Source organism: Pseudomonas sp. GW821-FHT11G12 (genome assembly GCF_058808055.1).
Map to the genome: position 1 here is coordinate 111212 of NZ_JBXARH010000008.1, position 55416 is coordinate 166627.

Consider the following 55416-nt stretch of genomic DNA (forward strand, 5'->3'; position numbering starts at 1 on the left):
GGATGTCGCCAGTGGCCTCGGGCTCCGGCGCTCCGGCGGCAATGGTAGTGGTGCCGTGCTCGACAGGCACCTTGTCGGCCATCGCCACCGGCGCCTGCAACAACTTGATTGAACGCGCGGCGGACGTGACGTTGAAAGAGCGTCGCCAGTTGATTCTGGTGCCGCGCGAAGCGCCGTATTCGAGCATTCATCTGGAGCACATGCTCAAGCTGTCGAATATGGGCGTGACCATCCTGCCGGCCTCGCCGGGTTTCTATCACCAGCCGCAGACCATCGATGACCTGATCGATTTCGTGGTGGCGCGGATTCTCAATCTGCTGGGCATCCCCCAGGACATGCTGCCGCGTTGGGGCGAGCACCATTTGAGCAGCGATGAATAAGCTGCTGACAATTGCGCTGGCGCTGCAACTGACCGGCTGCGCCACGGCACGCACGCTCGATGCCGCCAAGCCCGGCGCGCCGGTGGTGTATTCCGGCACGCGGCTGGATCTGTATGCGATGAATGGCGGGTGTTGTGCGATGGATCGGTTCGGAGCCGAGGCGCCAAGCTATCCCGGGGTGGACCTGCCGGCCAGTGCGTTGCTCGATACGCTGCTGTTGCCGTTGTCGTTGCTGACGGTGATCGGCGTAGGCTTTCAGGCGACTGGCGGGCTCTAAAAAGATCGCAGCCGATGGCTGCGATTTTTTGTTTTTATTTGCCGAGCTTTCTCAATTCATCCGACTCGACGATCCGCACTCCGTCCTGTTCTTCCAAAGCCAGCCGCCACATGGCTCGGGCCAGTTGGCAGGCTTCGATGCCGCGGTATTTGCCGGGAATCAGTTTCGAAAACGGTGCGGCAAGCTGCTCGCCCAGCCGTGGCTCGCTGCGATCCCCTAGCAACAACGAAGGCCGGCAGATGGTCAGTTGCGGCCAGTCCTGCGCGCGCAAGGCGTGTTCCATCTCGCCTTTGACCTTGTTGTAGAAAATCGAGGATCGGCGATCAGCCCCCAGGGCACTGATCACGATCAGGTGCCGTGCGCCCATTTCCCGGGCGCGTTTGGCAAACGCCACGACCATGTCCAGATCCACGGCGCGAAACGCCTCTTCGGAGCCGGCCTGTTTGATGGTGGTGCCGAGGCAGCAATAGGCGATGTCGACGCGACCGGCCAGTTGCGGCAGGAAGGTCTGCGGGTCGCCGACCGGGTTTTCCAGATGGGGGTGTTCGGCCAGCGGCCGGCGTGAAGGGGCCAGGACGCGAGTGATCGTCGGTTCGTTGAGCAAACGGTCGAGCAGGTGTTCACCGGTCAGCCCGGTGGCTCCGGCAAGCAAGACATGCTGAGGCGTCAAGTACATAGTGTCTCTCCCTTGATACTGTTCAGCTTAGTTGCTCTTTGTCGCTCCGTCGTTCAACGCAGCACTTTGCAACGCTTTTCTCGCTTGCTGCTTGCGCAGCAGCTGCCAATGGGCGAGCACTGTTTTCGGCGCCCAGATCTGCGGTTCCGAGGCTTCGAAGTTGTCCGCCAGTTCGCGTTCGGCGACGGTGGCCTTGGCCAGCTTGAAGGCTTGCTCCAGATCATCGGTCTGGTTCAGCGCCTGGGCAAACAGGGCATCGCCGAAGTAGGTGAAGTTGGCCTCCTCGGAGCAACCGAACGACACGCGGTCGGCGCGCGAGGCGGTCATGATCAGCGTGCGTTCATCCTTCAGCGCCGGAATGAAGCCCCCGGAATAGCACGAGGAGATGACAATGATCTTGTCGCGGTTCTTCAGCGGTGCGAGCACGGCGGCGAGTTCGTCGGCGGGCAGGTCGGCCAGTTCCATGCGCGGCTGGTCGAGCACCAGTTCATGTTCGGCGGTGCCGTGGCTGGTCAGGTAGATGAACACCAGGTCTTCCGGGCCGCTGCGTTCCGCCAGGGTCAACGCCGCGCGGCGCAGATTTTCGCGGGTGGCCATCGGCCGGTCACCGAGGTGGTCGCGATGGTTGACCAGGCGGATCTGGCCAAAGGCGCCGAAGCGGCTGGCGAGCATGTTGGCCACGTAATCGGATTCGCGCAGGAACACGCTCTGTTTGCCGTCGCCGCCGAGGGTCAGGGAGTACAACTCCACCGCCGGGGTCGAGGCTGGCACATTGGCCAGCGCTTCCTCGAGCAGGCGGCCCTGGGCCAACAGGCCGAGTTCGAGTGTATCGGGCAGCAATTTGCCGTCGGCGTCGCGCACGCGCTGGCCGTTGATCCAGGTGCCGCTGAGCACGCTGCCGTCAGTCAGCACCAGCGTGCCTCGGCCCGCGTAGCTGTCGCTGTCGAACCCGCCGATGTAGAAACTGCCGTCGGACAGGTTCAGTCGGCCCTGACCGCTGAAGCGCCAGTCATTGAAGTAGCCGGTGTAATGGCTGCCGTCGGCGCCGATCAACTCGCCCTTGCCGGTCAGCGCGCCTTCCTTGAACTGGCCGAGCCAGACGTCGCCGTCGGCGTTTTCGTAGCGGCCCTTGCCGTGTAGCTGATTGTTCTTGAAGCCGCCGACATAGATGTCGCCGTCGGCGCTGTTGAAGGTGCCGTTGCCTTCGAGCTGGCCGTTCACGAAATGGCCGGTGAACTGATTGCCGCTGGCATCGCCGCGCTGGCCCTCACCGTTGGGTTTGCCGTTTGCGAACTGGCCTTGATAGGAGCTGCCGTCGTCCAGCTCCAGACGGCCGAGCCCGGAATACTGGTCGGCCTTGAATTCGCCGCGATAGGTCATCGCGTTTTCTTTGAGGGTGCCTTCGCCTTCGCGTCGGCCGAGCTTGAAACTGCCGGTGTAGCTGCCGCCGTGGGTGGTCAGTGAGCCCTGGCCGTCGAACAGGCCTTGCTGGAAATTCCCGCGATAAACCTCGCCGTTGCTGCCGTGCCATTCGCCCTGACCGTGCCACTGGCCCTTGTCGAACTCGCCCGCGTACCAGCTGCCGTTCGGGTAGTCGACCCGGCCCTGGCCTTGCAGCAGACCGTTGACCAGCTCGCCGCGATAGCGTCCGCCATCGGGCAGGCGCGCATCCGGGGGCAACAGCGATTCGCCATCGCCGCAAGCGGTGAGCATCAGGGTCAAGGCAAGCGGTGCAAGAGCAGCAAGTGAGCGCATAGCGGGATCCGGGCAATTAGGCGACCGAGTATGCCGCAGCTATGTGACCTTATACAGCCGGCAGAGGGGAGTGGATGCGAAACAGCGTGAGCCGCTTCGCATCCCGGCACTCAGACGAAGCAGAGCGACAGCGGTTCGGCGATGTAGGCCGGTTTGTCCGAGCCTTCGATCTCCAGAGTGGCGGTGGCCTTGAGCAGCCACTGGCCCGGTTTCTTCTCGGTCACTTCACCGAGGTCGACCTTGAGCCGGACTTTGGAATTGACCTTGACCGGCTGGATGAAACGCACGCTGTCCAGGCCGTAGTTGACCACCATCTTCACGCCTTGCGGCAGGATCAGGATGTCTTCCATCAGTTTGGGGATCAGCGACAACGACAGGAAACCGTGTGCAATGGTGCTGCCAAATGGCGTTTGCGCGGCTTTGACCGGGTCGACATGGATGAACTGATAATCCCCGGTGGCTTCGGCGAACAGGTTGATGCGCTCCTGATCGATAGTGAGCCATTCGGAACGTCCGAGTTCCTTGCCGACATAATCTTTGAGCTCTGCAACTGGAACATAGGGCATTGAGACTCTCCTTGGGTTCATCGGTTTTATAGTTTTTCAGGTGGGGGATTTGACCGCCCTGCGAACCACTGTAGATCATCATGACGATTTGCTCAGGTCAACCGACCATGCTTTTGGCGAATGCCGATCCATAGCGCTGGCGTGCTTATAATGCCCGGCCCGTGTTTGGCGGGATGTCGGACGGAGATGACGGATGTTGCTACGCGGCCTGACCATGCTGGTGCTGTTTCAATTGCTCGGCACCGCCCTCAATCATTTGCTGTTGCCGGTGCTGCCGGGGCCGATCATCGGTCTTTTGCTGTTGCTGGTGTTCCTGATCGTGCGCGGTGAAGTCGGCGAGCCGCTGAATCTCGCCGCCGGCAGTCTGTTGCGTTATCTGCCGTTGCTGCTGGTGCCGCCGGCGGTGGGCGTGATGGTTTACGCCACGGCCATTGCCGCCGATTTCTGGGCCATCGTCGGTGCGCTGGTGGTCTCGCTGATTCTGTCCATGGCCTTCGCCGGTGTGCTGATGCAACGGCTGGTCAAGCGTCACGCCCCGCATTCGGAGGAATCCTGATGCTGTTCGACTGGCAAGGTGCCTGGGCTTCGGTAATTCACCATCCACTGTTCGGCATCGGCATCACCCTCGGTGCTTATCAACTGGTGCTGGCGGCGTTCGAGAAAACCCGCTGGATTTTCCTGCAACCGGTGCTGGTCTCCATGCTGTTGGTGATCGGTGTGCTGGTGGGTTGCGGCCTGACTTATGTCGAGTACCGCAAGAGCACCGAGATCCTCAGCATTCTGCTGGGCCCGGCGACCGTGGCACTGGCGGTGCCGCTGTATCTGAATCTGCGGCGCATCCGCCAATTGTTCTGGCCGATTTTTACTACGCTGGTGATAGGCGGGGTGGTCGCCACGGGCATGGGCGTGGCGCTGGGCTGGTGGTTCGGCGCCGATCACATGATCCTGATGACCATGGCGCCCAAGTCAGTGACCTCGCCGATCGCCATGCTGGTAGCCGAGCAGATCGGTGGCGTCGCGGCGCTGGCCGCGGTGTTCGTGTTGATCACCGGGGTGATCGGCGCGATCTTCGGCCCGGCGCTGCTGACCCGCCTCGGCGTGCACAGCCCGGAGGCGCGCGGCATGGCGCTGGGCATGACGGCGCATGCGGTCGGTACGTCGGTGGCGTTGCAGGAAAGCGATGAGTGCGGCGCCTTCGCGGCGCTGGCGATGAGTCTGATGGGCGTGGCCACGGCGGTGTTCCTGCCGTTGGCGGTGTCGATGGTGGTGTAAGGAAATGTCTATGAGTCTGCCGCTTTTTCCGCTGAACACGGTGCTGTTTCCCGGCTGCAATCTGGATTTGCAGATCTTCGAGGCACGCTACCTGGACATGATCGGCCGCTGCATGAAGCAGGGCGGTGGGTTCGGCGTGGTGTGCATCCTTGAAGGCAGCGAAGTCGGCGTCGCCCCCGAAGGTTTCGCCATGGTCGGCTGCGAAGCGCGCATCACCGATTTCCAGCAGCAGGACAACGGACTGCTGGGCATCCGGGTGCAGGGCGGGCGCCGGTTCATCGTGCAGCGCACCGAAGTGCAACGCGATCAACTGATCGTCGCCGAAGTCGAGTGGCTGGACGACGAACCCGAGCAACCCTTGCAGGATGAAGATGCTGATCTGGTGGCGCTGCTCAAGGCCCTGGCCGAGCACCCGATGGTCGAGGCGCTGAACATGGGCATCGAAGCGGCCGGGCAGCAATCACTGGCCAATCAGTTGGCGTATCTGCTGCCGTTCGCCGAGGAAGACAAGATCGACCTGCTGCAACTCGACGACCCACAGCAGCGACTGGATGCGATCCAGGCGCTGCTCGATGAATTGCAGGGCGAGTTGTTCGCTTAAGACGCGTTCAGGTTATTCGGGCCAGACGATGTCGTTGGCGAACCAGTCCTTGCCGCTCGGCAGTGAGAGGATCGGCTTGCCTGCCTTGGCCACCGCATCGATCAAGGCATCGTATTCACGTTGATTGGCCACGCCGCTGTGGGTCCGTGCCTCGATGTCGCTGCCGATGTAGCTGCTTTGGGCTTCAGCGGCGACATCATCGACCTTCGCCGCACGGGTGAAGGTCGAGTCCAGCAGCCAGAGACGCTCCGATTCAATGCCCCGCCTCGACGTGGAAATCAACGCTTCGAGTTCGTCTTCGGGAAACCAGGCACTTTTTTCCAGCGCAGCCAGATTGAGCAGGTGGTTCTCTTCGTTGAGGACCACTTCCATCCTTCGTGTATCGATGACGTAGGCGAAAATGAACTGCTGATTGTGGCGGATCGTCTCGTAATTGCGTTCGACGTCCAGTTCCATGTCTGAAACATCGGACCAGTCGTTATCGGAATTCCCGGAATCGTTATCGGGCTCGCCCGGCTTTTTGCCGGGGTATTTGTTTCTTTGGCTGTTGTAGCGCAGGTATTCCGGATCGGGAGCGTCGGTGCCCTTGCCGCCATACATCTTCACCAGCTTGTGGCTGACCGTGGCGCTGATCGGTTTCTCGGTCGTGGCGCCGCGCGGGTGTTTCAAGCGAGGCAGCATGCGTCCGTCGTTGTGGAACTCGAAAGGCGTGCGCTAGTCCGCCCGGAACAGGCCGGGAATGTCGGTGCGGTACAGGCAGTCGCTGCTGTTGCGCTGGTAGCCGAGAGTGGCCAGGAAAGCGTCGAGAAAATCGCGGCTGACACTTTTGTCGAAGTCCACCAGATCGCTGCGCAACTTGCCGTTTCTTACGGGCAGCAGCAGGGGTTCGATTTCCTGGCGCAGCGTGTCAAAGCGAGTCGGATCGTTCACATCCAGGGTGAGTGATTGGTGCTGTTCGGCCCACTCCGGCATCCGTTGGGGGCTGGCAATCAGGTCGTTGTGCAACCGAATGTGTTGCCCTGGCGAAAGATTGTAGGTGCGCAGCAGCTCGACACGTTGGCCATGAGTCAGCAGCGGATACATCTTGAGCAGTGAGTCGCCAAGCAGTCGGGATGTCGCTTCCCGTGCCGACAGTGGCGAGACCGGAAGCTGTTTGGCCGGCACTTGTTCACTGCTGTGATCGGATTCGGGCAATGGGCGTTTCAATGGGTTTGGCAATTCCATCTGCCGGGCCGGGCTCCAGGTCGTATCGTCGGTATTTCTGTAGAGCGCGGGTCCCGCTGGCAGTTTTCCGTAAAGATCCGTCGCCCGATAAGTGCCAAGACCCGCGTCGAACTCGACATGCACGGTGCCGATGTCTTTGATGTCGACGAACCGCCGACCGACGACAAAGCGAAAACCGTCGTTGTCCGCAGGTTGCATGTTGCGCAGCAAGGCCGGATTCAACAGATAGCGGTTCATCCCGCTGTGCGATTCGGGGGGGAGGGTGGACAGGTCGGAGATTTTGACATTCGTTGGGGCAGCGTTGCCCTGAGGACGGTTGCCGTGAACTTGATCGGTAGTAGCCCCAGGCCGATGTGTCCCGGGCAACGGCAATTGATGCAGCAACGGCAGATCAGCGTCGGGCCGCACTCGACTCGATCCCGGGGCAGCCTGGCCGGGCGTATTGATTTTCGGGGCGTTGGAGGCAGCAGGTGGTTTGGGGCGCATGTGTCATTCCTTGACGACTGGACGTTGAAAAAAACACTCAGACTGTCGGCTTTACGGCCGTAGGTTGTTCGATGACCAGTTGCCCGGCCTCGATCTGACGCGTCGGGTCGCTGTCGACCTGCCAGCGACCGGAATCCGCGAGGTAGAAAATCTTTCCTGACGGGAACTGCGGCAATCGAATGTGTTGAACGTGGACTCGGTCGCTCTCCAGTTCATCGTGCTGCCTGTGTTCCTCGATCAGCGTGACGATGGCTTGGGTCGAGGCGCAGCCTCGTGCGTCGAGGGCGTAAAGACTGATGACATCGAACAGGGCATTGACCCGGTAACGGTGTCCTGACGAAACAATCACATCGACACTCTCCAGTGGCAGCGAAGGGTCGCTGCTGTCCGGCAGATGAATGTGAAGGCTGCCGATCTTCAGCAGGTCGTTGCTGATGGCGAGCTCGCGCCGGGTGATGGTTTCTTCCAACTGTGCGGTGTAGATAGCCCAGCTCGAAGAACCGCTGACGCTTGCGTCGGCCGGGGCGGTCGAGAGCCGGATGGACATGTGGCTGGCGGGATGGATTTCGTAGTGCGCCGATCGACCCTCAAGTGCGTAGATGGCGCTGTGCGGTGCAGCGCTGAAATCGATCCGCTGAGGGGTTGTCTTCAAGGTGCGCTTTTCGACAGAAGGCCGGATGAAAATGTACTGGCCCGCGCGCTTGTGCAGTGAGGCGCGGCTTTGGATCTGACGGTAGCCGGTGTTTCTTGCATCATCGAGATAGGCGTTGTCGGGATAACCGAGGCGATAGGAAACACCGTCTCGCATGACCAGCGTCAAGGCATGATTCATTTGCCAGCCGGAGGCCATGATCCCGGCCCCCATGTCACTTTTCCTGCCCGGACGCTCTCTCACGGCACCGTGCAATGAAAGCAGGCCGCCATGACCGAAAGTGAGGGTGAAGTGGACATTCGTGTAGCTGAGAAATGTGAAGGCGTTTGGCGTTGTTTTTTCAACGGTGTAGAGGGCGCGGACTTCGTCGATTTCCGTGCTGTCGTAGTCGACATACAGAGTGCTGCGAGTGGGTTTGTCACTTTGCGCGGCCACCAGGATCGTGTGATAGATCTGACGGGAAATGAAGTAGTGCGAGTGCGGATTCTTCGCGAGGGTACAAGGGCGATCGTTGACCGGCACCGGGGCGGGTCCGGGCATACCGACGGTCAGAACACTGACTCTCACGGTCAAGTCGGCGAGGTCTGGGGTTTCAGCCGGCCATACGGGCTGCAAATGGTAGCCGTCCTGGGTAATGAACGCCCATTTATCGTTGCGCAGGGAACGTTTGCCATCGACAGTCCGGTACACCGCCTCTAGCGCCAGTTCACGTCTCGGCGACCGGACGTCATCGTCGCGCAGTGATTCGATCACCAGAGCGTCATCGCGGATGTACCAGCGCTGGATCGCTTCAAGCGTTACGCCCAGATAGACCTTGCTGGGTTCCTGGCCATCTTCGTGGATGAAAACCTTGCGGCAACTCGGGTCGAGTACATAGGTGTCACTGCCGCTGCCGCCCTTGACGGTGCTATGGAAACCGCGAACGGAAATCAGGTCATCCCCACCCCCGGCATCAACATCGTCATCCCCATTGGCGGCAATGATTTCCGCCTCGTCGGTACCGGTCACGCGATTGATCGCACCGGCGAGGGTCTCGACCTTTTCGACGGACTTGAGCGTCGAATGCAGCACAGGTTCCAGCGCTGGATCCGCAGGGTGTAATGCCAGCCTGCCGTTTTTCAGGTCGATGTCAAAACCGATATGACGCGGAGGATTGGGGCCATGGTTTTCGTGTCGGTGATTGCCTTGCAGCCACAACAGGTCGGTGCCGTCACCTCCCGACAGATCACTCACTTTGATCGGATCGGATGAGAGCGCTTCGGATGCCGACTGAAACAGAAAGGAGTCGTCCTTGTTGCCACCGCTCAGGCTTTTACTGCCGGCGGTATAACTGAAGAAGTTCGGCTTTTCCCGCACGCCTTGCACGCGGTCATTACCGCCACCAAGACTCCAGAAAATCCCTTTGACGGGATCACTCTTGGCCTTGATGATCAAATCGTTTGCGGCGGGTAAACCTTCCCTCGCATCATACGTGTCATCTGTGTCACTGATGACGGGGAGGTTTTCGAGGGTGTAGGGCGTTTCGCCCTTCGATTCATCCCATTGGTAGCGATAGATGCGGGTTGGCTGCAACTTGATTTCGAACCGGCCATTGACGATCGCGTCGACACTGTCCTTGAATTCATTGTCGAGCCAGCCGAGGCTGCGGGTCTTCAGGGCTTTGGCGTAGTCGCTCGTGGTTTTGGCAATCAGGTAGCGATCCATCAGCGCCTTGTCCTGATCCTGTCCGGTGAACGCAAACCAGCCGGCACGCCAGCGCTCGTTCACGGTCAGCTCTATGTAATCGTCGATGTCGTCGACCATGCGCACGGCGCCATAGACTCTGGCACCGACAATCATGATCGCCGCTGCTGCAATGCCCACCGGGCCGGCGGCCTGAAATCCCATCAGTGCCGCGCAGCCAAGGGCGATGGACAATGCGCCGCTGAACACACTCAGTCCGCCAGTGACATACAGATCCTGCGCCTCCTTGCCCTGAGCCTTGGCCGCATCATTGAAGGACTTGATGGCGGTGTAGATATCGAAGGGCAGCGTCAGCACACTGGCGATCAACCCTGCACTTCGACAGAGCCATTTGCCCATGGACGTCTTGCCGAATTGCTCGAAGGCCATGGAGCCTTGGCGGAGCATCCGTTCACCTGTCTTGCTCAGTGCGTACTCCAGGCCCAGTGAGGTGATCTCCGTGAGGCCGCCGCCGATATTGATCAGTGCCTCACCCATCTGGCCTTTCCTGAGGGCGTCGATGGCGCCCATGTAGGCGCTGTACAGCCCGTAAGCCTGCAGCCCTGCCCCCATGCTGGTCATCCCGCGACTCTTGGTCTTGTCCACCCAGCTCGGCAAATGCTCGGGCAACGGGCTCCTGTGGATATCCAGGCGCTGGGTGGAGGCCAGCAAGCGATTGATCTGGTTCATCGCGACAGCAGAATCGCCCGCAGGCATTTCACGCAGCAATGGCGCTGCATCGGGAGAGCGCAGGGTGACGATTTCGTAGAGTAATTCCGGTACCCGTTGACGCGCTTGTCCATCGATTGACTTGATCCGTTGCTCAACCTGAACAGGGTCGAGCTCCAGTCCGTCGGTGAAGACCTGATCGGGCTCGGGAAAGTACGTGTTGGACGCTGTAACGGGCTCGCCGTTGATCCGGGCTCCAAGTGCTTGAAGCTCCTGGCGGCTCACGGTCAGCTCGCCAAATCGAAGGGGACCGAACAACTTGTCCAGGTCTCGCAGATCAGGGGATTTTTCGGAAGTGCCTTCCGTTTCTACTGTTGGTGAAGTGGTTGGAACGTTAATGTCGGAAATTGTAATTGGCGCTGTAAGAATAGTTTCAGTGTTTGCAGTAAATGCCTTGGCCAAAATCAATACTCTGCAGTGATGTGTCGATTGAATCTGGCATGAAGGGGTGAAGGTTTCAGTAGTTATTGTTTTTCTGATTGTATTGTTGTTTTTTGTATTGTGTTTGAAGTGCTCTGTGGGTTGATTGTCCGTTGTTGTTCCTCTAGTTTGAAGTCGACTCGAATGAAACGGGCTTCATCATCAAGGAGGACGATATGACGATTTACGAAGATGAGTGGGCTTTCTGGGATGACATCGCCGGGAAGTATATTTTCAAACATGCAGGCGTCGATCTGAATAGCGATATCATCATCAAGGGCGCAGGTTACTACGCTGACTCGATGGTCCTTGAACGGCGCAAGCGCAAACGGGTGAAGAGCGAGCTTGACGTTGCGGTGCCGACAACTGACAAGTGAAGTCTCGGTTGAGTATTTATCCGGTTTAAATAACAAGAGAGTTGCTATATGTCCAATGCAAAAAATACTACATTTACGGGGCATCTTTTTGCGGGTGGTCTTCCGCTTGTCATCAACTATCAGGTGATGGAGCAGCGTTTAAAACATCCGCGAATTACGACGGGGCAACGATTGAGTGCGGAAATTTCTCTTAATGACGAAGTTGCATCGCGCATTATTACCCTGGCGGATCATGACGATGCGGAGCCGCTGCTGTTTGAGTTTGTTCCGGAAAATCAGGGGCGTTACACCCTTGGCGTCAAGACTGTCGGGCGCTATTTCAATTGGCGACTGCGGATGGATCAGAGCTCCCGGCATCTTCTGGTGGACAAGAATATCGGCAGCTACTTCGAGCTGGAAACCTACGCCGGGAAGTTGAAGTCTTTTGGCGACTTACCTTCCAATCCGGCTTCTGTGGCGCTAGTCAGTGTCGAGAAGAAGCTGAGGCTGTTTCAACACGAAACAAAGGGAGGTCTCAAGTACTTCCTCGACAGGAATCCGAACGACACCGAGCACAATGCCTACAACCCCGTGCCAGTGTCGTTCGTCTTGAGAACCCAACCTTCTGCGCTGTCTGCCGTCGCCTAGTACGAATATCGCAACAATGTATGCGGCAAATGCCGCAACACGAAGAAACCGAACAAGGCGACCAGTGCCGGCAACACCAGCCACCAGACTTTCTGCGGCATCGCTTCAAGGGGGGAGCGGCGCTGAATCAGCCACAGGCTCGCGGCGCAGACACAGGCGGCAAGCATTGCGCCGGCCAGCACATCGGTTGGCCAGTGTGCCCCCAGGTACACCCGTGACAAGGCAATCGCCAGTGCCGGAATGCAGCCGACCAACAGCCAGGTCAGGCGCATTCTTGGCGGTTGTCCACGTCCGGCCAGCACCGCCAGGGTCAGGAACAGCGCGAACGATCCGGACGCGTGGCCGCTGGGCATGCTGTAACTGGTCAACGGGTCGGTCAGCACTTCCGGGCGTACCCGGGCGAAAAACAGTTTGGTCCCGGTGTTGGCCAGCGCGGTGACGAGCAGGGTACTGCCGGCGAAGATTGCCTGACGCCACTGGCGGCACAGCAGCAACAGGCCGGTCAGCAAAATGCTGAACACCAGCATGTTGCGGAACTCGCCGATCAGGGTAAAGACCACCGCGACCTCGTCGAGCACCGCGTTGCGGTGTTCCTGTACGAGGGTCATGACGCCCTGATCAAGGGCGGTCAGGTATGGGTAACCGACAAACAGACCGATCAGGATCAGCAGGCTCATGCTGCTGATCCAGATTGTTGCCCGACGATGGCGGCGCAGGCTGCTGTTGGCACTCAGGCCGACCATCACCGCAATGCTGGCGGCGACGATCCCGGCCTGCAGCCAGAAGCCTTCCGGCAATGGCAGACGAATCGCCGCCCCGGTAGCCCAGCCCGGCAGCAGATACGCGATGCTCCAGCCCGCCGCCGCCAGCAGACTCACGGCCGCGAAGCGCGGGAAGGGCATGTCGCACATCCCGGCGACCATCGGCAACATCGGTCGCAATGGGCCGATGAAGCGTCCCACTAACAGGCTGGCGATACCGTAGCGCTGGAAATAGGTCTCTGCGCCGGCCATCCATTCCGGGTGATGGCGCAAGCCCGGCAGGCGCCGGATGTTCTGGTGGAAGTGGCGGCCCAGGAAGTACGAAATCACGTCGCCGAGAATCCCGCCGAGAAAACCCAGCAACAGGGTTTCGCTCAACGACAGCGCACCGCTGCCGGCCAGCACTGCCACGGCAAACAGCAACACAGTGCCGGGAACAATCAGCCCGGCAATCGCCAGGCATTCAACGCAGGCTACGACGAACACTGCGGCGGCCAGCCACTGCGGATTGGCGGCCAGCCACCCGGTCACGCTATCGAGCCATGGGCCCATACAACACACTCCATTTCATTGATGTCCCTGACCGGCGTACCGCAGAGGGGAAATTCACAGCAGAAAATAATCGCGTCCTTCGACCTGACCCCGGCGCAGCGGGTTCCGGGTGCACCACTGGGCGTAGGCCGCATCAACGAAGCGATACATCAAATGCTCGTCACGCCCGTGGGGGATGCCCAGGCGGGTGGTCTGGATGATGTGGCCTGGCGCGGGGCCGGTGTCTTCCACCAGCAGTATGTCGTGGTCGAAACGCTTGGCATCCCACACCGGCACTTTTAGCCCCAGGGCCTTGCACAGCAGGGTCTGCCCGGCGCAAAGCTTTTGCGACGGTCGCGGGCGACCCTGTGCATCGGGGTTGTTCAGCAGCATCTGCGCCAGGCTGGCCGGGCCGCTGATTTCATCGACCCATGGATAGGCCGATTTGATCAGCACCGCATTGCCAGGACCCTGTGCACTGAAGTTCAACGAATCGCCGCCACGGGCGTAGTACATATAGATGTGGCCGCCATCCAGAAACAAAGCCTTACGCTTTTCCGTGTAGCCGAGGGAGGCATGGCTGCCTTTTTCTTCGCAGTAATACGCTTCGGTTTCGATGATCCGGGCGCTGAGCCACAGGTCGCCGACCCGGTGACGGATGACTTTGCCGAGCAGGTCCCGGGCAAGCGTCTGGGCGTCACGGTCGAAAAAAACGTCCGGAAGGCCCATCGGCAGGCGCTCGGCGTGGGCACGAACGGTCAGATTGGACATGGCAAACGGTGTTTATCCAGGCGAAAGAGGTCGTGATGATAACAATCCGAGCCTTAATTACGGCTGAACATCGGCAAATCGCCGTCCATTTCGACCATCCGCCCGTCACCGCTGTTAGTCCCGGGACGCGACAGCTATAATCTGCCGCTTTCCTCTTTGCCAAGACCCCAGCAGACCATGACTGAGTCCGTTCTTGACTACATGACCCGATTGGGTCGCGCCGCCCGCGAAGCTTCCCGGGTCATCGGCCGTGCCAGCACCGCGCAGAAAAACCGCGCCCTGCTGGCTGCCGCCAATGCCTTGGACGCCGCCCGCGCCGAGCTTGCGGCAGCCAATGAACAGGATCTGGCCGCCGGTCGCGCCAACGGTCTGGAGCCTGCACTGCTGGAACGTCTGGAACTGACCCCGGCGCGTATCGACGGGATGATCGTCGGTCTGCGTCAGGTGGCGGCCTTGCCGGACCCGGTCGGTGCGATCCGCGACATGAGCTTCCGTCCGTCGGGCATTCAGGTCGGCAAGATGCGTGTGCCGCTGGGCGTGATCGGGATCATCTACGAGTCCCGTCCGAACGTGACCATCGATGCCGCGAGCCTGTGCCTGAAGTCCGGTAACGCGACGATCCTGCGTGGCGGTTCCGAAGCGATTCATTCCAACCGTGCGATTGCCGCCTGCATCCAGCGCGGCCTGGCCGAAGCCGAGCTGCCGGCCGCCGTGGTGCAAGTGGTGGAAACCACCGACCGTGCCGCCGTTGGCGCACTGATCACCATGCCCGAGTACGTCGATGTGATCGTACCGCGAGGTGGCCGTGGCCTGATCGAGCGCATCAGCCGTGATGCGCGGGTGCCGGTGATCAAGCACCTGGACGGCATCTGCCACGTCTATGTCAGCGAACACGCCGACCTGCCGAAAGCCCAGCGCATCGCCTTCAATGCCAAGACCTATCGTTATGGCATCTGCGGCGCGATGGAGACCTTGCTGGTCGACCAAAGTGTTGCGAAGGATTTCCTGCCGTCGATGGCTGCCCAGTTCCGCGAAAAAGGCGTCGAGCTGCGTGGTTGCGAGCGCACCCGGGCGATCATCGATGCCGTGCCGGCCAGCGAAGAAGACTGGGGCACCGAGTATCTGGCGCCGATTCTGTCGATCCGTGTGGTCGACGGTCTGGACCAGGCCATCGAACATATCAACCATTACGGCTCCCATCACACCGATTCGATCGTCAGCGAAAACCTCGCCGACACCCGCCAGTTCGTGGCTCAGGTCGACTCGGCGTCGGTGATGATCAACACCCCGACCTGCTTCGCCGATGGATTCGAATACGGATTGGGTGCCGAGATCGGCATTTCTACTGATAAGCTGCACGCCCGTGGCCCGGTGGGCCTCGAAGGACTGACCTGCGAGAAGTACATCGTGGTCGGTGATGGCCAGTTGCGCGGCCAGGCGACGGTCTGACTTGTCCGACCTCGACCTGAAAGCGCCGAAATCCGGCAGAAAGTCTCGCCCCCGGCGCATTGGCGTTCTGGGCGGAACCTTCGATCCGGTGCATGTCGGCCATTTGCGTGGCGCGCTGGAAGTCGCCGAAGCGCTGGCCCTCGATGAGCTGCGCATGATGCCCAGCGCCCGGCCGCCGCATCGCGATACCCCGCAGGTGTCGGCGCAGGATCGGCTGGCAATGGTTGAATGTGCGGTGGCCGGAGTGCCGCCGCTGGTGGTGGACGCCCGCGAATTGCAGCGGGACAAACCGTCCTGGACCATCGATACCCTGGAGTCGCTGCGCGCCGAAATGGCCGCCGAGACCCAGGTTTTTCTGCTTTTGGGCTGGGACGCATTTTGCGGCCTGCCCACTTGGCACCGCTGGGAGGAGTTGCTCCAGCATTGCCACATCCTGGTGCTACAGCGCCCGGACGCCGACAGCGAACCGCCGGATGCCTTGCGCAACCTGCTGGCAGCGCGTTCGGTGAGCGACCCGCTGGCCCTGAAAGGGCCGAGCGGACAGATTGCATTCGTCTGGCAGACACCGCTTGCGGTCTCCGCCACCCAGATCCGTCAACTGCTGGCCAGCGGTAAGTCGGTACGTTTCCTGGTGCCCGACGCGGTCCTGGCCTACATCGATGCGCACGGTCTGTATCGTGCGTCGAACTGAACAAGGCGTGCTCAAGTAACACGATCATCGTGGGACGAGACGCCGAATACATGAGCAAAACGAGTTTTATATGACTGACAAAGACCAAACCAAAGTAAAGCGCAAAGGCACGTTCAAGAGCGCTCCGCTGCCAGAGCCGGTCAACACCAACGAGCCGCTGAAAGGCGACGAACTGGTCAAGATTGCCGTGGCCGCCCTGGAAGACGTCAAGGCCCAGGACATCCAGATCATCGATGTGCGCGACAAGCAAAGCATCACTGACTACATGATCATCGCCACCGGTACGTCCAACCGCCAGATCAACGCGATGCTGGACAAGGTTCGCGAAGAAGTGAAAAAGCAGGGCGCCAAGCCGCTGGGCGAAGAAGGCAAGGGCGACAGCGACTGGGTGCTGCTGGACCTGGACCTGGTGATCGTGCACATGATGACCGCCTCGGCTCGTCAGTTCTACGACCTGGAGCGCCTGTGGGCCGGTGCCGAGCAAAGCCGTGCGGCGGATGCCAAGCACCACAGCCCGGAAAACACCCACGAGCATTTCACCAAGCTCAACAAAGACCAGCTGTAAGGGACGCGCTGTGCGACTGCGACTGATCGCCGTCGGTTCACGCATGCCCAAATGGGTGGAAGAAGGCTGGCATGAATACGCCAAGCGTCTTCCGTCCGAGCTGGCGCTGGAACTGGTGGAAATACCGCTCAATACCCGTGGCAAGAATGCCGACGTGGCACGCTTCATCCGTCAGGAAGGCGAAGCCATGCTGGCCAAGGTCGGGCAGAACGAGCGGATCGTCACCCTCGAAGTGCACGGCAAGCCCTGGAGCACCGAGCAACTGGCGGTCGAACTCGACCGTTGGCGGCTGGATTCGCGCACGGTCAATTTCATGGTCGGTGGCCCGGAAGGGCTGGCGCCGGAAGTCTGTGCCCGCGCGGATCAGCGCTGGTCGTTGTCGCCGTTGACGCTGCCGCACCCGCTGGTGCGCATCCTCATCGGCGAGCAGTTGTATCGTGCCTGGACTGTGTTGTCCGGCCACCCTTACCACAAGTAATCCTGCCCTCATGTCCCAGCCGATCCGCATCAAGGACCACGAAAAAGACGCCCGTCTGGTGCGTAGCCGCGTCGTGTTCGGGGCCATTGCGGTGGTGTTGCTGATCTGTGTGCTGATTGCCCGGCTGTATTTCCTGCAGGTCATCCAGTACGAGTACCACTCGACCCTGTCGGAAAACAATCGGGTGCATGTCCAGCCGATTCCGCCAACCCGCGGGTTGATCTTCGACCGTAACGGCGTGGTGGTGGCGGACAACCGCCCGAGCTTCAGTCTGAGCATGACCCGCGAGCGCTCCGGCGACTGGCAGCAAGTGCTCGATGTGATCGTCGAGGTGCTGGAGCTGACGCCGGAAGACCGGGTGATCTTCGAGAAACGCATGCGTCAGGGGCGCCGGCCGTTCGAGCCGGTGCCGATCCTGTTCGAGCTGACCGAAGAGCAGATCGCCCGCGTCGCGGTGAACCAGTTCCGCCTGCCGGGCGTGGAAGTGGTCGCGCAACTGGTGCGTCACTACCCGCAGGGCGCGCATTTTGCGCACTCGGTGGGTTACATGGGGCGGATCAACGAGAAAGAGCTGAAGACCCTCGACCCGGTCAATTACAGCGGCACCCACCACATCGGTAAAACCGGCATCGAACGCTTCTATGAAGCCGAACTGCATGGCCAGGTGGGTTACGAAGAGGTCGAGACCAACGCTCGGGGCCGTGTGTTGCGGGTGCTCAAGCGTACCGATCCGGTGCCGGGCAAGGACATCGTCCTGAGCCTCGACATCAAATTGCAGGAAGCCGCCGAAGCCGCGCTGGGCGGGCGACGCGGTGCCGTGGTAGCGCTGGACCCGAACACCGGCGAGGTGCTGGCGATGGTCAGCCAGCCGAGCTTCGACCCGAACCTGTTCGTCACCGGCATCAGCTTCAAGGCGTACGCCGAGCTGCGCGATTCCATCGACCGGCCGCTGTTCAACCGCGTACTGCGCGGTCTGTACCCGCCGGGCTCGACGATCAAGCCGGCGGTAGCGATTGCCGGTCTGGACGCGGGCGTGGTGACGGCGTCGAGCCGCGTGTTCGACCCGGGTTACTACATGCTGCCCAACTACGATCACAAATACCGCAACTGGAACCGCACCGGGGACGGCTTCGTCGACCTCGACACGGCGATCATGCGGTCCAACGACACCTACTTCTATGACCTGGCGCACAAGCTCGGCATCGATCGGTTGTCGGCATACATGAACAAGTTCGGCATCGGCCAGAAGGTCTCGCTGGACATGTTCGAAGAATCCCCCGGCCTGATGCCGTCCCGCGAGTGGAAACGCGCGACCCGTCGCCAGGCGTGGTTCCCGGGCGAGACCCTGATTCTCGGGATCGGCCAGGGCTATATGCAATCGACCCCGTTGCAACTGGCTCAGGCCACTGCGCTGGTGGCCAACAAGGGTGTGTGGAACCGTCCGCACCTGGCCAAGACCATCGAAGGCGAGAAGCCGAAGGATGAAAATCCGATGCCGGACATCGTCCTGCGCGACCCGTCGGACTGGAACAAGGTCAATCACGGCATGCAGCAGGTGATGCACGGCGCCCGGGGCACCGCGCGCAAAGCGGCTATCGGCTCGCAATACCGGATCGCCGGCAAATCGGGTACCGCCCAGGTGGTCGCGATCAAGCAAGGCGAGAAGTACGACCGCTCCAAAGTGCAGGAACGCCACCGCGACCACGCCTTGTTCGTGGGGTTTGCACCGGCCGACAACCCGAAAATCGTGGTGTCGGTGATGGTCGAGAACGGTGAGTCCGGTTCCGGCGTCGCCGCGCCGGTGGTGCGTCAGGTAATGGACGCCTGGCTGCTGGATCAGGACGGACGCTTGAAGGCCGAATACGCCAGCCCAATCAGTGCGGAGGCTACGGCCCGTGAAGAATAATTTCGATCGCATGCTCTCCAGCGAGGATGTGATGCGTCGCCGCGCGACGCTGTTGCAACGCCTGCATATCGACGGACCCTTGCTGGTCCTACTGCTGATCCTCGCCGCCGGCAGCCTGTTCGTGCTGTATTCGGCCAGCGGCAAGAGCTGGGACCTGCTGGCCAAACAGGCCACATCGTTCGGCATCGGTCTGGTGTCGATGATCGTCATCGCCCAGTTCGAACCACGGTTCATGGCCCGTTGGGTGCCGCTCGGCTATGTGGTCGGGGTGGTGCTGCTGATGGTGGTGGACATCATGGGCCACAACGCCATGGGTGCGACCCGCTGGATCAACATTCCCGGGGTGATCCGCTTCCAGCCGTCGGAGTTCATGAAGATCCTGATGCCGGCGACCATCGCCTGGTACCTGTCCAAACGCACGCTGCCGCCGCAGCTCAAGCACGTCGGGATCAGCCTGATGCTGATTGGCGTGCCGTTCATTCTGATCGTGCGTCAACCGGATCTGGGCACTTCGCTGCTGATTCTGGCCGGCGGCGCGTTCGTGCTGTTCATGGGCGGGTTGCGCTGGCGCTGGATCCTCAGCGTGCTGGCCGCCGCCGTACCCGTGGCGATCGCCATGTGGTTCTTCATCATGCACGACTACCAGAAGCAACGGATCCTGACCTTCCTTGATCCTGAAAGCGATCCGTTGGGCACCGGCTGGAACATCATTCAATCAAAGGCCGCCATCGGTTCCGGCGGCGTGTTCGGCAAGGGCTGGCTGCTGGGCACTCAGTCGCACCTGGACTTCCTGCCGGAAAGCCACACCGACTTCATCATCGCTGTACTCGGCGAAGAGTTCGGCCTGGTGGGCATTTGCGCTCTACTGCTGATCTATCTCTTGCTGATCGGTCGCGGCCTGGTGATTACCGCCCAGGCGCAGACGCTGTTCGGCAAACTGCTCGCCGGCGCCTTGACCATGACGTTTTTTGTTTATGTTTTCGTCAACATCGGTATGGTCAGTGGCCTGTTGCCGGTGGTGGGGGTGCCGTTGCCGTTCATTAGCTACGGCGGAACTTCGCTGGTGACACTGCTGTCAGCGTTTGGGGTTTTGATGTCGATCCATACGCATCGCAAATGGATCGCACAGGTTTGAATAAGGTGAAGAGTTCAATGCAAGTAATGCGTGACTGGGCGACACGATACGCACCGTGGCTCGGCCTGGTAGGCATCCTTGGCAGCGCGCAGGAAGCGCTGGCCGGCGATTACGAAGGCTCGCCCCAGGTGGCCGAATTCGTCGGTGAAATGACCCGCGACTACGGTTTCGCCGGCGAACAACTGATGGCGGTGTTCCGCGAGGCGCAGCGCAAACAGGCGATTCTCGACGCGATTTCCAAACCCGCCGAACGGGTCAAACAGTGGAAAGAATACCGGCCGATGTTCCTCACCGACGCGCGCATCGCCCGGGGTGTGGACTTCTGGCGCCAGCACGAGGCCGTGCTGGCCCGCGCCGAGCAGGAATACGGCGTTCCGGCCCAGGTGATCGTGTCGATCATCGGCGTTGAGACCTTTTTCGGACGTAATACCGGTAATTACCGGGTGATCGATGCCTTGTCCACGCTGGGATTCGACTATCCTCCCCGTGCCGAATTTTTCCGCAAGGAACTGCGTGAGTTCCTGCTGCTGGCGCGTGAAGAGCAGGTCGACCCGCTGACCCTCAAGGGTTCCTACGCCGGGGCGATGGGCTTGCCGCAGTTCATGCCGAGCAGCTTTCGCGCCTACGCGGTGGATTTCGACGGCGACGGCCACATCAATATCTGGAACAACCCGGATGATGCGATCGGCAGCGTCGCCAGCTACTTCAAGCGTCACGGCTGGGTGGCCGGCGAGCCGGTGGTCAGTCGGGCCGATGTGCGCGGCGAGCAGGTGGATGAGGGTTTGACCACCGGGATCGAACCGACGAAAACCGTCGGGGAGTTGCGAGCGCTGGGCTGGTCAAGTCATGATGCGCTGCGCGATGATATGCCGGTTACTGCATTTCGCCTGGAAGGCGACAACGGCCCGGAATACTGGATGGGCCTGAAGAATTTCTACGCGATCACGCGTTATAACCGCAGCGTGATGTACGCCATGGCTGTACATCAACTGTCTGAAGAGCTGGTAAAAGCACGGGGCGTCAAGTAATGCAGGCATTGCCTATCAACAAACCCCTGAAGCTGGTGGCATTCGCTGCGTTGGCAGTGTTGGTCGCCAGTTGCTCCACCAGCCGTGCGCCGAGCCAGAAGACTTCGCCCACTGCTGTTCGCGCGCAGCCGGGCCTGGATATCAACCGGGCCCACAAAGATGGCGCGCCGTGGTGGGACGTCGATGTGTCGCGCATCCCGGACGCCACGCCGACCCTGCACACCGGCCCGTACAAGGCCAACCCGTACACCGTGCTGGGCAAGACCTACTTCCCGTTGCAGGAATCCAAGACCTACGTGGCTTCGGGCACAGCGTCCTGGTACGGCACCAAGTTCCACGGTCAGAACACCGCCAACGGCGAAGTCTATGACCTGTACGGCATGAGTGCCGCCCACAAGACATTACCGCTGCCGAGTTACGTTCGGGTGACCAACCTGGACAACAACAGGAGCGTGATCCTGCGGGTCAACGACCGCGGGCCGTTCTATTCGGACCGGATCATCGACCTGTCCTACGCCGCGGCCAAAAAACTCGGCTATGCCGAAATCGGCACCGCGCGGGTCAAGGTCGAGGGTATCGACCCACAACAGTGGTGGGCCGCAAAAGGCCGTCCGGCGCCTTTGATGCTCAACGAGCCGCAAGTCGCGCAGAATACTGCGCCGGTGATCACGGCCTCGGCCGGTACCATCGAGCAGTGGACTCCACCGCCGCAACAACATGCCTCTGACACTGTACCTGTACAGATCAGCGCAAAAAAAAACGCTTCTGCACCAGCGTCTGGCCAGTATCTGCAGGTGGGCGCGTTCGCCAACCCGGACGCTGCAGAACTCCTGAGGTCGAAGCTCAGCGGGATGGTGAGCGCTCCGGTGTTCATCAGCTCGATCGTGCGCAATCAGCAGACCCTGCACCGGGTACGCCTGGGACCGATCGGTTCGCCGGGTGAAATTGCCCAGGTACAGAACAGCGTGCGCTCGGCCAATCTTGGTTCGCCAAGCGTGGTCACCGAGTAAGTAATACGTAGCACTTGATTGACGGTTCACCAGCGATTGGGGGGTGGACCAGGTTGTTGGCTCGTCGAAGAACAAAAGCCCGGCAAAGGGTGACTGGAGTGAGCAACTGAACACGCGATGGCCCGTTAGAAAGCCATCTGATTAATTTTGCCCGCAAGGGCAGTTTCCATTAGCGATTTCGAGAGACGGATGAACATCACCACCTTTGCCAAACGCCTGTGTCTGCTAGTCCCGCTGCTCCTCTCGCCAGCCGCCTTCGCGGCCGAGATGATGCCGTCGCCACCTCAACTGGCCGCAAAAGCCTACGTGCTCATGGACGCCAGCAGCGGCAACGTGCTGGTGGAGAACAACGGTGACCAGCGTCTGCCACCGGCCAGTCTGACCAAACTGATGACCGCGTACATCGCTACGCTGGAAATCCGTCGTGGCCAGATCGGTGAAAACGATCCAGTGACCATCAGCGAAAACGCCTGGCGCACCGGCGGTTCGCGGATGTTCATCAAAGTCGGCTCGCAAGTGACTGTCAGCGACCTGCTGCACGGCATCATCATCCAGTCCGGCAACGACGCCAGCGTCGCGGTTTCCGAGCACATCGCCGGCAGCGAAGACGCCTTCGCCGACCTGATGAACAAGACCGTCGCCGATCTGGGCATGACCAACACCCACTTCATGAACCCGACCGGTCTGCCGAACCCTGAGCACTACTCGTCGGCTCACGACATGGCGATCCTGGCGCGCGCGATCATCCACGAAGACCCGGCTCACTACGCGATCTACTCGCAGAAAGAGTTCTTCTGGAACGGCATCAAGCAACCTAACCGCAACCTGCTGCTGTGGCGCGACAAGACCGTTGACGGTCTGAAAACCGGTCACACCGACGAAGCCGGCTACTGCATGGTGTCCTCGGCCGTACGTGACGGCATGCGCCTGATCGCCGTGGTGTTCGGCACCAACAGCGAAGTGGCTCGCGCTGCTGAAACCCAGAAGCTGCTGACCTACGGTTTCCGCTTCTTCGAAACCCAGACCTTCTATCAGAAGGGCACCGAACTGGCTCAGGCCCCGGTGTGGAAAGGCACCACCAATCAAGTCAAGGCCGGCCTGGCTGAAGACCTGACCATGACCTTGCCGAAAGGCCAGCTGAAAAAGCTCGCTGCCAGCATGACCATGAACCCGCAACTGACCGCGCCAATCGCCAAGGGCGACGTGATCGGTAAAGTCGAAGTGAAACTGGATGACAAGGTGGTGCACAGCGCCGACCTGATCGCCCTGGACGCTGTCGAGGAGGGTGGTATCTTCCGCCGCATGTGGGATAGCATCCGTCTATTCTTCTACGGCTTGTTCAACTGATTCGAGTTGACCTGCATGGCCCCGTTCCGATCCGGAGCGGGGCCTTGTTCGTTACCGGGCTTACGCTTACGAGGCCGTTACGCCATGACCGATACCGAAGTAAAGGCGCCAAAGATCGAATTTCCGCAGGTTGATTATCCGGTTAAGGTGATCAGCGATACGGGCGTCGGCAACAAAGACAAGATCATCGACATCGTCAAGAAACACGCCAAGATCAACGATGAGCGTGTGGACGAGCGTCAAAGCAGCAACGGCAAGTACACCACCATCCAGTTGCACATCGTCGCGACCGACCAGGATCAGCTGTACAACATCAACAGCGAACTGCGGGCGACCGGTTTCGTGCACATGGTGTTGTGATGTCCGGCACGCTGGGCTTTCGCGAGCTTGGCCAGATGGCTTACGAGCCGGTCTGGCATGCCATGCAACGTTTTACCAACGAACGCGGCAGTGATGCCGCCGACGAAATCTGGCTCGTCGAACACCCGCCGGTGTTCACCCAGGGCCAGGCCGGCAAGGCCGAACACCTGTTGCTGCCGGGGGACATCCCGGTGGTGCAGGTCGACCGCGGCGGGCAGGTGACCTACCATGGCCCCGGCCAACTGGTGGCGTACCTGCTGCTGGATGTGCGCAAACTGGGTTTTGGTGTACGAGACCTGGTCACGCGCATGGAGCGGTGCCTGATCGAACTGCTGGCCAGTTACGGTGTAACCGCCGTCGCCAAGCCAGATGCTCCCGGCGTGTACGTCGACGGAGCGAAAATCGCTTCTCTGGGTTTGCGGATTCGCCACGGTTGTTCCTTTCATGGCCTGGCCCTGAACGTGGACATGGACCTGGAACCGTTTCGACGGATTAATCCCTGCGGCTACGCCGGGCTGGCGATGACCCAGCTGAGCGACCATGCAGGATCGATTGAATTTGCCGAGGTAAGTGCCCGGCTGCGCGCGCAGCTCGTCAAACACCTCGACTATGCTGAGCAGACGACCCTGACGGGCGGAATCGACTGATATGACTACTGATGCAGTGCAAACCATGATCCCGACGCTCGACGTGACCGAGCGCCCGGCCCCGCGTCCCAAGGTTGAAGCGGGCGTCAAGCTGCGCGGCGCCGAGAAGGTTGCACGCATCCCGGTGAAGATCATTCCGACCACCGAACTGCCGAAGAAACCCGACTGGATCCGCGTGCGCATCCCGGTTTCGCCGGAAGTCGACCGCATCAAGAGCCTGCTGCGCAAGCACAAGCTGCACAGCGTCTGTGAAGAAGCGTCCTGCCCGAACCTGGGCGAGTGCTTCTCCGGCGGCACCGCGACCTTCATGATCATGGGTGACATCTGCACCCGTCGCTGCCCGTTCTGCGACGTTGGCCACGGTCGTCCGAAGCCACTGGACGTCAACGAGCCGGAAAGCCTGGCCATCGCCATCGCCGACCTGAAACTCAAGTACGTGGTGATCACCTCGGTTGACCGCGACGACCTGCGTGACGGCGGTGCCCAGCACTTTGCCGACTGCATCCGCGAAATCCGCAAACTGTCGCCGAACGTGCAGCTCGAGACCCTGGTCCCGGACTACCGTGGCCGCATGGACATCGCTCTGGAAATCACTGCGGCCGAGCCGCCGGATGTGTTCAACCACAACCTGGAAACCGTGCCGCGCCTGTACAAGGCTGCGCGTCCGGGTTCGGACTACCAGTGGTCGCTGACCCTGCTGCAACGCTTCAAGCAGATGATGCCGCACATTCCGACCAAGTCCGGCCTGATGCTGGGTCTGGGCGAGACCGACGACGAAGTCATCGAAGTCATGAAGCGCATGCGCGAACACGACATCGACATGCTGACCCTGGGCCAGTACCTGCAACCGTCCCGCAGCCACTTGCCGGTGCAGCGTTTCGTGCACCCGGACACCTTCGCCTGGTTCGCCGAGGAAGGTTACAAGATGGGCTTCAAGAACGTCGCGTCCGGCCCGTTGGTGCGTTCTTCGTACCACGCCGACGAGCAGGCGAAACTGGTCAAGGCCGAGCTGCTCGGTTCCTGATTCAGCGCTGAATGAGAAAATGCCCGCCGAGGCTTCAGTGCCCGGCGGGCATTTTTTTGCCCGGCCTACACTCGTTACTGACTTTTCCTGCAATCTGCGGCGCAGCCGAGCCTCTTCTGTTTGTCGCCGTTCCTGACTACTGTGTGAGCATGACTTCACACAGGGAGATCCATGGATGACCGTTCGACCGACCCACACCCTTTGTCCGCACAAGCCTGTCCCCGCACTGCCTTCGGAAGGGCTGATAGGCGTCATCGCTCCAGCCGGCCCCGGCACGCTGGATACTGAAAAGGCTGTTCAATGGATGCGCGCCCGGGGTTACGGATTGCGGGTGTTCCCTGGCGTCTACGAAAAGGATGGCTATCTGGCCGGTAGCGACGAGGTGCGGCTCAACGATCTGCACGCTGCATTCGCTGACGAGGAGGTCGATGCAATCATTTGCCTGCGCGGTGGTTACGGCACGCCAAGGTTGCTGGACCGGATCGACTACGACTTGCTGAGCCGCCATGCCAAGCCCTTCGTCGGTTACAGCGACATCACCGCACTGCATCTGGCCATCAGTCGCTACGCCGGGTTCGTGACCTTTCACGGGCCACTGTTGAATGCCGACTTGCTGGGGGACAAGGAACCGCCGACGGTGACGTCGTTCTTCGCCATGCTGCGCGGCCAGTTGACGGCCGGTAGCGTATTGAGCCATCCGGTGGCCTACCCACTGACCACGGTTGAGCCCGGCATTGCCCATGGGCGTTTGCTGGGCGGCAATCTGGCGATGATCGCCGCGACCCTGGGCACGCCTTACGAAATCGACGTCGAAGGGGTGATTCTGCTCATCGAGGACGTCAACGAGCCGCTGTATCGGATCGACCGCTTGCTGACCCAGATGCGTCTGGCTGGCAAATTGGCCAAGCTGCGTGGCGTGTTGGTCGGGGATGTGGCGGGCGTGGATACCGAGGCCTTGAACCGCCTGCTCAAGCAGACCTTTGAACCGTTGCGGATTCCGGTGCTGTCGGGTTGGCGCAGCGGGCATTGTGATCCGAACCTGACGTTGCCGATGGGGGCGCTGGTTCGACTGGATGCGGGGAAGAAGGAGTTGATGCTGGAGCAGGATGTGGTGATTCGGTAGCCGAACCCCAAAACAAGACCGCCGCCTGAAGAGGCGGCGGTCTTTTTTACTGGCTACGCAAGCTTTCCAGCAGCTTGTGCGTCGGGTAACCGTCTGCGGGCCAGCCAAAGGACTGTTGCGCACTGCGGATCGCCTTGCGCGTATTGGCGCCGATGATGCCGTCGGCGGTACCCGCGTCGTAGTTGCGTGCAGTCAGCAGATTTTGCAGCTCGATGCGTTCGGTGCGACTCAGCGGCAGATCATCTTTTGGCCAGGTGCCGTTGATCAGGCCTGCGCCGTTGAAACGCTCGGACAACAGACTCACGGCAAGGGCATAGGACGACGAGTTGTTGTACTTGAGGATCGCCCGGAAGTTATCGAGGATCAGGAACGCCGGGCCACGATAGCCGGCCGGCAGCAGCAGGGCGGCCGAAAGTTGCTCGGAGCCGGCCGGTGCCTGGCCGCCGTTGGGCAGAATCACACCCAGTTGCCGCCATTCGGCGACACTTTTGCGAATCGCACCGTCTGCCAGGGTGTAGTTGAAACCGCTCGGCAGCTGCACCTCGAAGCCCCACGGCTGGCCACGCTGCCAGCCGGAGCTTTGCAGGTAGTGCGCGGTCGAGGCCAAGGCGTCAGCCGGGCTGCCCCAGATGTCACGGCGACCGTCACCGTCGAAATCCACGGCGTGGGTGTTGTAGGTGGTCGGGATGAACTGGGTCTGGCCCATGGCGCCGGCCCAGGAGCCGAGCATCTTCTCTGGCGTGATGTCGCCCTGTTGCAGGATTTGCAGCGCCGCGATCAGTTGCGCGTGGGCAAAGCCCGGGCGGCGGCCTTCATAGGCCAGGGTCGCCAGGGAATTGATCACCGACTTGGTGCCCTGGAACTGGCCGAAATTGCTTTCCATCCCCCACACCGACACCAGCGCCTGGCGATCGACGCCGTAGCGTTGTTCGATGCGTTGCAGGATGTCGGCGTACTGGTTGATCAGCGCCTGGCCTTTGCGCACTCGCAGCGGCGACAGGGCGCCATCCAGGTATTCCCACACCGGCCGGGCGAATTCCGGCTGGCTGCGGTCGGCACGGATCACGCTGGCATCGAAGCTGACGTTGGCAAAGGCGCGATCGAAGACGTCGGCGCGAATCCCGGCGGCCAAAGCGTCCTTGCGGAAACCGGCCTGCCACTCGGCGAAGGTTTGGGTGGGTTGCAGGTCGAGGTCGTCACCGGACGGCACTACCGGCGGGATGATCGCGGGGGCCGTGGCAACAGGAGCGGTCTGAAGCGGTTGAGCGTCGGCGGCGGTGGGTTTTTCCGCGCAGGCGACAAGCAGTACGAAACTTGTGGCAGCGATCAGTTGGCGAAAGGGCCAACGACGGGAAAGACTAAGGGGCATGCACAGGTCCAGAGGATACGAATCAGGTGCAGACCTTAACATGAGGAAGGGGTGCTGCGCTTCAAGCGGCCAGAAAGTAAGAAGCCTCCCAGCTGTCAGACTGGAAGGCTTCGCGGCGGTAGCTGCCTTTACCCTTGGTTGGTCGTTCCTGGCGGCTGCGGAACAGGGGTTGGGCGACGATGGATTTGGCCTTGTTATGGCCATGTTTCGATGGCTTTTTGCTCATGAGGGTTCTCGCGAGTGAGTGGGTTTTGCGCGGCAAATGATCTGCCGATGTCGAGCGTCTGTCTAGAGGGCTGAAGGCGGGATGTTCTGTAGGAAATGGTCTGTAAAAAAAAACCGGATCGCGGTGTGCGATCCCGGGTTTCATTCGGCAGGCAATGTCAGACGCTGACCGGCCATCAACAGCGCCAGCCGACTGAGGCTCATCCACGGCGAGCCAGCCGCCTGACCCTTGATTTGCGCGTCGATGCGCTGGGCCTCGAGCAACAATTGCGCCCAGCGTTGCGCCGAGTAGCGTTGCAGGGCTTTGCTCATCAGCGGTTTGCGCTTGTCCCAGACCGGCGGTTTCGCCTGACTGAAGCACTTGTCCAGCGGCGTGCCCTGACTGTACTGCAACGAGATATTGGCCAGCAGGCGCAACTCCCGCGCCAGGGCCCAGAGAATCACCGGCGGCTCGACACCTTCGCCACGCAGCCCTTCGAGCATGCGCAGGGCGTGAGCCGGTTCGCCGTTGAGCACCGCGTCGGTCAGGCCGAACACGTCAAAACGCGCACTGTCGGCCACGGCCGCCTGCACGGTTTCGACGCTGATCTGCCCACCCTCGGCCATCAGCTTGAGCTTTTCGATCTCCTGCGCCGCAGCCAGCAGGTTGCCTTCGACTCGCGCGGCAATCAGTTCGACTGCGTCCTGACTGGCTGACAGCCCAGCCTGGGACAGGCGTTGGCGAATCCAGCTCGGCAACTGGTTGGCATCCACCGGCCAGATCTGGATGAACTGGGTCTGCTGACCTTCGACCAGCGCCTTGCCCCACTTGGTCTTCTGCGCGCTGCCGTCCAGCTTGGGCAAGCTGATCAGCAGCACCGTGTCTTCAGCGGGGCGTGAGCAGTATTCGATCAGTGCGGCAGCGCCCTTGTCACCGGGCTTGCCGGAGGGAAGGCGCAGTTCCAGCAGGCGCTTTTCGGCGAACAGCGACATGCTGGCGCCGGCCTGCAGTAACGTTCCCCAATCGAAATTGGCGTCGGCGGCGAAGACCTGGCGTTCGTCGAACCCTTGCTGACGGGCAGCGGAGCGAATGGCGTCGGCGGCTTCCTGACACAGCAGCGGGTCATCGCCGCTGATGATGTAGACCGGCGCGAGCGCACCTTGCAGGTGTTTGCCGAGTTGGGCGGGAGCGAGCTTCATAAGAAACGGCGAACGGGGCGCCTGAGCGCCCCGTACGTCTTACTGCTGCGGCAGTTCGAGCGGCGACTGACGCGGGGTTTCCGCTTCAGCCTTCTGCGCCGCTTCCAGGGCGTCGGCTTCTGCCTTGGCCCGGTCGTTGGCGGCTTGTTGCAGAGCTTCCAGCTGAGCCGGAGTCAGCTGTTGCAGGCGCAGCATCATGCGCTGTACCAGCTCGCGGCGTGTCTCGTTGCGGGCATCGTTGGCTTCCTGGTCGGAACCCACCAGGTTGTTGCCGTCGTGGATGAACACTCTCTGCACTTCAAGCTTGTCGCTTTTGAGCAGCAGGTTCTTGTCGCCACGGATGTCGTAGCTGAGCACAGTGTTTACCTGATACTCGCCAGTACGGCCGGCGCCAGCGTAGCTGAGGATGCGCTGGTTCTCCTGCTCGTCGGCCAGGTACAGCTTGTACGGCGCACCGGAGACGATCTTGACGCCGCTGGCCTCCAGCAGCTGACGCAGTTGCGTCACGGTTTCGCCGTAGGCGTTGCGGGCGCTCAGGTCGAGTTCCTTGATCGCCAGTTCGGTGGTGCCGGTGCCGCGCAGCTGGAAACCGCAGGCGCTCAACAGGACCGCGAGGCCCATCACCAGCAGATTGCGTTTGATCATTGTGTTGCTCCCCTTGAAACCATGTGGGCCGACCTTGCGGCCCGAAAGGTTTTACAGGGCGCCAGGCAAACCCGGCGCCCGATCCAATTAGCTGGCGACGATATTGACCAGTTTCCCGGGCACTACGATCACTTTGCGAATAGTCAGGCCGTCGACGAAGCGCAGCACGTTTTCGTTGGCACGGGCGGCGGCTTCGACTTCCTCACGGGTTGCGGCGGCCGGCATTTCGATCTGGCCGCGCAGCTTGCCGTTGACCTGGATGACCAGCGTCAGGCTGTCCTGCACCAGTGCGCTTTCGTCCAGCACCGGCCAGCCGGCGTCGATTACCGGTTCGGCGTGGCCCAGTCGGTTCCACAGTTCATGGCTGATGTGCGGCGTGATTGGCGCCAGCAGCAGCGTCACGGCTTCCAGGCCTTCCTGAACCAGTGCGCGATCCTGTTCGGTGGCCTGGGCGGCTTTTTCCAGCACGTTCATCAGCGTCATCACCTGAGCGATGGCGGTGTTGAATTTGTGGTTCTGGCCGACGTCATGGCTGGCCTGCTTGATCGCCTGGTGGATCGAACGGCGGATGACTTTCTGTTCGTCATTCAGGCCGGTCACGTCCAGTTTGCCCGGCAGGCCCTGAGTCACGTGGGCCTGAGCCAGACGCCAGACGCGCTTGAGGAAGCGGTGCGAGCCTTCCACGCCGGAGTCGGACCACTCAGCGCTCATGTCAGGTGGCGAAGCGAACATCATGAACAGACGGCAGGTGTCTGCGCCGAACTGATCGATCATCGACTGTGGGTCGACGCCGTTGTTCTTCGACTTGGCCATTTTCTCGGTGCCGCCGATTTCCACCGGCAGGCCGTCCGCGATCAGCTTGGCGCTGATGACCTTGGCCTTGCTGTCGCGCTCGAGTTCCACGTCCGCCGGGTTGAACCAGGTGTAGGCACCGTTGGCTTCACGACGATAGTAAGTCTCGGCGACCACCATGCCCTGGGTCAGCAGGTTCTTGAACGGCTCGTTGGAGCTCACCAGGCCTTCGTCGCGCATCAGCTTGTGGAAGAAGCGCGCGTAGAGCAGGTGAAGAATGGCGTGTTCGATACCGCCGATGTACTGATCCACCGGCAACCAGTGGTCGGCTGCAGATTTTTCCACCAGGCCGCCTTCGAAGTGCGGCGAGGCGTAACGGGCGTAGTACCAGGACGACTCGACGAAGGTGTCCATGGTGTCGGTTTCACGCTTGGCAGGCTGGCCGCATTTCGGGCAGGTGCACTCGTAGAACTCGGGCATGCGCGCCAGCGGCGAACCGGCGCCGTCCGGCACCACGTCTTCCGGCAGTACGACCGGCAACTGGTCTTCCGGCACCGGCACGTCACCGCAGGCATCGCAGTGGATGATCGGGATCGGGCAGCCCCAGTAGCGCTGGCGGCTGATGCCCCAGTCACGCAGGCGGAACTGGGTGCGCGAGGCGCCCAGCTCTTTCTTGATCAGGGCGACTTCCATGGCGTCGAACGCGCCGGCGAAGTCCAGGCCGTCGAACTCGCCGGAGTTGATCAGCGTGCCGTGCTCGCCATAGGCGTCCTGCCACGGCGCCGGGTTGGTTTCACCGGAACTGGTACGAACCACGGATTTGACCGGCAGGTTGTACTTGTGGGCGAACTCGAAATCGCGCTCGTCGTGAGCCGGCACAGCCATGACCGCGCCATCGCCGTAGTGCATCAGCACGTAGTTGGCGACCCAGACCGGCAGTTTTTCACCGGTCAGCGGGTGCTCGACGAACAGGCCGGTCGGCAGGCCTTTCTTCTCTTGAGTGGCGACGTCGGCTTCGGCGACGCTGCCGCCCTTGCATTCAGCGATGAACGCTTGCAGCTCAGGGTTGTTCTTCGCGGCAAGGGCCGCCAGGTGGTGCTCGGCAGCCACGGCAACATAGGTTGCGCCCATCAGGGTGTCCGGACGGGTGGTGAAGACTTTCAGGGTGCCGCTTTCGCCAATCGAGTCGACGTTGTACGGGAACTGCACTTCCATCCCGCGCGACTTGCCGATCCAGTTGCGCTGCATGGTCTTGACCTGTTCCGGCCAGCCGGTCAGTTCGTCGAGACTCTCCAGCAGCTCATCCGCGTAGGCGGTGATCTTGAAGTAGTACATCGGGATTTCGCGCTTTTCGATCAGCGCGCCGGAACGCCAGCCGCGACCGTCGATCACCTGTTCGTTGGCCAGAACGGTCTGGTCGATCGGGTCCCAGTTCACGGTGCCGTTCTTGCGGTAGATCACGCCTTTTTCGAACAGGCGAGTGAACAGCCACTGCTCCCAACGGTAGTAATCAGGCTTGCAGGTGGTGACTTCGCGCGACCAGTCCACCGCCAGGCCCAGGCTGCGCAGCTGGGATTTCATGTAGGCGATGTTTTCGTAGGTCCACTTGGCCGGGGCCACGTTGTTCTTCATCGCGGCGTTTTCTGCCGGCATGCCGAAGGCGTCCCAACCCATCGGTTGCAGAACGTTCTTGCCGAGCATGCGCTGGTAGCGGGAGATCACGTCGCCGATGGTGTAGTTGCGCACGTGCCCCATGTGTAGCTTGCCGCTGGGGTAAGGGAACATCGACAGGCAGTAGTAAGTCTCCTTGCCTGGCTGTTCACTGACTTCAAAGGACTTTTGCTCGTCCCAGAACGACTGGGCGGCGGCTTCGATTTCACGGGGCTGATATTGTTCGTGCATGGCTACTTTTGTACTGGATAGGGGTGGCCTAATCCTCTTCAATGCGACATCCGGAGCGGGCCGGACGGGCTGGAAGTGGAGTTACAGGAAGCGCCGTAGCATACATGACCGCGCTTGGCCTAGGGAAACCCTGATTGCAGCCGTTTGACCGGGCAAAATCGCGGCGAGGGCCGTTGGTCGCGGCGTGCAGCCGGTTTGTGCAGCGAAGCTAAGCTCTAACTGGGGAGTGAGTCTTATCTTCAATGAGGTGAGGGATGGTGGAGTCACAGCAAAAAAACGTTACCAAACCCGAGTTGTACGAGCGGTTGATCGATCGCCTGGGGACGGCCCTGGACGCTGCAAAAACCGCTGTCCGGCTGCGCGACGAGCGCCCCCTGGAGCTGGAATTGCGTGGCTTGAGCCCCGCCGAGTTCGAACTGGTCAAGGCCTATCTGGATCGCAGTGAGCGTGAAACCCACGGATATCTGTCACAGGCAGTGAAGCAACTCGATGCACCCCGTTCGGCCAAAGTCATCTGGCTCAAGGACAAGGCGCCCGGCAGAGACACCGTCAAGGTTCGGACTCTGCAGGCCAAGTAAACGCATGGCAGGTCAAAAAGCGGATCTTTTTCAGCAGATCCGACCCTACTGGTTGTCGCGCTGTACTAACCCACTTAGGCTTCGGGCATCTCTGGAGATGCTCGATGCCTTTTCGTTATTTCATTAAACAACTTCTATTGCCGCCCGGCCTTCTCTTGCTGCTGTTGCTCGTCGCCTGGTGGCTGCGTCGCTCGCGGCCGCGACTGGCCGGGCTGTGCTTTGCCCTGGGTTTTGGCGGTTTCCTGCTGATGAGTCTGCCGGTGGTCGTGCAATGGGGGGCCAAGGCCCTGGAGCGCGAGCCGCCGCTGGCCCGGGAAGACTGGACAAGCCTTGCGCAACGCGCCGATGCCATCGTGGTGCTGGGCTCCGGTCGCGAGCGCGGTGATCTGGCTTGGGGCGAGGATCAGCCGACCGGTATCGGGCTCGAACGGCAGCGTTATGCGGCGCGGTTGGCCAAGGCCTCAGGGTTACCGATTCTGACCAGCGGTGGTCTGCATTACGGTACGCCGCCGAGCGAAGCCAGACTGATGGCCGATTCGCTACGCGATGATTTCGGTGTGACGGTGCGTTGGCAGGAAGGGGAGAGCCGCACCACATGGGAGAACGCCGCCTTCAGCGCCAAGATGCTGTTGCCTGAGGGCGTCAAGCGTGTCGTGCTGGTGACCCAGGCCTGGCACATGCCGCGAGCGGTGTGGAGTTATCAACAGGCTGGATTCGAAGTGGTGCCGGCGCCGGTCGGTTTCCTCGGCACTGACAATGCCCGGCCGTTTGGCGGCTGGATGCCCGAGTTCAAGTCGATCTGGCAAAGCGGGCAGTTGTTGAACGAGGCGGTGGGGCAGATCGGCTACTCGTTGTTCTACCGAGGGGAAGACAGCGCCGATTGATCACTCCCGCGCAGAACGCGGGAGTGATCGGGTTTTCACAGAGTCTTGGACATCCGGTTGGTCATCAGCGCCCAGCCAAACAGCACCACGCACAGGATGATCAACGGCCACGAACGCCATTGCAGGTAAGGCGTCAGGTTATGCATCGGCACGACTTCGCCGTAGAGCACGCCTTGTTCGAACTGCGGAATGCGCTCGGTGATCTGCCCGAACGGGTTGATCAAGCCGGTCACGCCGTTGTTGGTGGCACGAATCATCCAGCGCCCGGCTTCAAGGGCGCGCATCTGCGCCATCTGCAAGTGTTGCAGCGGGCCAATCGAGGTGCCGAACCAGGTGTCGTTGCTGATGGTCAGCAGCAGGTCGCTGCGTGCCGCCAGACTGGCGGCGAATTCCGGGTACACCACTTCGTAGCAGATGAACGGTGCAATCTGATAACCCTTGGCCTGCAACAGCGCCTGATCGGCAGGACCACGGGCAAAATCGGACATCGGCAAGTCGAAGAACGCGATCAGCCCACGCAGGATGTCCTGCAGCGGTACGTATTCGCCGAACGGCACCAGTTTTTGTTTCAGATAGGTGCCGTCGCCTTCGCCGACCACGGTGATGCCGTTGAAGAAGCGCTTCTCGTGACGCACTGTCTGGCGGATCGGCACACCGGTGATCAGCGCCGATTTACGCTCGGCGGCGAAGTTGCCCATCATGTTCAGGTAGCCCTCGGCGGACTCCTTGAGTACCGGTACGGCGGTTTCCGGCCAGATCAGCAGGTCCACGGGTTTCGAACGGAAGCTCAGGTCGCGGTACAGCGCCAGTTGTGCGTTGAGCTCGGCCGGGTCCCATTTCATGCTTTGCGCGACGTTGCCCTGAATCGCAGCAACACTCAGTGGTGCGCCAGCCGGGCTGGTCCAGGCATGGCCCTTCAGCGCGATACCCGCCACCCACGGCCCGACCAGCAATACCAGGCCCGCGGCGATAAAACCCTTGCGACCGGTCTGCAGCAGGCGTGGTGCGTTGTAGATCAGGGCGGCGGTCAGCGCCAGGACAAAAGACACCAGCCACATGCCGCCCACTGGCGCGAGCCCGGCCAGCGGGCCATCGAGCTGGCTATAACCGGAGTACAACCACGGGAAACCGGTAAGGAACCAGCCACGAAACGCTTCCTGCCCAACCCACAGCGCAGCGAAGGCCAGGGCATCGGCCAGCGGCGCCTCGTTGCGACGCAGCCAGCGCGCCCAGAGCCAGGCCGGCAGGGCGAAGAACCAGGCAATGGCCGCCGTGAAAATTAGCATCAGGAACCCGGCCAGCAGCACCGACGCGCCGCCGAAGTGGTGGATGCTGTAGTAGATCCAGCTGGTGCCGGCGCCGAACAGGCCGAAACCGAAGCACCATCCACGGCCCAGTGCCTGGCGCGGGCTCAGCTCGCGCAGGCCTGCGTAGAACAGGCCGACCGCCAGCAAGGCCAGCGGCCAGAGATCGAACGGTGCCAGAGCGAAGGTGGTGATTGCACCGGCCGCCACGGCCAGCAGGTTACCGGGCCAGCCGGGGCGGGTTGTCCAGCGCATTTCAGTCCTTAAATTTACCGGGCGATTGGCGTGAGTCGCAGCAAATGAATCCGACGGCTGTCGGCGTTCAGGATGCGGAAACGATAGGCGCCGATTTCAGTGATTTCATTACGTTTTGGCAAGTGTCCGAACGCGCTCATCACTAGCCCGCCGACGGTATCGAACTCGTCGTCGGAGAATTCGCTGTCGAAGAACTCGTTGAAGTTCTCGATCGGCGTCAGGGCCTTGATCAGGAAATCACCGCTGGGCAGCGGCTTGATGTAGCTGTCTTCTTCGACGTCGTGCTCGTCTTCGATGTCGCCGACGATCTGCTCAAGCACGTCTTCGATGGTCACCAGACCCGCCACACCGCCGTATTCGTCGATCACGATGGCCATGTGGTTGTGGTTGGCGCGGAATTCACGCAGCAACACGTTCAGACGCTTGGACTCCGGCACGAACGTGGCCGGGCGCAGCAGGTCCTTGATGTTGAAGCTGTCGCCGTTCTCTTTGAGGATCAGCGGCAGCAGATCCTTGGCCAGCAGCACGCCCATCACGTCGTCATGGCTTTCGCCGATGACCGGGTAGCGCGAGTGGGCCGAGTCGACCACGGCAGGGAGGAATTCGCGGGGTGTCTGGGTCGCCTTGATGCTGATCATCTGCGAGCGCGGCACCATGATGTCGCGTACTTGCAGGTCAGCCACCTGAATGGCGCCTTCGACGATGGCCAGCGCTTCGCTGTCCAGCAGTTTGTTCTGATGTGCATCGCGCAGCAGCTCCAGCAGCTCCTGGCGGTTCTTCGGCTCGTGGGCAAAAGCCTGGGTCAGTTTACCCAGCCAGGACTTCTGCCCGTTGCTCGATCGATCTTCGCTCATAGCGATTACTCTGAATCCTTTGTTGTAACGATAGGGGGTGTTTCGGTTTCGTCGTCCGCGTACGGATCGGGATAACCCAGTTCGGCAAGCAACTCGCGTTCCAGTGCTTCCATTTCCTCGGCTTCCTCGTCATCTATATGGTCGTAACCAAGCAGATGCAAGCAGCCGTGAATGACCAGATGTGCCCAGTGGGCGTTGAGTGCCTTGCCCTGTTCGGCGGCTTCACGCTCAACCACGGCCACGCAGATCACCAGATCGCCCAGCAATGGAATGTCGAGAAACTCGTCGGGCACTTCGGCGGGAAAGGACAGGACGTTGGTCGCGTAATCCTTGTGGCGCCAGGTGTGATTCAGTTCGCGGCCTTCTTCTTCGTCGACCAGACGAATGGTCATTTCCGAATCGGCGGTGCGCTGGCGCAGGGCCAGTTCGCACCATTGGCGGAATTCGGCTTCGGTCGGCGCAGACGCTTCGGTCGCGATTTGCAGGTCAAGCTCAAGCATCGTGGCGATTGTCCTTCGGTGTTTCATCGGCCACGCGATTCTCGAAGCGCTCGTAGGCTTCGACAATGCGTTGCACCAGCGGATGGCGCACGACGTCTTTGGGCATGAAGTGGGTGAAGCTGATACCCGGCACATCCTTCAGGACTTCGATGACGTGATGAAGTCCGGATTTGGTGCCGCGCGGCAGGTCGACCTGAGTGATGTCACCGGTGATCACCGCCGTGGAACCGAAACCGATCCGGGTCAGGAACATCTTCATCTGCTCGACCGTGGTGTTCTGGCTCTCATCGAGAATGATGAAGCTGTTGTTCAGCGTGCGACCGCGCATGTAGGCCAGCGGTGCGACTTCGATCACCTGACGCTCGATCAGCTTGGCCACGTATTCAAAGCCGAGCATCTCGTAGAGCGCGTCGTAGAGCGGGCGCAGGTACGGGTCGATTTTTTGCGACAGGTCGCCGGGCAGGAAACCGAGTTTTTCACCCGCTTCGACCGCCGGACGCACCAGCAGGATGCGGCGGATCTGCTCGCGTTCCAGGGCATCCACGGCGCAGGCTACGGCCAGGTAGGTCTTGCCGGTACCGGCCGGGCCGATGCCGAAGTTGATGTCGTTGCCGAGGATTTCCTTCACATAGCGCAGCTGATTCAAGCCGCGAGGGCGAATCATGCCTTTCTTGGTGCGCAGGGCGACGGAGGCTTCGGCGGGGGCGTGGTTGTCCAGCTCGACGACGGACGATTCCTGAAGGAACAGGTGAACCGTATCCGGCGACAGCTCTGAACCCTTGGTTTCCCGGTACAGGCGGCGAATCAGGTTTTCCGCAGAAGTGGTGAGCTTGGGTTCGCCGATCAGTTCGAACTGATTGCCACGGTTGCGGATCTCGATGGCCAGGCGCTGTTCGATCAGGCGCAGGTGCTCGTCGAACTGCCCGCACAGATTGGCGAAGCGGCGAGCCTCAAAAGGCTCGAGGATAAAACGATGAGGTTCTATGGGTGCGTTCAAGGTCGTATTTAGCCGCCCTGGGGCAATTAGGATGAAATCAAGGATAACGCCAGTGGCCTGGGTGCGAAAGCTCTTAAAAAGCCTGGCACCGATTCAGCCGTCTGGCGGGGTCTCCTTGCGGTGTTACTGGATCAGCGAGCCGCGCAGCGAGTGCGGTTGTGCCGCATCGATGTGCACGTCGGCGAACTGGCCGATCAGGGTCGGATTATCGCAGCGGAAGTTGACGATACGATTATTCTCGGTGCGCCCTTGCAGCTCGCCCGGGTCTTTCTTCGAATAGTCGGTCACCAGAATCCGCTGGATCGAACCGACCATTTGTCGGCTGATCTCGAAACCTTGCTGGTTCAAACGGTGCTGCAAGGCGTTCAGGCGTTCTTTCTTCAGCTCTTCCGGGGTGTCGTCGGCCAGGTCGGCAGCCGGGGTACCCGGGCGCTGGCTGTAGACGAAGGAGTAGGAAAAGTCGAAACCGACGTCGGCAATCAGCTTCATGGTCTGTTCGAAATCTTTCTCGGTTTCGCCCGGGAAGCCGACGATGAAGTCCGAGCTGATGCAGATGCCCGGTACGGCAGCGCGCAGTTTGCGCAGCTTGGACTTGTACTCCAGCGCTGTGTGGTTGCGCTTCATCGCCGCCAGGATCCGGTCCGAACCGGACTGCACCGGCAAGTGCAGATGCTTGACCAGTTCCGGCACGTCGGCGTGGGCCTGGATCAGGCTGTCGGAGAATTCCAGCGGGTGCGAGGTGGTGTAGCGGATGCGGTCGATGCCGTCGACAGCGGCGACAACACGGATCAGTTCCGCCAGATCCGCCAGGCGCCCGTCGTGGGTCGCGCCACGATAACCGTTGACGTTCTGCCCCAGCAAGGTCACTTCACGCACGCCGTTTTCGGCCAGGTGAATGATTTCGGCGATCACGTCGTCGAATGGCCGGCTGACTTCTTCGCCGCGGGTGTAAGGCACCACGCAGAACGTGCAGTACTTGCTGCAGCCTTCCATCACCGACACGTAGGCGCTCGGGCCGTCGATGCGCGGCTCGGGCAGGTGGTCGAACTTTTCGATTTCCGGGAACGAGACGTCCACTTGCGGCAGCTTGCTGATGCGCGCGGCGTCGATCATTTCCGGCAGACGGTGCAGGGTCTGCGGGCCGAAGACCACGTCGACGTACGGGGCGCGATCACGGATCGCCGCGCCTTCCTGGCTGGCCACGCAACCGCCGACGGCGATCACCATGTCCGGGTTGGCCAGTTTCAGTTCGCGCCAGCGACCGAGCTGGGAGTACACCCGGTCCTGGGCGCGTTCGCGGATCGAGCAGGTGTTGAGCAGAATCACGTCGGCGTCTTCCGCCCGCGCCGTGACTTCCAGGGCCTGGTGTTCGCCCAGCAGATCGACCATGCGCGAGCTGTCGTACTCGTTCATCTGGCAACCGTGGGTTTCGATGTAAAGCTTCTTGGCCATGGAATAGGGTCGTCACGTGGTTCAAAGAACCGCGCATTATAGGGAACATGTCCCCAGGTTCCTACCGTTGCGCGTCCGGCGGCTATGCTATAGTTCGCGCCCTCATTTTTACCCCGATGTGTTGTCCGCCCGCCATGACCAAACGCGAAGCTCCAATCTACAAGGTGATATTCCTCAACCAGGGCCAGGTGTTCGAAATGTACGCCAAGCAGATCTATCAAAGTGATCTGTGGGGCTTCCTGGAAGTGGAAGAGTTCGTCTTTGGCGAGCGCACCCAGGTCGTCGTTGATCCGAGTGAAGAGAAGCTCAAGGCACAGTTCGAAGGCGTGGTGCGCAGCTTTGTGCCGATGCATTCGATCGTGCGCATCGACGAAGTGGAACGTCTCGGTACGCCGAAAATCAGCGAAGCTCGCGGTGCGGTCGGCAATGTGATGCCGTTTCCGGTGCCGATGCCCGAGAAGTAGGCGGGGCGGGAGAAGGGACTACGGAAGCGGCGAGAACGGCGTACGGCCGTCAGCGCTCTGCAGTTCCATCAGGTATTTACGGAAAATTTGCCCGAGCACCTGGGTGGCGGTTTCCAGGTCTTCGCGGGGCATTTTCTCGGCGACTTCGTCGGCGGTGTCCAGGGCATCTTCTGCGCCGTTGACCGCGGCCATCTTCAGCACGATGTACGCCTGAATGTTGTTGGCCTGCACGCCTTCACCGTGGAAGAACATGGTGCCGAGCTTGAATTGCGCCTGGGCGTGGCCTTGCAGCGAGGCCTTTTCGAAATAGCTCAGGGCTTGATTGAGGTCGCGCGGCGCATTCTTGCCGTCGTAGTAGAACTCACCCAACTCGTATTGCGCTTGCGCATCCCCCTCATCCGATGCCTTTTGGCAGGCGGCGAGGGCCTGCGTGACATCTTGCGGCTGAGTATTGAGGGTGCAACGACCCATCGCCGGGATCAACAACGAGTTGCCGCCTGCTTGTGCATGTGCGAGCAGTGGCTGAAGGAGCAACAGGCAGCCCAAGGCAAGGGTGCGGCCGGTGCGGTTCATGAGAATCGACTTACCTCTGAAGGGCGCGCGGACCCATCGAGGGATCCAATAAGCGCGCATTATGAAATAAGCAGGGCCAACCTTACAAAGTCTTTACTCGATTTTCTGCTGTGTGGGGAATATATCACCCGGTTTGCGGGATATTTTTGGCAGAAGCGTCGGAGAAAGCGCTGGAATGTAGGTGAAAGCTGACGCTGGCAATGGCCAACGTCAGCGATCAAGCCATTACTTCAGTTTGGCGAACGCGCGCTCGGCAGCGTCGAGGGTCAGTTTCAGCTCGGCTTCGCCGTGGGCGATCGAGGTGAAACCGGCTTCGAACGCGCTCGGTGCCAGGTACACGCCACCTTCCAGCATCAGGTGGAAGAATCGACCGAACAGCGCTGCATCGCTGGCCATCACGTCTTCGAAAGTAACAATGTCGTCAGCGCCGCTGAAGTACAGACCGAACATGCCGCCAGCCTGAGTGGTCACGAACGGAATGCCCGCCGCGTCAGCGCGCTGTTGCAGGCCGTCGAGCAGGCGAGTGGTGTAATCGGTCAGTTCGGCGTGGAAGCCTGGACGGCTGATCAGGCGCAGGGTGGTCAGGCCGGCGGCCATCGCCAGCGGGTTACCCGACAAGGTGCCCGCCTGATAGACCGGGCCCAGCGGCGCGATGCGCTCCATGATCGAACGCTTGCCGCCGAAGCAGCCGACCGGCATGCCGCCACCGATGATCTTGCCGAAGGTGGTCAGGTCCGGGGTCACACCGTAGTAAGCCTGGGCGCCGCCGAGGGCCACGCGGAAACCGGTCATCACTTCGTCGAAAATCAGTACCACGCCGTGCTTGTCGCACAGGCTGCGCAGGCCTTCGAGAAAACCCGGCGCCGGCGGCACGCAGTTCATGTTGCCGGCCACTGGCTCGACGATGATGCACGCGACGTCCTGGCCGACTTCGGCGAGCATTTTTTCAACGGCGTCGATGTCGTTGAACGGCAGGGTCAGGGTGTGTTTGGCGAACGCTGCCGGTACGCCGGCCGAGCTTGGCACGCCTTGGGTCAGTGCGCCGGAACCGGCCTTGACCAGCAGGCTGTCGGAGTGACCGTGATAGCAGCCTTCGAACTTGATGATGCTGTCGCGGCCGGTGAAACCACGGGCCAGACGGATCGCGCTCATGGTCGCTTCGGTGCCGGAGCTGACCATGCGCACCATCTCCATCGACGGCACCAGCGAGCAGACCAGGTCGGCCATCTCGGTTTCCATCGCGGTCGGCGCGCCGTAGGACAGGCCGTGCTGCAACTGGTTACGCACAGCGTCCAGCACGTCCGGGTGGCTGTGGCCGAGGATCATCGGGCCCCAGGAGCCGACGTAATCCACATAACGCTTGTCGTCTTCGTCGGTGACGTAGGCGCCTTCGGCGTGCTTGAAGAACAGCGGCGTGCCGCCGACGCTCTTGAACGCGCGAACCGGCGAGTTCACGCCACCGGGAATGTGTTTCTGGGCGTTGGCAAACAGGGTTTCGGAACGAGACATGATCGGGCTCTCAAAAATCAGGATTTGAACAATTCGTTGAATGCACGGGCGCGGCGGGTCACTTCGGCTGTGCTGTCAGCGCCGAACAGGCCATGGACCACGGCCAGCAGATCGACACCGTGGGCCACCAGCGGCGCGGCGTTGTCGAGGGTGATGCCGCCAATCGCGCAGATCGGCAGGTGCAGCGTCTGGCGGGCCTGATCGAGCAGATCGAGGCTGCAGGTCGGCGCACCGGGTTTGGTGTTGGAGTTGAAGAAGCGGCCGAAGGCGACGTAACTCGCGCCTTCTTTGGCGGCCTGTTCGGCCAGTTCAAGCTGCGCGTGGCAGGTCGAACCGATGATTGCCTTGGAGCCGAGCAGGGCGCGGGTCGGTGACAACGGACCATCGGTCTGGCCCAGGTGCACGCCGACGTTCAGGCGTGCGGCCAGTTCGGCGTCATCGTTGATGATCAACTGGGTCTTGTAGCGTTCGCACAGATCGCGCAGGGCTTCGGCCTCACGCAAGCGCCGGGCTTCGTCGCTGCTCTTGTCGCGGTATTGCAGGAGGGTGACGCCGCCTTCCAGCGCCGCCTCCACGTACGGCAGGAACTTGCCGGCCAGCAACGGACCGTCGGTAATGGCGTACAGGCCACGTAGTTTCATCAGGCAGACCTCACGACGTTACGAGCAGAAATCCAGCGGCAGACGACGCGGCACGAACTGGCCTTTGCCCAGTTGTTCGGCATCGCGCAGGGTGCGCCAAGTGTAATCCAGCGCGGTACGCACGGCGCTGGCAAGGTTTTCGCCCAGTGCCAGTCGACCGGCGAGGGTACTGGCCAACGTGCAGCCGGAACCGTGATAGCTGCCGGGCAGGCGCTGGCACTTGAAGGTTTCGCGCAGGCCGTCGCGGCTGTACAGGCGATTGTGGATTTCGGTTTCGTCGCCGTGACCGCCGGTGATCAGCAGGTTCTTGATGTACGGCAACAGTTTTTCAGCGCACTCGTCCGCAGTGCCTTCTGGCAGTTCGGCGAGGATCCGGGCTTCGGGAAGGTTGGGGGTGGCGATGATCGACAGCGGCAGCAGGCGTTCGCGCATGGCGTAGCCGACCTCGTCCTTGCCCAGGCGTCCGCCGCCGCCGGCGCGCAGCACCGGGTCGCAGACCACTGGCAGGTGCGGGTGCGCCTGGAGCAGTTCGACAACGGTGTCGACCATTTCCAGGGAACCGAGCATGCCCAGTTTCACTGCCGCGACTTCGGAATCGTTGAGCACGGCATTGGCCTGGGCCAGTACCCACTCACGGTCGAGGACGCGAAAGTCAGTGACGTTGACGGTGTCTTGCACGGTCAGGGCGGTGACGGCCGGAGCCGCATGGCAACCCTGAGCGAGCAGGGCTTCGATATCTGCCTGCAAGCCGGCGCCACCACTGGGGTCGTGGCCGGAGAGACAGAGGACAACGGGGCGGGAGCTGTAGATATTCATGGTGCGCGAGCTTACCACCAAACCTGTTTTTCGGGTGTTGTGGCACAGCGTTCGGCCGATAACCTCGGTATCCGGATCCACACGGGTTCTCACAATCTGACCGAGTCAACAGCTCTAGCTCGGTGTTTTGCTCTGAAACGCCCGTTCTAGAGCCTTTGTCGGAAAAATTTCCATGGTGCTCAATGGCCATCAACGGCTATGCTAGAGTGGATCCAAACCAATAACAGGTAATACCGGTTTTACGTCATCTCAAAGGGAATGGGGGGCTTCCTGACACAACCGGACAAGCCACGCTGGGGCTTCAATGCGCTATTTGTTGATGTTGCTGTTCTGTTTGCCCCTCCTGGCAAACGCCGTCGAGTTCGACGAGTTCACCCAGAGCCTCCCGCTGGGTCGATCCCTGCAAGTGTTCGAAGACCCGAGCGGTCAGGCGAGCATTGCCGACGTCCGCGCGCAGGCCGCTGCCGGACAATTCAAGGCCCACGATAAAGCCACGCTCAATGCCGGTTACTCGCGTTCGGCGTTCTGGCTGAAAATCGACCTGCATTACCGCCCGAGCAATCCGGCGGCGCAGCGTACCTGGCTGCTGGAGCTGGCCTATCCGCCACTCGACCATCTCGACCTTTATCTGCCCGATGCCGCCGGTGACTATCGTCTGGTGCGCCAGACCGGGGACGCGCTGCCGTTCGCCAGTCGCGAGATCCGGCAGAACAACTACCTGTTCAACCTCGCGTTCCGGCCGGACCAGCAACAGACCGTCTATTTGCGACTGTCCAGCGAAGGCTCGATCCAGGCGCCGGTGACGTTGTGGTCGAGCACCGCGTACCTCGAAGATCAGCCGGTGCGCCTGTACGTGCTGGGCCTGATTTATGGCGTGCTGCTGGGGATGCTGGTCTACAACCTGTTCATCTACCTCAGCGTGCGCGACACCAGTTACCTCTATTACATCTTCTATATCGGCTCGTTCGGCCTGTATCAGCTGTCGGTCAATGGCGCGGCGGTCGAGTATTTCTGGCCGGACAACCCCTGGTGGGCCAACGCTGCGACGCCGTTCTTCATCGGTTGCGCGGGGCTGTTCGGCAGCCAGTTCGCCCGCAGTTTCCTGCAGACCAAGAACCACAGCCGCTGGCTCGACCGTTTGTTGATCGCCCTGATTGCCTTCGGCGCACTGGTGATCGGTCTGTCGCTGATGACCAGTTATGCCCTGGCCCTGCGTCTGGCGACGACCCTGGCGCTGACCTTTACCGTGGTGATCTTCGCCGCCGGGATCCTCGCCTGGTGGCGCGGCCTGCGAGTGGCGCGCTACTTCATCATCGCCTGGTCAGCGTTTCTGCTCGGCGGGATCGTCAACACGATGATGGTGCTGGGTTTGCTGCCGAACGTGTTCCTGACCATGTACGCCAGCCAGATCGGCTCGGCCATTGAGGTGGCGTTGCTGTCGCTGGCGCTGGCCGACCGCATCAACGCGATGCGCGAACAACAGGCACAGACCCTGTTCGACGCCGGCCAGAAGCTGGAAGTACTCAACCAGCAACTGGCCCATAGCAACAAGCTCAAGGACGAATTCCTCGCGACCCTGACCCACGAACTGCGCACGCCGATGAACGGTGTGATCGGTTCACTCGAGTTGATGCAGACCGTCGAACTGGACCCGGAGCTGGAGCAATACCAGCAGACCGCCGCCGGTTCGGCGCGGGACATGATGCGCATGGTCAACGGCATCCTGACCCTGACCGAACTGCAGGCCGGCAAGCTCAAGGCGACGCCGGGCAGTTTCAGCCTGCGCGCCGTGGTTGAGGCGCTGCGTGTGCAGTTCGACGGCAATGCGTCGAGCAAGTCGCTGGACTTCAAGGTCGACGTGCTGCCGACCCTGCCGGACCGCCTGCAGGGCGACAGCGCCAAACTCGCGCAATGCCTGGAATGCCTACTGGACAACGCGATCAAGTTCACCCGCGTCGGTGGCCTCGCACTACGGGTTACCGGCAAACCGTCGACAGACAATCGTCTGGCACTGTCCTTTGCGGTGATCGACACCGGTATCGGCTTCACCGATCTGGGCGAGGCGACGATGTATCAGCGATTCTTCCAGCTCGACGGTTCGATGACCCGCGAATACGGCGGCCTGGGCGTTGGTCTGGCGATCTGCCGACAACTGGTGGAACTGCTCGGCGGCAAGCTCACGCACCGTTCCGAGCCGGGGCGCGGCAGTCGCTTTCAGCTGGATGTCGAGTTTGAGTTGCCGGCGGTTGAAGCGGCGCCGACGCTCGTTCGCGATGCCGTGCGCGCACCGCAGGACTGCACCGTGTTGCTGGTGGACGACAACAGCGTCAATCAGTTGGTGATGCGCGGCATGTTGCTCAAGCTCGGCTTCCGCGTACGCACCGCCGACCACGGCGCGGCGGCGCTCGACTGTTTGCAGCGCGAGCCGTTCGACGCGGTACTGATCGATTGCCAGTTGCCACCGCTCGATGGTGCGTCACTGTGCTGCCAGATCCACGACCTGCCGGGTTGCGCCAACTTGCCGGTGTTCGTGATCGCGCAGGGGGCGGATCGAGAGCATTGCGCATCCGCCGGCTCGATCGATTACCTGAGCAAACCGGTGAAATTCGAAGACTTGCAGGTTGCGATGCAACGGCGCGTGTTGAGTTGTTGATAGGGTGAAAGCGCCGGCATTTAGGCCGGTATGACACTTTGATCGGTTCGGGGGCGGTGCTTAACTGAAGCTCTGGCCGATCAAGGAGCCCCGTCATGAACCTGCATCAGTTCGCCGAAACCCACGAAGTCACCAACCAGCCACCGTCGCTGGACGGCACCAACCTGTACCGCATCGACCTGCCGTTGCAGGAGTGGTCGCGGCGGTTCGGCGCCGGCTGGGCCGAGTCGCGGATCGATGCCTACGGCGCGTTGGCCGGCGGGCCGCTGATGGAGGCCGGGTTCCTCGCCAACCAGAACAAACCGGTGTTCGCCAGCCATGACCGCTACGGTCATCGCGTCGATCTGGTGGAATTTCATCCGGCGTATCACGAGCTGATGCGCACCGCCATCGAACATGGTCTGACGTCGTTGCCCTGGGCTCATCCACAGGACGGCGCCCATGTTGCCCGTGCCTCCATGAGCTATCTGCACAGTCAGGCCGAGGCCGGCAGCGGTTGCCCGTTGACCATGACTTTCGCCAGTGTTCCCGCGCTGCGCTTGCAGCCGGATCTGGCCGAACAGTGGCTGCCGAAAATCCTCGCCACCGAATACGATCCGCGCAATGTCGGCATGGCCCACAAGGCGGGCGTCACCATCGGCATGGCGATGACCGAGAAACAGGGCGGCACCGACGTGCGCGCCAATACCACCAAGGCTTATCCGGTCGGCGCCAGCGGCCCGGGTCAGGCTTATGAACTAGTGGGGCACAAGTGGTTCTGTTCTGCACCAATGTGCGATGCGTTCCTCACGCTGGCACAGACCGACAAGGGCCTGACCTGCTTCCTGCTGCCGCGCCATCGCCCGGACGATACGCGCAATCAGTTCTATATCCAGCGCCTGAAAAACAAACTCGGCAACCAGTCCAACGCCTCCAGCGAAGTGGAGTTCCGTGGCGCGCTGGCGTGGATGGTCGGCGAGGAGGGGCGCGGTGTGCCGACCATCATCGAGATGGTGGCCATGACCCGTTTCGATTGCATGGTCGGCTCCAGTTCGCTGATGCGTCAGGCCCTGACCCAAGCCAGTCATCACTGCGCCCATCGCAAGGTCGGCGGCAAATTGCTCAGCGAACAACCGCTTATGCAGAACGTGCTGGCCGATCTGGCGCTGGAAAGCGAAGCCGCGCTGGCCCTGAGCTTGCGCATGGGCAAGGCGCTGGATCATCTGAACGATCGCCACGAAGCGCAGTTCGCCCGACTGGTGACGGCGGTGGGCAAATACTGGATCTGCAAACGCGCGCCGGCCATGATCAATGAAGCCGCCGAATGCATGGGCGGCGCCGGGTATGTCGAAGACAGCATTCTGCCGCGGCTGTACCGCGAAGCGCCGGTGAACTCGACATGGGAAGGCTCCGGCAACGTGCAATGCCTCGATGTGTTGCGTGCACTGTCGAAGGAGCCGGGCGTGCTCGATGTGCTGTTCAACGAGCTGGGCGACGGCCATGGCGACAAACGGCTGGCCGCGCATATCCAGCAATTGCAGGCGTCGTTCAAGGACACCGGCGACATTCAGTACCGTGCGCGGCAATTGACCGAAGACATTGCCCTGGGGCTGCAAGCGAAGCTGTTGCTGGAGGCCGGGAACTCGGCGGTCAGCGATGCGTTTATCGCCAGTCGTCTGAGCGGTGGCGGCCGGGTCTACGGTGCTTTGCCCCGTGGGCTGGATGTCGAGTCCATCGTCGCCCGCTCGACACCGCAAGGTTTCTGAAGGGCGATTGCGACAAAGCCATTACGCCACTGTTTCCGTGACGCCACGATGCAGGCAAGATGAAGCTCTGCAAGTCAGAACACAGGAAGCTGATCGTGACCGAAGCGTTTATTGTCGTTCAAACCGCCGAACAAGCCGTGGATCGTCTGGCCGAGCTCCATGAGCGGGCCACCACGGCGCTGAACTCGGCGCTCAAGCGTTATCTCAAGGATCGCGTCGAGCCCAACGCCGAGCAACGTGCCCTGTTCCGTTATCCCGAACTGCGTCTGACCTACCACTGCCAGGGCGAAGTCCCGCAGACCACCCGCGCTTACGCCAAGGTGCAGTTGCCGGGCACCTACAGCGTGACCGTCACCCACCCGGCGGCGTTTCGCAAATACCTGCTGGAACAGCTGGTGCCGCTGATGCACGACTTCACGGTGACCGTAGAAGTCGGGGTCAGCGCACAGAACATTCCATATCCGTACGTGGTCGAGCAGGGTGATGAACTGGCTGGCTCCGGCGTCACCGCCGCCGTGCTGGCGCGGGTATTCCCGAGTACCGACCTGTCTGCTGCCACCGACGGTATCGCCGACGGTCTCTACGACTGGGAAAACACCGATCCGCTGCCGCTGGCACTGTTCGATGCGGCCCGCGTCGACTTCTCTCTGCGTCGCCTGGTGCACTACACCGGCAGCGACTGGCGCCACGTGCAGCCTTGGATCCTGCTGACCAACTACCACCGCTATGTCGATCAGTTCATCCTTCATGGCCTGGAGCAATTGCGCCGCGACCCGCGTTTCGTGCGCATGGTGTTGCCGGGCAACGTGATCATCGAAAAGGGCATGGACCACGGCGAAGCCTCGGCCATTGCGGCCGGTGTGGTCTGGCACCGCTACCAGATGCCGGCCTATCACCTGATCGCCAGCGATGGCCACGGCGTGACCCTGGTGAACATCGGCGTCGGCCCGTCCAACGCCAAGAACATCACCGACCACTTGGCGGTGCTGCGTCCGCATTGCTGGCTGATGATCGGTCACTGCGGCGGCCTGCGTCAGTCGCAGACCATCGGCGACTACGTATTGGCCCACGCTTACATGCGTCGCGACGGGATTCTCGACCGGGTGGTGCCGCCGAACATTCCGATCCCGGCGCTGGCCGAGGTGCAATTGGCGTTACAACAAGCGGCTGCCAACATCACCGGCGAGAAGGGCGACGACCTGAAGAAACGCCTGCGCACCGGCACCGTGCTGACCTACGACGACCGTAACTGGGAATTGCGCTGGGCCCAGGAACGACCGCTGATCAACCTGTCCCGCGCCGTGGCCGTGGACATGGAAAGCGGCACCATCGCCGCCCAGGGTTATCGCCTGCGGGTGCCGTACGGCACGTTGTTGTGTGTGTCGGACAAGCCGCTGCACAGCGAAATCAAGCTGCCGGGTTCGGCCAACGCGTTCTACGAGCGCGCGGTGAGCCAGCACTTGAAGATCGGTATCGAAGCGGTGGACCTGCTGCGCACCGAACTCAACTCGCTGCACTCGCGCAAACTGCGCAGCTTCGACGAGCCGCCGTTCCGCTAACGGTTTGTCGTGGTCATTTGGCGGTCTGGGCACTAGCATTAGCAGCCCAGATCGCCAGATGTTGTTTTGCCCATGTCCCGTCCCCCACGTCCACCTTCCCGCCGCCCCGGCGCGAAGCCATCCTCTTCAGCCCCGCGCCGTGTCGCCAAGGCACCACCGGCCGAGCCGAAGCTGATCCTGTTCAACAAACCGTTCGATGTGCTGACGCAATTCAGCGACGGCGAAGGGCGGGCGACGCTCAAGGATTACATCGACGTTCCGGGCATCTACCCGGCCGGGCGGCTGGACCGCGACAGCGAAGGTTTGCTGCTGCTGACCAACGACGGTCAGTTGCAGGCTCGGATCGCCGACCCCAAGCACAAGCTTGCGAAAACCTATTGGGTGCAGGTCGAAGGTGTGCCGACGGCCGAGCAGTTGCAGCGTCTGCGTGACGGCGTCGAACTGAATGACGGCATGACCTTGCCCGCTGAAGCGCGGCAACTGGAGGAGCCTGAACTGTGGCCGCGCAATCCGCCGGTACGCTTTCGTGCAACGATTCCGACAACCTGGCTGGAACTGGTGATTCGCGAAGGCCGCAACCGTCAGGTACGGCGGATGACGGCGGCGGTCGGGCTGCCGACGTTGCGGCTGGTGCGGGTCAGGATTGGTGACTGGACGATCGAAGGGCTCGATCAGGGCCAGTGGAAAGAAGTACCGGCGCGCTTATAAGGCGCCGGATTCGATCAGGCCGATCACCACACTCTTGATGATGAACGCGGCCACGCCGAGGCCCAGCACGAAGAACAGAATGAACGAGCCGAAGCGCCCGGCCTTGGACTTCTTCGCCAGATCCCAGACGATGAAACCCATGAAAATGATCAGGATGCTGACCAGACCGGTCATCATCCACTCTTCAAATACTGCTGGATCCATCGGGCATCTCCGGCGCTGTGCGGCTGAAAGGGCGGCCGGGAGTATACGCCAGCGGCGAACGACGCAGCATTGACCTGCGTCGGTGTGCCGCAGTCATTCGTCGATTTCAGCTACGCAAGTGAGTCAGCGGCAGTTCGGTGCTGTTGAGCACCTGATTGAGCACAAAGCTCGAGCGCACGCTGGTCACGCCTTCGATGCGGGTCAGGTGCCCCAGCAGCAGCTTCTGATAGTGATCCATATCCGGCACCACCACTTTCAGCTGATAGTCGGCGTCCACCCCGGTGACCAGGCTGCATTCCAGCACTTGCGGCAACGTGCGGATCGCTGCTTCGAAGTTCTCGAAACGCTCCGGCGTGTGCCGGTCCATGCCGATCAGCACGTAGGCGGTCAGGCTCAAGCCGAGCATCTTGCGATCGAGCAGGGCCACCTGACGCGAAATGTAGCCGTCGTCCTCCAGTTGCTTGACCCGGCGCGAGCACGGGGAGGGCGACAGACCGATGCGCTCGGCCAGTTCCTGGTTGGAGATGCGGGCGTCGCGCTGCAATTCCGCCAAAATGCTGAGGTCGTAACGGTCGAGTTTGCTCATCAATCGGTCCTTTGTCCTAACTATTGCGGCGGATTATCTATCCAGGGTTAAAAATTGCGCAAGTGATGTTTATTTGAGCAATCTTCGCAATCATCTGTCGCAGCCTCCGGCCTATTCTTATCACCAGAATCACTGCTCGGTAACACAGTCCACGCGGCCCGCCCTATCCGGCCTGCCGCGGCCGCCACCCCCACCGGGGTTGTGCCGGCCCCCGAGCTGCACACTGTCCAGAAGACGGCGTGAGGTGAGCCGACGTCAAAAGCGTCGAGCCAGGACGAAGTTCTCTAAAAGGGAGGCCGACGGGTCTCCCTTTTTTCTTGCCCGCAATTTGGCCTCGCTCGCTCAATAAATAAATGGCGTGACTGATAACCTGTAGCAGAACCCGGTGCGCCCATCCCCGGTCTTAGCTACAAGCCCTTCTTAATTACAGGGTTCAGCCCGCAGTGAGGAATTTCATGAAGTCGCGTATCTGGCGTCTGGCCAGTGTTGGTGTGCTGTGTGTGAGTGTCTGCGCGCAAGCGCTGGCCGATGAGCCGCAGAATCGCGGCCCTGAAAATGGCGGACGCGAGCGGGAACATCAGGAAAACAATCAGGGCCACGGCGGCAACAATCAGCCGCGCCCGCAGAACAACGAAATCATTCGCGGCGACAACAGCCGCCAGTTCGAGCACAACGGCGAGCAGCACAACAACGGCCAGTGGCAGAACCACGACCAGAACCGTCCGGCCTACAATCCCAATCCGGTTCGCCAACCGCCACCGCCGCCACAACTGCCGGCCAACAGCCTGCCGATCCAGCCACGCCCCGACACCGTGCGCCAGACTCAGGAACCGCGTCAGGGCTATTACCGCGATGAGCGTCCACAGAATGGTTACCACCAGAACTGGCAGACCGGCAATCGTCCCAACGACAACCGCTGGCCGGGTCGTCCGGACGGGCATGGCAACGGCTGGGGCCCCGGCCCGCAATACCGGCCGGGCCATGTGATCGACCGTTTCCCGGATCGTGACTTCCGCGTGCCATATCGTGGCCAGGATTACTTCTACTCCGGCGGCTACTGGTATCGCCCGCAAGGCCCGCGCTACATCGTGGTCCAGCCGCCACGCGGTATTCGTATCCAGTACCTGCCGGATTACGCCCGTGAAGTGTGGATCGGCGGTTCGCTGTTGTTCCTGGCGGCAGGCTCGTACTACGCCTACCAGGAAGCGACCCAGGATTACGTTGTGGTCGAGCCGCCGGTGCAGCAACCTGCGCAACCGGCGAGCAACGGCTATGACGTCGAAGCGTATCCCGCCAACGGTCAGTCGCCGGAGCAGGTCCAGCAGGACGGCTACCAGTGCTATCAGTACGCGGTGCAGCAAAGCGGTTTCGATCCGCGCACCGCGACCTACCAGCCCGCACCCGAAGTGGTGCAGGCTTACCGTCAGGCCCAGGGCAATTGCCTGAGCAGTCGCGGTTATCAGGTCAGTTACTGAGCCCTGGCGGCCTTGACCACTTCCTGCGGGTCGGCGTGCACCAGCACTTCGGCCCGTGGGTAGGCGGCATGAATCGCATCCGCCGCCTGGTCGCTGATGCCATGGGCGACTGACAGCGTCAGATCCCCCGGCAATTCCAAGTGCAACTGCACGAACCAGTGATTGCCGGAAATTCGTGTGCGCAGATCATGCGCGCCCAAAACGCCTGGTACACCGCACGCCAGTTCGAGCATGTGCTGACTGACATCCACCGGCAGTTCTTCATCCATCAGCACCGAAAAACTTTCCCGGGCGATCTGGATCGCGCTCCAAAGAATGTACGCCGCAATCCCCAGGCCGAACCACGCATCCAGTTGAGCGAAACCCAATCCGGCCAACACCAGCGCGATCAGAATGCTGCCGTTGAGCAACATGTCCGAACGGTAATGCAGCGAGTCCGCTCGCACCGCGTTGGAGCCGGTCTGCTTGATCACCCGGTGCTGCAGCATCAACAGCGCCGCCGTCAGCAGCAGGGAAAACAGGATCACCCCGATGCTCAGCCAAGGCGCGCCGAGCGGCTCCGGATTGTTCAAGCGCTCATAAGCCTGAAACGCGATCAGCACCGCACTGCCGCCAATGAACAGCGCCTGTGCCATGCCCGCCAGGGACTCGGCCTTGCCGTGACCATAACGGTGATCGTCATCCGCCGGCCGCAGCGCGTAATGCACCGCCAGCAGATTGAGCAGCGAGGTGACGCCATCGAGGGCCGAATCGGTGAGGCCGGCGAGCATGCTCACCGAACCGCTCAGCCACCAGGCGATGGCTTTGGCGATGATCAGCGTACAGGCCACCGCCACCGAGGCGCGGGTCGCCAGCCTTAGCAGGCGGGCGTGTTCGGGGCTGGAGGTCATGGGTGCGTTGATTCCTTATGCGGCAGGTTGCAGGCCGAACATCGCCAGTTGCTGGGTGCTGCCCTTGTGCTGGATCAGCCGTGGGTCGTCCAGCGGCAGATTGCGGCCGAGTTCTGTTTCGAGAATAGCCTGCAACTTGAGGTTATCGACCTGGCCGTCCGGGCCGATGGCTTGCTTGAGCTTGGCCGGATCGACCTGCGCCGTGTGGCCCGGTTCGAAATAGATCGCGCCGGTGGTGAAGTCCACGGCAAACGCGATCAGGCCGGGGATGATGTAGAACAGCAGGCCCACGGCATCGAGCACGGCAATCGCCGGGTCGATCTTGCCGTCGATCTGGCCGCGCCGGTCGGGATAGAAAATCGAACCGCACGCGGTGATCTGAGTGAGCAGGGTGGCAACCAGTACACCGCCGATCAGGCGAAAAGGTAAGCGCATGGGAATCTCCTGAGTCATCTGTTAACGAAGCGTCATCGTGTGAAGTTAAGACCCTGACGAACGCTCAGCAGTTCGCCGTTATACTCGGCCCGGCAGGGCATGCCCACAGTAAATTGCGGCCCCGTCTCACCCCTATCGAAATACGTTGAGGATTGAAGTTGTTTTCTCCAGATCCATATCGCGTGATGGCTACCGAATCCTTCCGGGGTTCGGCCCTCCGGGCTAAAGCTGTGAGCGCGCCATGCTGCGTTGCGGGACTTGGTAAGGAAACGACCCTTACCTGCGTCCCGCGCCTTGCCTGGCACGCTCACAGCTTTAACGCGACTCGCAATTTACTGTGGGCACGCCCTGGGGAGCCAGTATGAATTCGTTGCCAATCGATGAAGTTTTACCCGCCCTGCGTGAAGCGTTGGCGACACGCCATGAAGCCGTGCTCGAAGCACCGCCCGGCGCTGGTAAAACCACCCGCGTGCCCTTGACCCTGCTCGATGAAGCGTGGTTGAACGGGCAGACCATTCTCATGCTCGAACCCCGTCGGTTGGCCGCGCGCGCAGCCGCAGAACGGCTGGCCAGCGAGCTGGGCGAGAAGGTCGGTGAAACCGTCGGTTATCGCATCCGTCTCGACAGCAAGGTCGGCCCCAATACGCGCATCGAAGTGGTCACCGAAGGCATTCTCACCCGGCGTTTGCAGGACGACCCGGCGCTGGACGGCGTGGGCCTGCTGATCTTTGACGAATTTCACGAACGCAGTCTCGACGCCGATCTGGCGCTGGCCCTCAGTCTGAACGGTCGCGAACTGTTTCGAGCTGAACAACCGCTGAAGATTCTGCTGATGTCCGCCACCCTCGAAGGCGAGCGTCTGGCCGGGTTGCTCGACGACGCGCCGATCCTGCGCAGCGAGGGCCGGATGTTCCCGGTGACGATGCGTTGGGGCCGGCCGTTCCAGCCCGGCGAATACATCGATCAACGCGTCACGCAAACGGTGCTCGAAGCCCTGCACGACGAAACCGGCAGCCTGCTGGTGTTCCTGCCGGGGCAGGCGGAAATCCGGCGTGTTCATCAGCAACTGGCGGATGCCATCGGTGAGCGCAGTGACGTCTTGCTCTGCCCGTTGCACGGCGAACTCGACCTGAACGCCCAGCGTGCCGCCATCGACCCGCCCCCGGCCGGCCAGCGCAAAGTGGTGCTGGCCACCAACATCGCCGAGACCAGCCTGACCATCAACGGCGTGCGTGTGGTGATCGATGCCGGGCTGGCGCGGGTGCCGCGTTTCGATCCGGGCAGCGGCATGACTCGCCTCGACACCCAACGCATCTCCAAGGCCAGCGCCACCCAGCGCGCGGGCCGGGCCGGGCGTCTGGAACCGGGCGTGTGTTATCGCCTGTGGTCGCAGGATCAGCATGAACAACTCGCGGCCTATGGCAGTGCGGAAATCCTTTCGGCGGATCTCGCCGGTCTCGCTTTGCAACTCGGGCGTTGGGGCGTCGCGCCGAGTGATCTGATCTGGCTGGACGTGCCGCCCGCAGCCGCTTATGCACAGGCGCAGGATCTGTTGCAGCGCCTCGGTGCGCTGGACGGTGAAAGCCTCAACCGCCACGGTCAGGCCATGGCCGAACTGCCGGCGCATCCGCG

55 protein-coding genes (2 of these 55 only partly in view) are annotated in these 55416 nt (G+C 61.4%); 29 read left to right on the forward strand and 26 right to left on the reverse strand.

Annotated features, from left to right (window positions below):
- Nucleotides 1–380 carry the 3' portion of a flavin prenyltransferase UbiX gene (gene ubiX, locus AC1RR7_RS22060; RefSeq protein ID WP_011336112.1) on the forward strand. 256 nt of this gene lie to the left of the window's left edge, so the window shows 380 of its 636 coding nt (coding positions 257–636); its start codon lies beyond the left edge, outside the window; its stop codon occupies nt 378–380.
- Complete coding sequence (locus AC1RR7_RS22065) at nt 373–657, forward strand: YceK/YidQ family lipoprotein (protein WP_493066447.1); 285 nt, start codon at nt 373–375, stop codon at nt 655–657. The genes ubiX and AC1RR7_RS22065 overlap by 8 nt, the downstream gene beginning before the upstream one ends.
- Before the next feature lie 34 nt (nt 658–691).
- Here the strand turns inward: AC1RR7_RS22065 and AC1RR7_RS22070 are convergent, their stop codons facing one another.
- The 3 genes from AC1RR7_RS22070 to AC1RR7_RS22080 form a co-directional block, all read right to left on the reverse strand.
- Complete coding sequence (locus tag AC1RR7_RS22070; protein ID WP_096820775.1) at nt 692–1333, reverse strand: oxidoreductase; 642 nt, start codon at nt 1331–1333, stop codon at nt 692–694.
- A gap of 27 nt (nt 1334–1360) precedes the next feature.
- Nucleotides 1361–3088, reverse strand: coding sequence for a C13 family peptidase (locus tag AC1RR7_RS22075; protein WP_102620858.1), 1728 nt, complete (start codon nt 3086–3088; stop codon nt 1361–1363).
- A gap of 110 nt (nt 3089–3198) precedes the next feature.
- Nucleotides 3199–3654 carry a MaoC family dehydratase gene (locus AC1RR7_RS22080; protein ID WP_007909575.1) on the reverse strand — a complete coding sequence of 152 codons (456 nt, stop codon included), beginning with the start codon at nt 3652–3654 and terminating at the stop codon, nt 3199–3201.
- A gap of 193 nt (nt 3655–3847) precedes the next feature.
- On the opposite strand from AC1RR7_RS22080, the gene AC1RR7_RS22085 reads away from it, so the two are divergent.
- From AC1RR7_RS22085 to AC1RR7_RS22095, 3 genes are read left to right on the forward strand one after another with little or no spacing between them, the layout of a single operon-like run.
- Nucleotides 3848–4210 carry a CidA/LrgA family protein gene (locus AC1RR7_RS22085; RefSeq protein WP_007958636.1) on the forward strand — a complete coding sequence of 121 codons (363 nt, stop codon included), beginning with the start codon at nt 3848–3850 and terminating at the stop codon, nt 4208–4210.
- On the forward strand, nt 4210–4926 hold the full coding sequence (locus AC1RR7_RS22090) for an LrgB family protein (RefSeq protein WP_096820777.1): 717 nt from the start codon (nt 4210–4212) through the stop codon (nt 4924–4926). Before AC1RR7_RS22085 ends, AC1RR7_RS22090 begins: the two co-directional genes overlap by 1 nt.
- A 10-nt stretch (nt 4927–4936) precedes the next feature.
- Nucleotides 4937–5527, forward strand: a complete 591-nt coding sequence (locus AC1RR7_RS22095; protein ID WP_102620857.1) for an LON peptidase substrate-binding domain-containing protein — start codon at nt 4937–4939, stop codon at nt 5525–5527.
- Nucleotides 5528–5539: 12 nt separating this feature from the next.
- On the opposite strand, the gene AC1RR7_RS22100 is transcribed toward AC1RR7_RS22095, so the two are convergent.
- The 3 genes from AC1RR7_RS22100 to AC1RR7_RS22110 are packed head-to-tail and all read right to left on the reverse strand — an operon-like array spanning nt 5540 to nt 10742.
- Entirely contained in the window at nt 5540–6208 is a 669-nt protein-coding gene (locus AC1RR7_RS22100; protein WP_493158434.1) for a hypothetical protein, read from the reverse strand.
- A 33-nt stretch (nt 6209–6241) separates the two neighbouring features.
- Nucleotides 6242–7237 (reverse strand): hypothetical protein, encoded by a 996-nt coding sequence (locus AC1RR7_RS22105; protein ID WP_493158435.1) that lies wholly within the window; start codon nt 7235–7237, stop codon nt 6242–6244.
- Nucleotides 7238–7274: 37 nt separating this feature from the next.
- Nucleotides 7275–10742 carry a calcium-binding protein gene (locus AC1RR7_RS22110; RefSeq protein ID WP_493158436.1) on the reverse strand — a complete coding sequence of 1156 codons (3468 nt, stop codon included), beginning with the start codon at nt 10740–10742 and terminating at the stop codon, nt 7275–7277.
- Nucleotides 10743–10936: 194 nt separating this feature from the next.
- Here AC1RR7_RS22110 and AC1RR7_RS22115 point away from each other — a divergent pair, with 194 nt between their 5' ends.
- On the forward strand, nt 10937–11137 hold the full coding sequence (locus AC1RR7_RS22115; protein ID WP_102620856.1) for a hypothetical protein: 201 nt from the start codon (nt 10937–10939) through the stop codon (nt 11135–11137).
- Between the two features lie 48 nt (nt 11138–11185).
- On the forward strand, nt 11186–11764 hold the full coding sequence (locus tag AC1RR7_RS22120) for a hypothetical protein (protein ID WP_493158437.1): 579 nt from the start codon (nt 11186–11188) through the stop codon (nt 11762–11764).
- Here the strand turns inward: AC1RR7_RS22120 and AC1RR7_RS22125 are convergent.
- Together AC1RR7_RS22125 and AC1RR7_RS22130 are read right to left on the reverse strand one after the other, a co-directional pair.
- The gene (locus AC1RR7_RS22125; protein WP_102620854.1) at nt 11761–13077 is read right to left on the reverse strand and encodes a bifunctional DedA family/phosphatase PAP2 family protein; all 1317 of its coding nucleotides are present in this window, start codon (nt 13075–13077) and stop codon (nt 11761–11763) included. The two genes, AC1RR7_RS22120 and AC1RR7_RS22125, sit on opposite strands and share 4 nt — an antisense overlap.
- 54 nt (nt 13078–13131) lie before the next feature.
- On the reverse strand, nt 13132–13827 hold the full coding sequence (locus AC1RR7_RS22130; protein WP_493066450.1) for a DNA-3-methyladenine glycosylase: 696 nt from the start codon (nt 13825–13827) through the stop codon (nt 13132–13134).
- Nucleotides 13828–14004: 177 nt separating this feature from the next.
- On the opposite strand from AC1RR7_RS22130, the gene AC1RR7_RS22135 reads away from it, so the two are divergent.
- The 13 genes from AC1RR7_RS22135 to AC1RR7_RS22195 all read left to right on the forward strand — a co-directional run bounded on the left by AC1RR7_RS22135 (nt 14005) and on the right by AC1RR7_RS22195 (nt 26590).
- On the forward strand, nt 14005–15276 hold the full coding sequence (locus AC1RR7_RS22135) for a glutamate-5-semialdehyde dehydrogenase (RefSeq protein WP_102620852.1): 1272 nt from the start codon (nt 14005–14007) through the stop codon (nt 15274–15276).
- Nucleotides 15245–15967: a nicotinate-nucleotide adenylyltransferase gene (gene nadD / locus AC1RR7_RS22140; protein ID WP_085732954.1), complete on the forward strand. Its 723-nt coding sequence runs from the start codon at nt 15245–15247 to the stop codon at nt 15965–15967. Before AC1RR7_RS22135 ends, nadD begins: the two co-directional genes overlap by 32 nt.
- Before the next feature lie 70 nt (nt 15968–16037).
- Nucleotides 16038–16532, forward strand: coding sequence for a ribosome silencing factor (gene rsfS, locus AC1RR7_RS22145; protein ID WP_008087903.1), 495 nt, complete (start codon nt 16038–16040; stop codon nt 16530–16532).
- A 10-nt stretch (nt 16533–16542) separates the two neighbouring features.
- The gene (gene rlmH / locus AC1RR7_RS22150; protein ID WP_009051038.1) at nt 16543–17010 is read left to right on the forward strand and encodes a 23S rRNA (pseudouridine(1915)-N(3))-methyltransferase RlmH; all 468 of its coding nucleotides are present in this window, start codon (nt 16543–16545) and stop codon (nt 17008–17010) included.
- Nucleotides 17011–17020: 10 nt separating this feature from the next.
- The gene (gene mrdA, locus AC1RR7_RS22155; protein ID WP_493158439.1) at nt 17021–18916 is read left to right on the forward strand and encodes a penicillin-binding protein 2; all 1896 of its coding nucleotides are present in this window, start codon (nt 17021–17023) and stop codon (nt 18914–18916) included.
- A gap of 31 nt (nt 18917–18947) precedes the next feature.
- Nucleotides 18948–20051: a rod shape-determining protein RodA gene (rodA, locus tag AC1RR7_RS22160; protein WP_085712360.1), complete on the forward strand. Its 1104-nt coding sequence runs from the start codon at nt 18948–18950 to the stop codon at nt 20049–20051.
- Between the two features lie 17 nt (nt 20052–20068).
- Entirely contained in the window at nt 20069–21079 is a 1011-nt protein-coding gene (gene mltB, locus AC1RR7_RS22165) for a lytic murein transglycosylase B (RefSeq protein ID WP_096820785.1), read from the forward strand.
- Nucleotides 21079–22089, forward strand: coding sequence for a septal ring lytic transglycosylase RlpA family protein (locus AC1RR7_RS22170; RefSeq protein WP_493158440.1), 1011 nt, complete (start codon nt 21079–21081; stop codon nt 22087–22089). Before mltB ends, AC1RR7_RS22170 begins: the two co-directional genes overlap by 1 nt.
- A gap of 189 nt (nt 22090–22278) precedes the next feature.
- Nucleotides 22279–23436 (forward strand): D-alanyl-D-alanine carboxypeptidase family protein, encoded by a 1158-nt coding sequence (locus tag AC1RR7_RS22175; RefSeq protein WP_096820787.1) that lies wholly within the window; start codon nt 22279–22281, stop codon nt 23434–23436.
- Between the two features lie 84 nt (nt 23437–23520).
- Nucleotides 23521–23796, forward strand: coding sequence for a DUF493 domain-containing protein (locus AC1RR7_RS22180; protein WP_007958664.1), 276 nt, complete (start codon nt 23521–23523; stop codon nt 23794–23796).
- Nucleotides 23796–24443 (forward strand): lipoyl(octanoyl) transferase LipB, encoded by a 648-nt coding sequence (gene lipB, locus AC1RR7_RS22185; RefSeq protein WP_102620850.1) that lies wholly within the window; start codon nt 23796–23798, stop codon nt 24441–24443. Before AC1RR7_RS22180 ends, lipB begins: the two co-directional genes overlap by 1 nt.
- 25 nt (nt 24444–24468) lie before the next feature.
- The gene (lipA, locus tag AC1RR7_RS22190) at nt 24469–25467 is read left to right on the forward strand and encodes a lipoyl synthase (RefSeq protein ID WP_162130488.1); all 999 of its coding nucleotides are present in this window, start codon (nt 24469–24471) and stop codon (nt 25465–25467) included.
- A gap of 175 nt (nt 25468–25642) precedes the next feature.
- The gene (locus AC1RR7_RS22195) at nt 25643–26590 is read left to right on the forward strand and encodes a S66 peptidase family protein (RefSeq protein WP_096820789.1); all 948 of its coding nucleotides are present in this window, start codon (nt 25643–25645) and stop codon (nt 26588–26590) included.
- A gap of 46 nt (nt 26591–26636) precedes the next feature.
- Here the strand turns inward: AC1RR7_RS22195 and AC1RR7_RS22200 are convergent, their stop codons facing one another.
- The 5 genes from AC1RR7_RS22200 to leuS all read right to left on the reverse strand — a co-directional run bounded on the left by AC1RR7_RS22200 (nt 26637) and on the right by leuS (nt 32702).
- On the reverse strand, nt 26637–27959 hold the full coding sequence (locus AC1RR7_RS22200) for a lytic murein transglycosylase (RefSeq protein ID WP_096820790.1): 1323 nt from the start codon (nt 27957–27959) through the stop codon (nt 26637–26639).
- Nucleotides 27960–28020: 61 nt separating this feature from the next.
- The gene (arfA, locus tag AC1RR7_RS22205) at nt 28021–28185 is read right to left on the reverse strand and encodes an alternative ribosome rescue factor ArfA (RefSeq protein WP_007958672.1); all 165 of its coding nucleotides are present in this window, start codon (nt 28183–28185) and stop codon (nt 28021–28023) included.
- Between the two features lie 140 nt (nt 28186–28325).
- Entirely contained in the window at nt 28326–29363 is a 1038-nt protein-coding gene (gene holA, locus AC1RR7_RS22210) for a DNA polymerase III subunit delta (protein WP_096820791.1), read from the reverse strand.
- Between the two features lie 39 nt (nt 29364–29402).
- Nucleotides 29403–30008, reverse strand: a complete 606-nt coding sequence (locus AC1RR7_RS22215) for an LPS-assembly lipoprotein LptE (protein WP_102620847.1) — start codon at nt 30006–30008, stop codon at nt 29403–29405.
- 87 nt (nt 30009–30095) lie between these two features.
- Nucleotides 30096–32702 (reverse strand): leucine--tRNA ligase, encoded by a 2607-nt coding sequence (gene leuS / locus AC1RR7_RS22220; RefSeq protein ID WP_096820793.1) that lies wholly within the window; start codon nt 32700–32702, stop codon nt 30096–30098.
- 254 nt (nt 32703–32956) lie between these two features.
- Here leuS and AC1RR7_RS22225 point away from each other — a divergent pair, with 254 nt between their 5' ends.
- Nucleotides 32957–33280: a hypothetical protein gene (locus tag AC1RR7_RS22225; protein ID WP_096820794.1), complete on the forward strand. Its 324-nt coding sequence runs from the start codon at nt 32957–32959 to the stop codon at nt 33278–33280.
- 104 nt (nt 33281–33384) lie between these two features.
- Nucleotides 33385–34164: a YdcF family protein gene (locus AC1RR7_RS22230; protein WP_096820795.1), complete on the forward strand. Its 780-nt coding sequence runs from the start codon at nt 33385–33387 to the stop codon at nt 34162–34164.
- 35 nt (nt 34165–34199) lie between these two features.
- Here AC1RR7_RS22230 and lnt read toward each other — a convergent pair whose 3' ends face one another.
- From lnt to miaB, 5 genes are all read right to left on the reverse strand, one after another.
- Entirely contained in the window at nt 34200–35723 is a 1524-nt protein-coding gene (lnt, locus tag AC1RR7_RS22235) for an apolipoprotein N-acyltransferase (RefSeq protein ID WP_493066453.1), read from the reverse strand.
- A 14-nt stretch (nt 35724–35737) separates the two neighbouring features.
- Entirely contained in the window at nt 35738–36577 is an 840-nt protein-coding gene (locus AC1RR7_RS22240) for a CorC family transporter (protein ID WP_007909641.1), read from the reverse strand.
- Between the two features lie 5 nt (nt 36578–36582).
- Nucleotides 36583–37077 (reverse strand): rRNA maturation RNase YbeY, encoded by a 495-nt coding sequence (ybeY, locus tag AC1RR7_RS22245; RefSeq protein WP_493158442.1) that lies wholly within the window; start codon nt 37075–37077, stop codon nt 36583–36585.
- Nucleotides 37070–38074, reverse strand: a complete 1005-nt coding sequence (locus tag AC1RR7_RS22250) for a PhoH family protein (protein ID WP_192559071.1) — start codon at nt 38072–38074, stop codon at nt 37070–37072. The genes ybeY and AC1RR7_RS22250 overlap by 8 nt, the downstream gene beginning before the upstream one ends.
- Before the next feature lie 123 nt (nt 38075–38197).
- Nucleotides 38198–39526 (reverse strand): tRNA (N6-isopentenyl adenosine(37)-C2)-methylthiotransferase MiaB, encoded by a 1329-nt coding sequence (miaB, locus tag AC1RR7_RS22255; RefSeq protein ID WP_493066454.1) that lies wholly within the window; start codon nt 39524–39526, stop codon nt 38198–38200.
- A gap of 134 nt (nt 39527–39660) precedes the next feature.
- On the opposite strand from miaB, the gene AC1RR7_RS22260 reads away from it, so the two are divergent.
- Nucleotides 39661–39990: a DUF1820 family protein gene (locus tag AC1RR7_RS22260; protein WP_077045543.1), complete on the forward strand. Its 330-nt coding sequence runs from the start codon at nt 39661–39663 to the stop codon at nt 39988–39990.
- Nucleotides 39991–40008: 18 nt separating this feature from the next.
- Here the strand turns inward: AC1RR7_RS22260 and AC1RR7_RS22265 are convergent, their stop codons facing one another.
- The 4 genes from AC1RR7_RS22265 to AC1RR7_RS22280 all read right to left on the reverse strand — a co-directional run bounded on the left by AC1RR7_RS22265 (nt 40009) and on the right by AC1RR7_RS22280 (nt 43529).
- Entirely contained in the window at nt 40009–40563 is a 555-nt protein-coding gene (locus AC1RR7_RS22265; protein WP_096820799.1) for a tetratricopeptide repeat protein, read from the reverse strand.
- Nucleotides 40564–40788: 225 nt separating this feature from the next.
- Entirely contained in the window at nt 40789–42072 is a 1284-nt protein-coding gene (hemL, locus tag AC1RR7_RS22270; protein ID WP_064599654.1) for a glutamate-1-semialdehyde 2,1-aminomutase, read from the reverse strand.
- Between the two features lie 17 nt (nt 42073–42089).
- Nucleotides 42090–42713, reverse strand: a complete 624-nt coding sequence (gene thiE, locus AC1RR7_RS22275; protein WP_096820800.1) for a thiamine phosphate synthase — start codon at nt 42711–42713, stop codon at nt 42090–42092.
- An 18-nt stretch (nt 42714–42731) separates the two neighbouring features.
- Nucleotides 42732–43529, reverse strand: a complete 798-nt coding sequence (locus AC1RR7_RS22280) for a hydroxymethylpyrimidine/phosphomethylpyrimidine kinase (RefSeq protein ID WP_007958699.1) — start codon at nt 43527–43529, stop codon at nt 42732–42734.
- Between the two features lie 304 nt (nt 43530–43833).
- On the opposite strand from AC1RR7_RS22280, the gene AC1RR7_RS22285 reads away from it, so the two are divergent.
- The 4 genes from AC1RR7_RS22285 to AC1RR7_RS22300 all read left to right on the forward strand — a co-directional run bounded on the left by AC1RR7_RS22285 (nt 43834) and on the right by AC1RR7_RS22300 (nt 50194).
- Nucleotides 43834–46182, forward strand: a complete 2349-nt coding sequence (locus AC1RR7_RS22285; RefSeq protein WP_493158444.1) for a 7TM diverse intracellular signaling domain-containing protein — start codon at nt 43834–43836, stop codon at nt 46180–46182.
- Between the two features lie 95 nt (nt 46183–46277).
- Nucleotides 46278–47927 carry an acyl-CoA dehydrogenase family protein gene (locus AC1RR7_RS22290; RefSeq protein WP_102620840.1) on the forward strand — a complete coding sequence of 550 codons (1650 nt, stop codon included), beginning with the start codon at nt 46278–46280 and terminating at the stop codon, nt 47925–47927.
- Between the two features lie 59 nt (nt 47928–47986).
- The gene (gene amn, locus AC1RR7_RS22295; protein WP_493158446.1) at nt 47987–49486 is read left to right on the forward strand and encodes an AMP nucleosidase; all 1500 of its coding nucleotides are present in this window, start codon (nt 47987–47989) and stop codon (nt 49484–49486) included.
- Between the two features lie 72 nt (nt 49487–49558).
- Entirely contained in the window at nt 49559–50194 is a 636-nt protein-coding gene (locus AC1RR7_RS22300) for a pseudouridine synthase (protein ID WP_096820804.1), read from the forward strand.
- Here AC1RR7_RS22300 and AC1RR7_RS22305 read toward each other — a convergent pair.
- On the reverse strand, nt 50189–50398 hold the full coding sequence (locus tag AC1RR7_RS22305; RefSeq protein WP_003228500.1) for a DUF2788 domain-containing protein: 210 nt from the start codon (nt 50396–50398) through the stop codon (nt 50189–50191). The two genes, AC1RR7_RS22300 and AC1RR7_RS22305, sit on opposite strands and share 6 nt — an antisense overlap.
- Before the next feature lie 106 nt (nt 50399–50504).
- The gene (locus AC1RR7_RS22310) at nt 50505–50984 is read right to left on the reverse strand and encodes an Lrp/AsnC family transcriptional regulator (RefSeq protein WP_007909658.1); all 480 of its coding nucleotides are present in this window, start codon (nt 50982–50984) and stop codon (nt 50505–50507) included.
- A 455-nt stretch (nt 50985–51439) separates the two neighbouring features.
- Here AC1RR7_RS22310 and AC1RR7_RS22315 point away from each other — a divergent pair, with 455 nt between their 5' ends.
- Nucleotides 51440–52459 (forward strand): DUF6515 family protein, encoded by a 1020-nt coding sequence (locus tag AC1RR7_RS22315; RefSeq protein ID WP_493158447.1) that lies wholly within the window; start codon nt 51440–51442, stop codon nt 52457–52459.
- Here the strand turns inward: AC1RR7_RS22315 and AC1RR7_RS22320 are convergent.
- Both AC1RR7_RS22320 and AC1RR7_RS22325 read right to left on the reverse strand, forming a co-directional pair.
- Nucleotides 52453–53349, reverse strand: a complete 897-nt coding sequence (locus tag AC1RR7_RS22320; RefSeq protein ID WP_493158449.1) for a cation diffusion facilitator family transporter — start codon at nt 53347–53349, stop codon at nt 52453–52455. The two genes, AC1RR7_RS22315 and AC1RR7_RS22320, sit on opposite strands and share 7 nt — an antisense overlap.
- 15 nt (nt 53350–53364) lie before the next feature.
- Nucleotides 53365–53784, reverse strand: coding sequence for a polyribonucleotide nucleotidyltransferase (locus AC1RR7_RS22325; RefSeq protein ID WP_169432047.1), 420 nt, complete (start codon nt 53782–53784; stop codon nt 53365–53367).
- A 361-nt stretch (nt 53785–54145) separates the two neighbouring features.
- Between AC1RR7_RS22325 and hrpB the strand changes: the two genes are divergently transcribed.
- A protein-coding gene (gene hrpB, locus AC1RR7_RS22330; protein WP_493158450.1) for an ATP-dependent helicase HrpB crosses the window boundary here: on the forward strand, nt 54146–55416 show its 5' portion. It continues 1249 nt past the right edge of the window; 1271 of the gene's 2520 nt are visible here — the first part of the coding sequence; it begins with the start codon at nt 54146–54148; its stop codon lies off the right edge, out of view.

Excerpts from the sequence above, each read along its gene's own strand:
- AC1RR7_RS22065 (WP_493066447.1), top strand. The coding sequence starts at position 373 with ATGAATAAGCTGCTGACAATTGCGCTGGCGCTGCAACTGACCGGCTGC.
- AC1RR7_RS22070 (WP_096820775.1), bottom strand. The coding sequence starts at position 1,333 with ATGTACTTGACGCCTCAGCATGTCTTGCTTGCCGGAGCCACCGGGCTG.
- AC1RR7_RS22075 (WP_102620858.1), bottom strand. The coding sequence starts at position 3,088 with ATGCGCTCACTTGCTGCTCTTGCACCGCTTGCCTTGACCCTGATGCTC.
- AC1RR7_RS22080 (WP_007909575.1), bottom strand. The coding sequence starts at position 3,654 with ATGCCCTATGTTCCAGTTGCAGAGCTCAAAGATTATGTCGGCAAGGAA.
- AC1RR7_RS22085 (WP_007958636.1), top strand. The coding sequence starts at position 3,848 with ATGTTGCTACGCGGCCTGACCATGCTGGTGCTGTTTCAATTGCTCGGC.
- AC1RR7_RS22090 (WP_096820777.1), top strand. The coding sequence starts at position 4,210 with ATGCTGTTCGACTGGCAAGGTGCCTGGGCTTCGGTAATTCACCATCCA.
- AC1RR7_RS22095 (WP_102620857.1), top strand. The coding sequence starts at position 4,937 with ATGAGTCTGCCGCTTTTTCCGCTGAACACGGTGCTGTTTCCCGGCTGC.
- AC1RR7_RS22100 (WP_493158434.1), bottom strand. The coding sequence starts at position 6,208 with ATGCTGCCTCGCTTGAAACACCCGCGCGGCGCCACGACCGAGAAACCG.
- AC1RR7_RS22105 (WP_493158435.1), bottom strand. The coding sequence starts at position 7,237 with ATGCGCCCCAAACCACCTGCTGCCTCCAACGCCCCGAAAATCAATACG.
- AC1RR7_RS22115 (WP_102620856.1), top strand. The coding sequence starts at position 10,937 with ATGACGATTTACGAAGATGAGTGGGCTTTCTGGGATGACATCGCCGGG.
- AC1RR7_RS22120 (WP_493158437.1), top strand. The coding sequence starts at position 11,186 with ATGTCCAATGCAAAAAATACTACATTTACGGGGCATCTTTTTGCGGGT.
- AC1RR7_RS22125 (WP_102620854.1), bottom strand. The coding sequence starts at position 13,077 with ATGGGCCCATGGCTCGATAGCGTGACCGGGTGGCTGGCCGCCAATCCG.
- AC1RR7_RS22130 (WP_493066450.1), bottom strand. The coding sequence starts at position 13,827 with ATGTCCAATCTGACCGTTCGTGCCCACGCCGAGCGCCTGCCGATGGGC.
- AC1RR7_RS22135 (WP_102620852.1), top strand. The coding sequence starts at position 14,005 with ATGACTGAGTCCGTTCTTGACTACATGACCCGATTGGGTCGCGCCGCC.
- nadD (WP_085732954.1), top strand. The coding sequence starts at position 15,245 with ATGGCCAGTTGCGCGGCCAGGCGACGGTCTGACTTGTCCGACCTCGAC.
- rsfS (WP_008087903.1), top strand. The coding sequence starts at position 16,038 with ATGACTGACAAAGACCAAACCAAAGTAAAGCGCAAAGGCACGTTCAAG.
- mrdA (WP_493158439.1), top strand. The coding sequence starts at position 17,021 with ATGTCCCAGCCGATCCGCATCAAGGACCACGAAAAAGACGCCCGTCTG.
- rodA (WP_085712360.1), top strand. The coding sequence starts at position 18,948 with ATGCGTCGCCGCGCGACGCTGTTGCAACGCCTGCATATCGACGGACCC.
- mltB (WP_096820785.1), top strand. The coding sequence starts at position 20,069 with ATGCAAGTAATGCGTGACTGGGCGACACGATACGCACCGTGGCTCGGC.
- AC1RR7_RS22170 (WP_493158440.1), top strand. The coding sequence starts at position 21,079 with ATGCAGGCATTGCCTATCAACAAACCCCTGAAGCTGGTGGCATTCGCT.
- AC1RR7_RS22175 (WP_096820787.1), top strand. The coding sequence starts at position 22,279 with ATGAACATCACCACCTTTGCCAAACGCCTGTGTCTGCTAGTCCCGCTG.
- AC1RR7_RS22180 (WP_007958664.1), top strand. The coding sequence starts at position 23,521 with ATGACCGATACCGAAGTAAAGGCGCCAAAGATCGAATTTCCGCAGGTT.
- lipB (WP_102620850.1), top strand. The coding sequence starts at position 23,796 with ATGTCCGGCACGCTGGGCTTTCGCGAGCTTGGCCAGATGGCTTACGAG.
- lipA (WP_162130488.1), top strand. The coding sequence starts at position 24,469 with ATGATCCCGACGCTCGACGTGACCGAGCGCCCGGCCCCGCGTCCCAAG.
- AC1RR7_RS22195 (WP_096820789.1), top strand. The coding sequence starts at position 25,643 with ATGACCGTTCGACCGACCCACACCCTTTGTCCGCACAAGCCTGTCCCC.
- AC1RR7_RS22200 (WP_096820790.1), bottom strand. The coding sequence starts at position 27,959 with ATGCCCCTTAGTCTTTCCCGTCGTTGGCCCTTTCGCCAACTGATCGCT.
- arfA (WP_007958672.1), bottom strand. The coding sequence starts at position 28,185 with ATGAGCAAAAAGCCATCGAAACATGGCCATAACAAGGCCAAATCCATC.
- holA (WP_096820791.1), bottom strand. The coding sequence starts at position 29,363 with ATGAAGCTCGCTCCCGCCCAACTCGGCAAACACCTGCAAGGTGCGCTC.
- AC1RR7_RS22215 (WP_102620847.1), bottom strand. The coding sequence starts at position 30,008 with ATGATCAAACGCAATCTGCTGGTGATGGGCCTCGCGGTCCTGTTGAGC.
- leuS (WP_096820793.1), bottom strand. The coding sequence starts at position 32,702 with ATGCACGAACAATATCAGCCCCGTGAAATCGAAGCCGCCGCCCAGTCG.
- AC1RR7_RS22225 (WP_096820794.1), top strand. The coding sequence starts at position 32,957 with ATGGTGGAGTCACAGCAAAAAAACGTTACCAAACCCGAGTTGTACGAG.
- AC1RR7_RS22230 (WP_096820795.1), top strand. The coding sequence starts at position 33,385 with ATGCCTTTTCGTTATTTCATTAAACAACTTCTATTGCCGCCCGGCCTT.
- lnt (WP_493066453.1), bottom strand. The coding sequence starts at position 35,723 with ATGCGCTGGACAACCCGCCCCGGCTGGCCCGGTAACCTGCTGGCCGTG.
- AC1RR7_RS22240 (WP_007909641.1), bottom strand. The coding sequence starts at position 36,577 with ATGAGCGAAGATCGATCGAGCAACGGGCAGAAGTCCTGGCTGGGTAAA.
- ybeY (WP_493158442.1), bottom strand. The coding sequence starts at position 37,077 with ATGCTTGAGCTTGACCTGCAAATCGCGACCGAAGCGTCTGCGCCGACC.
- miaB (WP_493066454.1), bottom strand. The coding sequence starts at position 39,526 with ATGGCCAAGAAGCTTTACATCGAAACCCACGGTTGCCAGATGAACGAG.
- AC1RR7_RS22260 (WP_077045543.1), top strand. The coding sequence starts at position 39,661 with ATGACCAAACGCGAAGCTCCAATCTACAAGGTGATATTCCTCAACCAG.
- AC1RR7_RS22265 (WP_096820799.1), bottom strand. The coding sequence starts at position 40,563 with ATGAACCGCACCGGCCGCACCCTTGCCTTGGGCTGCCTGTTGCTCCTT.
- hemL (WP_064599654.1), bottom strand. The coding sequence starts at position 42,072 with ATGTCTCGTTCCGAAACCCTGTTTGCCAACGCCCAGAAACACATTCCC.
- thiE (WP_096820800.1), bottom strand. The coding sequence starts at position 42,713 with ATGAAACTACGTGGCCTGTACGCCATTACCGACGGTCCGTTGCTGGCC.
- AC1RR7_RS22280 (WP_007958699.1), bottom strand. The coding sequence starts at position 43,529 with ATGAATATCTACAGCTCCCGCCCCGTTGTCCTCTGTCTCTCCGGCCAC.
- AC1RR7_RS22285 (WP_493158444.1), top strand. The coding sequence starts at position 43,834 with ATGCGCTATTTGTTGATGTTGCTGTTCTGTTTGCCCCTCCTGGCAAAC.
- AC1RR7_RS22290 (WP_102620840.1), top strand. The coding sequence starts at position 46,278 with ATGAACCTGCATCAGTTCGCCGAAACCCACGAAGTCACCAACCAGCCA.
- amn (WP_493158446.1), top strand. The coding sequence starts at position 47,987 with ATGAAGCTCTGCAAGTCAGAACACAGGAAGCTGATCGTGACCGAAGCG.
- AC1RR7_RS22300 (WP_096820804.1), top strand. The coding sequence starts at position 49,559 with ATGTCCCGTCCCCCACGTCCACCTTCCCGCCGCCCCGGCGCGAAGCCA.
- AC1RR7_RS22305 (WP_003228500.1), bottom strand. The coding sequence starts at position 50,398 with ATGGATCCAGCAGTATTTGAAGAGTGGATGATGACCGGTCTGGTCAGC.
- AC1RR7_RS22310 (WP_007909658.1), bottom strand. The coding sequence starts at position 50,984 with ATGAGCAAACTCGACCGTTACGACCTCAGCATTTTGGCGGAATTGCAG.
- AC1RR7_RS22315 (WP_493158447.1), top strand. The coding sequence starts at position 51,440 with ATGAAGTCGCGTATCTGGCGTCTGGCCAGTGTTGGTGTGCTGTGTGTG.
- AC1RR7_RS22320 (WP_493158449.1), bottom strand. The coding sequence starts at position 53,349 with ATGACCTCCAGCCCCGAACACGCCCGCCTGCTAAGGCTGGCGACCCGC.
- AC1RR7_RS22325 (WP_169432047.1), bottom strand. The coding sequence starts at position 53,784 with ATGCGCTTACCTTTTCGCCTGATCGGCGGTGTACTGGTTGCCACCCTG.